Origin of the sequence: Arcticibacter tournemirensis (genome assembly GCF_006716645.1) — a bacterium.
Lineage (GTDB): Bacteria > Bacteroidota > Bacteroidia > Sphingobacteriales > Sphingobacteriaceae > Arcticibacter > Arcticibacter tournemirensis.
Genome location: NZ_VFPL01000001.1, coordinates 1,267,793 through 1,325,463 on the forward strand (window position 1 = coordinate 1,267,793; position 57,671 = coordinate 1,325,463).

At 42.2% G+C, this 57,671-nt stretch carries 54 protein-coding genes and 1 pseudogene (2 of these 55 running past the window's edge); 37 read left to right on the forward strand and 18 right to left on the reverse strand.

Annotated features, from left to right (window positions below):
* A pseudogene (locus BDE36_RS05390) lies at positions 1-426 on the forward strand (Rpn family recombination-promoting nuclease/putative transposase); it begins 582 nt to the left of the window's first position.
* Between the two features lie 12 nt (positions 427-438).
* Here BDE36_RS05390 and BDE36_RS05395 read toward each other — a convergent pair.
* Together BDE36_RS05395 and BDE36_RS05400 are read right to left on the reverse strand one after the other, a co-directional pair.
* Positions 439-1,146 (reverse strand): hypothetical protein, encoded by a 708-nt coding sequence (locus BDE36_RS05395; protein WP_141814030.1) that lies wholly within the window; start codon positions 1,144-1,146, stop codon positions 439-441.
* A gap of 9 nt (positions 1,147-1,155) precedes the next feature.
* On the reverse strand, positions 1,156-1,755 hold the full coding sequence (locus BDE36_RS05400; protein ID WP_141814031.1) for a hypothetical protein: 600 nt from the start codon (positions 1,753-1,755) through the stop codon (positions 1,156-1,158).
* Positions 1,756-2,413: 658 nt separating this feature from the next.
* On the opposite strand from BDE36_RS05400, the gene BDE36_RS05405 reads away from it, so the two are divergent.
* Genes BDE36_RS05405 through BDE36_RS05415 form a run of 3 tightly spaced genes read left to right on the forward strand, consistent with a single transcriptional unit; the run spans position 2,414 to position 8,502 of the window.
* A complete protein-coding gene (locus BDE36_RS05405) occupies positions 2,414-3,868 on the forward strand; it encodes a TlpA family protein disulfide reductase (protein WP_141814032.1) in 1,455 nt (484 codons plus the stop codon).
* Between the two features lie 9 nt (positions 3,869-3,877).
* Positions 3,878-7,120 (forward strand): SusC/RagA family TonB-linked outer membrane protein, encoded by a 3,243-nt coding sequence (locus BDE36_RS05410; protein WP_141814033.1) that lies wholly within the window; start codon positions 3,878-3,880, stop codon positions 7,118-7,120.
* 23 nt (positions 7,121-7,143) lie between these two features.
* Positions 7,144-8,502, forward strand: coding sequence for a RagB/SusD family nutrient uptake outer membrane protein (locus BDE36_RS05415; protein WP_161987547.1), 1,359 nt, complete (start codon positions 7,144-7,146; stop codon positions 8,500-8,502).
* 61 nt (positions 8,503-8,563) lie between these two features.
* Here BDE36_RS05415 and BDE36_RS05420 read toward each other — a convergent pair whose 3' ends face one another.
* Entirely contained in the window at positions 8,564-8,929 is a 366-nt protein-coding gene (locus tag BDE36_RS05420) for a hypothetical protein (protein ID WP_141814035.1), read from the reverse strand.
* Between the two features lie 330 nt (positions 8,930-9,259).
* A complete protein-coding gene (locus BDE36_RS05425) occupies positions 9,260-10,435 on the reverse strand; it encodes a hypothetical protein (RefSeq protein ID WP_141814036.1) in 1,176 nt (391 codons plus the stop codon).
* 210 nt (positions 10,436-10,645) lie between these two features.
* On the opposite strand from BDE36_RS05425, the gene BDE36_RS05430 reads away from it, so the two are divergent.
* From BDE36_RS05430 to BDE36_RS05455, 6 genes are all read left to right on the forward strand, one after another.
* The gene (locus tag BDE36_RS05430; protein ID WP_141814037.1) at positions 10,646-12,088 is read left to right on the forward strand and encodes a GntR family transcriptional regulator; all 1,443 of its coding nucleotides are present in this window, start codon (positions 10,646-10,648) and stop codon (positions 12,086-12,088) included.
* A 26-nt stretch (positions 12,089-12,114) separates the two neighbouring features.
* Entirely contained in the window at positions 12,115-12,426 is a 312-nt protein-coding gene (locus tag BDE36_RS05435; RefSeq protein ID WP_141814038.1) for a helix-turn-helix domain-containing protein, read from the forward strand.
* Between the two features lie 412 nt (positions 12,427-12,838).
* On the forward strand, positions 12,839-13,480 hold the full coding sequence (locus BDE36_RS05440) for a DUF6266 family protein (protein WP_141814039.1): 642 nt from the start codon (positions 12,839-12,841) through the stop codon (positions 13,478-13,480).
* A 59-nt stretch (positions 13,481-13,539) separates the two neighbouring features.
* Positions 13,540-14,166: a DUF6266 family protein gene (locus tag BDE36_RS05445; RefSeq protein WP_141814040.1), complete on the forward strand. Its 627-nt coding sequence runs from the start codon at positions 13,540-13,542 to the stop codon at positions 14,164-14,166.
* 125 nt (positions 14,167-14,291) lie between these two features.
* A complete protein-coding gene (locus BDE36_RS05450) occupies positions 14,292-14,639 on the forward strand; it encodes a hypothetical protein (protein ID WP_128769641.1) in 348 nt (115 codons plus the stop codon).
* 17 nt (positions 14,640-14,656) lie between these two features.
* A complete protein-coding gene (locus BDE36_RS05455) occupies positions 14,657-15,184 on the forward strand; it encodes a CHAP domain-containing protein (RefSeq protein WP_141814041.1) in 528 nt (175 codons plus the stop codon).
* A gap of 27 nt (positions 15,185-15,211) precedes the next feature.
* On the opposite strand, the gene BDE36_RS05460 is transcribed toward BDE36_RS05455, so the two are convergent.
* Together BDE36_RS05460 and BDE36_RS05465 are read right to left on the reverse strand one after the other, a co-directional pair.
* On the reverse strand, positions 15,212-15,472 hold the full coding sequence (locus tag BDE36_RS05460; RefSeq protein WP_141814042.1) for a Txe/YoeB family addiction module toxin: 261 nt from the start codon (positions 15,470-15,472) through the stop codon (positions 15,212-15,214).
* On the reverse strand, positions 15,463-15,666 hold the full coding sequence (locus BDE36_RS05465; protein WP_141814043.1) for a DUF2683 family protein: 204 nt from the start codon (positions 15,664-15,666) through the stop codon (positions 15,463-15,465). Before BDE36_RS05465 ends, BDE36_RS05460 begins: the two co-directional genes overlap by 10 nt.
* Positions 15,667-15,754: 88 nt before the next feature.
* Here BDE36_RS05465 and BDE36_RS05470 point away from each other — a divergent pair, with 88 nt between their 5' ends.
* From BDE36_RS05470 to rfbA, 18 genes are all read left to right on the forward strand, one after another.
* Entirely contained in the window at positions 15,755-16,264 is a 510-nt protein-coding gene (locus BDE36_RS05470; protein ID WP_141814044.1) for a hypothetical protein, read from the forward strand.
* A 193-nt stretch (positions 16,265-16,457) separates the two neighbouring features.
* Positions 16,458-16,715 (forward strand): hypothetical protein, encoded by a 258-nt coding sequence (locus tag BDE36_RS05475; RefSeq protein WP_141814045.1) that lies wholly within the window; start codon positions 16,458-16,460, stop codon positions 16,713-16,715.
* A gap of 298 nt (positions 16,716-17,013) precedes the next feature.
* On the forward strand, positions 17,014-17,817 hold the full coding sequence (locus tag BDE36_RS05480; protein ID WP_141814046.1) for a polysaccharide biosynthesis/export family protein: 804 nt from the start codon (positions 17,014-17,016) through the stop codon (positions 17,815-17,817).
* A gap of 28 nt (positions 17,818-17,845) precedes the next feature.
* Positions 17,846-20,242: a GumC family protein gene (locus BDE36_RS05485; protein ID WP_141814047.1), complete on the forward strand. Its 2,397-nt coding sequence runs from the start codon at positions 17,846-17,848 to the stop codon at positions 20,240-20,242.
* An 85-nt stretch (positions 20,243-20,327) separates the two neighbouring features.
* Positions 20,328-21,875 carry an oligosaccharide flippase family protein gene (locus BDE36_RS05490; protein ID WP_141814048.1) on the forward strand — a complete coding sequence of 516 codons (1,548 nt, stop codon included), beginning with the start codon at positions 20,328-20,330 and terminating at the stop codon, positions 21,873-21,875.
* 32 nt (positions 21,876-21,907) lie between these two features.
* Positions 21,908-22,672: a hypothetical protein gene (locus tag BDE36_RS05495; protein ID WP_141814049.1), complete on the forward strand. Its 765-nt coding sequence runs from the start codon at positions 21,908-21,910 to the stop codon at positions 22,670-22,672.
* Positions 22,673-22,709: 37 nt separating this feature from the next.
* Positions 22,710-23,759: a polysaccharide pyruvyl transferase family protein gene (locus tag BDE36_RS05500; RefSeq protein WP_141814050.1), complete on the forward strand. Its 1,050-nt coding sequence runs from the start codon at positions 22,710-22,712 to the stop codon at positions 23,757-23,759.
* A gap of 74 nt (positions 23,760-23,833) precedes the next feature.
* Entirely contained in the window at positions 23,834-25,081 is a 1,248-nt protein-coding gene (locus BDE36_RS05505) for a glycosyltransferase (protein WP_141814051.1), read from the forward strand.
* Positions 25,065-25,712, forward strand: coding sequence for an acyltransferase (locus tag BDE36_RS24235; protein ID WP_276482166.1), 648 nt, complete (start codon positions 25,065-25,067; stop codon positions 25,710-25,712). The genes BDE36_RS05505 and BDE36_RS24235 overlap by 17 nt, the downstream gene beginning before the upstream one ends.
* A 37-nt stretch (positions 25,713-25,749) precedes the next feature.
* Positions 25,750-27,009 (forward strand): glycosyltransferase family protein, encoded by a 1,260-nt coding sequence (locus BDE36_RS05515; RefSeq protein WP_141814052.1) that lies wholly within the window; start codon positions 25,750-25,752, stop codon positions 27,007-27,009.
* 16 nt (positions 27,010-27,025) lie between these two features.
* The gene (locus BDE36_RS05520; protein WP_141814053.1) at positions 27,026-28,273 is read left to right on the forward strand and encodes a hypothetical protein; all 1,248 of its coding nucleotides are present in this window, start codon (positions 27,026-27,028) and stop codon (positions 28,271-28,273) included.
* Between the two features lie 43 nt (positions 28,274-28,316).
* Positions 28,317-29,669, forward strand: a complete 1,353-nt coding sequence (locus BDE36_RS05525; RefSeq protein WP_141814054.1) for a glycosyltransferase — start codon at positions 28,317-28,319, stop codon at positions 29,667-29,669.
* A gap of 2 nt (positions 29,670-29,671) precedes the next feature.
* Positions 29,672-30,769 carry a DUF1972 domain-containing protein gene (locus tag BDE36_RS05530; protein ID WP_141814055.1) on the forward strand — a complete coding sequence of 366 codons (1,098 nt, stop codon included), beginning with the start codon at positions 29,672-29,674 and terminating at the stop codon, positions 30,767-30,769.
* Positions 30,732-32,306 (forward strand): glycoside hydrolase family 5 protein, encoded by a 1,575-nt coding sequence (locus BDE36_RS05535; protein ID WP_141814056.1) that lies wholly within the window; start codon positions 30,732-30,734, stop codon positions 32,304-32,306. The genes BDE36_RS05530 and BDE36_RS05535 overlap by 38 nt, the downstream gene beginning before the upstream one ends.
* 49 nt (positions 32,307-32,355) lie before the next feature.
* On the forward strand, positions 32,356-33,411 hold the full coding sequence (rfbB, locus tag BDE36_RS05540) for a dTDP-glucose 4,6-dehydratase (protein ID WP_141814057.1): 1,056 nt from the start codon (positions 32,356-32,358) through the stop codon (positions 33,409-33,411).
* 19 nt (positions 33,412-33,430) lie between these two features.
* Positions 33,431-33,970 (forward strand): dTDP-4-dehydrorhamnose 3,5-epimerase, encoded by a 540-nt coding sequence (gene rfbC / locus BDE36_RS05545; RefSeq protein WP_141814058.1) that lies wholly within the window; start codon positions 33,431-33,433, stop codon positions 33,968-33,970.
* A 23-nt stretch (positions 33,971-33,993) separates the two neighbouring features.
* Positions 33,994-34,866, forward strand: coding sequence for a dTDP-4-dehydrorhamnose reductase (rfbD, locus tag BDE36_RS05550; RefSeq protein WP_141814059.1), 873 nt, complete (start codon positions 33,994-33,996; stop codon positions 34,864-34,866).
* Between the two features lie 5 nt (positions 34,867-34,871).
* Positions 34,872-35,729 (forward strand): glucose-1-phosphate thymidylyltransferase RfbA, encoded by an 858-nt coding sequence (gene rfbA / locus BDE36_RS05555; protein WP_141814060.1) that lies wholly within the window; start codon positions 34,872-34,874, stop codon positions 35,727-35,729.
* Positions 35,730-35,803: 74 nt separating this feature from the next.
* On the opposite strand, the gene BDE36_RS05560 is transcribed toward rfbA, so the two are convergent.
* Together BDE36_RS05560 and BDE36_RS05565 are read right to left on the reverse strand one after the other, a co-directional pair.
* On the reverse strand, positions 35,804-37,384 hold the full coding sequence (locus tag BDE36_RS05560) for a gliding motility protein RemB (RefSeq protein WP_235904367.1): 1,581 nt from the start codon (positions 37,382-37,384) through the stop codon (positions 35,804-35,806).
* Positions 37,385-37,397: 13 nt separating this feature from the next.
* On the reverse strand, positions 37,398-38,993 hold the full coding sequence (locus BDE36_RS05565) for a gliding motility protein RemB (protein WP_141814061.1): 1,596 nt from the start codon (positions 38,991-38,993) through the stop codon (positions 37,398-37,400).
* 418 nt (positions 38,994-39,411) lie between these two features.
* Here BDE36_RS05565 and BDE36_RS05570 point away from each other — a divergent pair, with 418 nt between their 5' ends.
* Entirely contained in the window at positions 39,412-41,565 is a 2,154-nt protein-coding gene (locus BDE36_RS05570; RefSeq protein WP_161987549.1) for a gliding motility-associated C-terminal domain-containing protein, read from the forward strand.
* Positions 41,566-41,594: 29 nt separating this feature from the next.
* On the opposite strand, the gene BDE36_RS05575 is transcribed toward BDE36_RS05570, so the two are convergent.
* Positions 41,595-42,848 carry a type II toxin-antitoxin system HipA family toxin gene (locus tag BDE36_RS05575; protein ID WP_141814063.1) on the reverse strand — a complete coding sequence of 418 codons (1,254 nt, stop codon included), beginning with the start codon at positions 42,846-42,848 and terminating at the stop codon, positions 41,595-41,597.
* 4 nt (positions 42,849-42,852) lie between these two features.
* Complete coding sequence (locus BDE36_RS05580) at positions 42,853-43,161, reverse strand: helix-turn-helix domain-containing protein (RefSeq protein ID WP_141814064.1); 309 nt, start codon at positions 43,159-43,161, stop codon at positions 42,853-42,855.
* A gap of 136 nt (positions 43,162-43,297) precedes the next feature.
* On the opposite strand from BDE36_RS05580, the gene rfbC (BDE36_RS05585) reads away from it, so the two are divergent.
* Complete coding sequence (rfbC, locus tag BDE36_RS05585) at positions 43,298-43,837, forward strand: dTDP-4-dehydrorhamnose 3,5-epimerase (protein WP_141814065.1); 540 nt, start codon at positions 43,298-43,300, stop codon at positions 43,835-43,837.
* On the opposite strand, the gene BDE36_RS05590 is transcribed toward rfbC (BDE36_RS05585), so the two are convergent.
* From BDE36_RS05590 to BDE36_RS05600, 3 genes are all read right to left on the reverse strand, one after another.
* Entirely contained in the window at positions 43,823-44,209 is a 387-nt protein-coding gene (locus BDE36_RS05590) for a helix-turn-helix domain-containing protein (protein ID WP_141814066.1), read from the reverse strand. The genes rfbC (BDE36_RS05585) and BDE36_RS05590 overlap by 15 nt on opposite strands.
* Positions 44,210-44,221: 12 nt before the next feature.
* Positions 44,222-44,536, reverse strand: a complete 315-nt coding sequence (locus BDE36_RS05595) for a type II toxin-antitoxin system HigB family toxin (protein ID WP_235904369.1) — start codon at positions 44,534-44,536, stop codon at positions 44,222-44,224.
* A gap of 143 nt (positions 44,537-44,679) precedes the next feature.
* A complete protein-coding gene (locus tag BDE36_RS05600; RefSeq protein ID WP_141814067.1) occupies positions 44,680-45,762 on the reverse strand; it encodes a mannose-1-phosphate guanylyltransferase in 1,083 nt (360 codons plus the stop codon).
* 163 nt (positions 45,763-45,925) lie between these two features.
* Between BDE36_RS05600 and BDE36_RS05605 the strand changes: the two genes are divergently transcribed.
* From BDE36_RS05605 to BDE36_RS05625, 5 genes are all read left to right on the forward strand, one after another.
* A complete protein-coding gene (locus BDE36_RS05605; RefSeq protein WP_141814068.1) occupies positions 45,926-46,135 on the forward strand; it encodes a hypothetical protein in 210 nt (69 codons plus the stop codon).
* Between the two features lie 73 nt (positions 46,136-46,208).
* Entirely contained in the window at positions 46,209-48,188 is a 1,980-nt protein-coding gene (locus BDE36_RS05610) for an LTA synthase family protein (protein ID WP_235904370.1), read from the forward strand.
* A 1,137-nt stretch (positions 48,189-49,325) separates the two neighbouring features.
* Positions 49,326-50,048: a response regulator transcription factor gene (locus tag BDE36_RS05615; protein WP_141814069.1), complete on the forward strand. Its 723-nt coding sequence runs from the start codon at positions 49,326-49,328 to the stop codon at positions 50,046-50,048.
* A 230-nt stretch (positions 50,049-50,278) separates the two neighbouring features.
* On the forward strand, positions 50,279-50,605 hold the full coding sequence (locus BDE36_RS05620; protein WP_141814070.1) for a hypothetical protein: 327 nt from the start codon (positions 50,279-50,281) through the stop codon (positions 50,603-50,605).
* Between the two features lie 62 nt (positions 50,606-50,667).
* On the forward strand, positions 50,668-51,222 hold the full coding sequence (locus BDE36_RS05625; protein ID WP_141814071.1) for a hypothetical protein: 555 nt from the start codon (positions 50,668-50,670) through the stop codon (positions 51,220-51,222).
* A gap of 396 nt (positions 51,223-51,618) precedes the next feature.
* On the opposite strand, the gene BDE36_RS05630 is transcribed toward BDE36_RS05625, so the two are convergent.
* Complete coding sequence (locus BDE36_RS05630; RefSeq protein ID WP_141814072.1) at positions 51,619-52,812, reverse strand: PAS domain S-box protein; 1,194 nt, start codon at positions 52,810-52,812, stop codon at positions 51,619-51,621.
* Positions 52,813-53,036: 224 nt separating this feature from the next.
* Here BDE36_RS05630 and BDE36_RS05635 point away from each other — a divergent pair, with 224 nt between their 5' ends.
* Together BDE36_RS05635 and BDE36_RS05640 are read left to right on the forward strand one after the other, a co-directional pair.
* Positions 53,037-54,425 carry an undecaprenyl-phosphate glucose phosphotransferase gene (locus tag BDE36_RS05635; protein ID WP_141814073.1) on the forward strand — a complete coding sequence of 463 codons (1,389 nt, stop codon included), beginning with the start codon at positions 53,037-53,039 and terminating at the stop codon, positions 54,423-54,425.
* A 111-nt stretch (positions 54,426-54,536) separates the two neighbouring features.
* Positions 54,537-55,421, forward strand: coding sequence for a FimB/Mfa2 family fimbrial subunit (locus tag BDE36_RS05640; RefSeq protein WP_141814074.1), 885 nt, complete (start codon positions 54,537-54,539; stop codon positions 55,419-55,421).
* Between the two features lie 77 nt (positions 55,422-55,498).
* Here BDE36_RS05640 and recA read toward each other — a convergent pair whose 3' ends face one another.
* From recA to BDE36_RS05660, 4 genes are all read right to left on the reverse strand, one after another.
* A complete protein-coding gene (gene recA / locus BDE36_RS05645) occupies positions 55,499-56,500 on the reverse strand; it encodes a recombinase RecA (protein ID WP_141814075.1) in 1,002 nt (333 codons plus the stop codon).
* A gap of 207 nt (positions 56,501-56,707) precedes the next feature.
* Positions 56,708-57,355 carry an endonuclease III gene (gene nth, locus BDE36_RS05650; protein WP_141814076.1) on the reverse strand — a complete coding sequence of 216 codons (648 nt, stop codon included), beginning with the start codon at positions 57,353-57,355 and terminating at the stop codon, positions 56,708-56,710.
* A gap of 15 nt (positions 57,356-57,370) precedes the next feature.
* Positions 57,371-57,571, reverse strand: coding sequence for a hypothetical protein (locus BDE36_RS05655; RefSeq protein WP_141814077.1), 201 nt, complete (start codon positions 57,569-57,571; stop codon positions 57,371-57,373).
* 80 nt (positions 57,572-57,651) lie between these two features.
* Positions 57,652-57,671, reverse strand: partial view of an RNA polymerase sigma factor gene (locus tag BDE36_RS05660; protein ID WP_128769599.1) — the 3' portion only. The gene runs 568 nt beyond the window's last position; the window shows 20 of its 588 coding nt (coding positions 569-588); the start codon falls outside the window, past its right edge; it ends in the stop codon at positions 57,652-57,654.

A 57,671-nucleotide genomic window follows, 5' to 3' on the forward strand; every position in this document is an offset into this window, starting at 1 on the left:
GATGTAGACCGTTGGCTGTTCCTGCTAAAGAACTTAAGTAAACTGAATAAGATACCGGCATTGCTGAATAAAAGGATCTTTCAGAAGTTGTTCAGTATTGCCGAAGTAAGCAGACTAAATAAGGAGGAACGAATGATGTATGAAGCCAGCTTAAAAGCAAAACTTAGCGATAGCGATCTCTTGCGTGCCAATGAAAGCATACCATTCGCAAAATGGGATTATGAGAATACCATAAAATATGCTGAGTTCCAGGCTGAGGCAAGAGGAAAAGCAGAAGGAAAAGCAGAAGGAAAAGCAGAAGGAAAAGCAGAAGGTGCTCATGAAAAAGCAGTAGCTATTGCCAGAGAAATGAAGAAAGAAGGGGTTCCCATTTACCAAATCCTGAAATTCACAGACCTTTCAGAAGAAGAGATAAAAAACCTGTAAGGGCGAGCAGAACTACACAACCTCCTCCCTCACAAACACCGTATGCCCGTTCTTCGGTTTGGTTTTCTTTAGCCGGATACCTTTTCGTTTTGACGTGAAAAAGCCTAACGCTTTTTCCAGTGCCACGGGTTTGCAGAGAATTTTATCTTTAAAATAAATGTCCCGGAATATTTCAACGGCCATTTGTGGTTTTGAGAAGAAGCTGCCAGACAAGCGGGCTGAGATTAATTCCCGTAGCTTATCCTGATCAGAGAGCAAGCGGGGGCCGGTCTTTGTAATGGTACTTTTATCAAAATCGTAAAGGAGTTCGGGCTTGCCTTGTTCGTCTTTTAGGTTAATGGTAATCTTCCGGCTGCCGGTGCTTTTTTGGCATACTACTTCTACATCGATCCGGTCATTGGGAAGAGGGGCAGAGGGAACCAAAACTTCCAGTGGCTCGTCTGTAAATATGCCCCGGATGAAGTCGATCTGGTCTAAATTATAGTATGCTATTTTTTGTTTGGACGGCAGTTGATATTCCCCGGCATTGGTTTTCAGAGAAGAAGGAGGAACGTTAAGTGTAGGGTTTTCAATTTTTTTGAGAAACGATAAAGGTGTATCCATCAGGAAAGCCATATCCCCGATAGAAAAGCCATATTTGTGCCGCACATTCCAGGCGCGGTAGGCGATCTCAAGTAAGATTGCATACGTTGAATAAAATACTTTGGCAACCGTAGCCATGGTACAATACTAAAGTTTTTTATAATGATATGTATTGTCCGATCCCATTTTTTTACGATCCAGAACTCCTTGCGTATAGAGGATATTCAACCTTGTGCGGACTGAATCTATTAATAGTTTCTTCTGAACTACTTCTTCGCATTTTTTATGTATCGCATCGCCTGGCATATATTCACTGTCAAAAAAGCCGTTTTCGATTAAAATTGAAACAGCTTTCTCAATACCCCCTGCTTTCACATCGTCGGCAATGGACTTTGGTACTTTATTTTGCGCCAGCAATGGTTCAAGAGGTAAAAAATCATGAAGAGACACTTCGCCTAGATTTTTGTAATAAGGATCGTGATTGGCTGAATCCTTGTCTTCGCTAGTTTTTTCATTAAAGTGTCTAGCGAGGTCATTAAGTTGGCCGAAGTTGTATTTATCTGTAGTGCTTGGATTTTCAATCTTTCCAATTGCTCCGATGCTTAATTCTGTGGTGACGTTAATGTCTGTCTGACTAACCTCTCTTTCTTCCCTGTACTGTTTAACTTTATTTAGAGCAAATAAATCAGGAGCAGTAATTTTTTTCGATAAAGTTTTTTTTGATGGTTTACGCCCTTTTTTTGCCATATCCGAAGCAAAAAAAATTTGGCTCTATATAATTTACTATGATTATATATTTTATAAATTAAAAATGATATATTTGTATTGATAATAAATGATTTAAGTGAATATTTTACCTGTTTCTTGTAAAATGAAATCAATGCTTGTAAATTATTCAATTTTGGAATAAAATATACCAGTAAGGTATTTGAATTAAGAACCTCTACAGCAAATTCCGACAAATTTGATTCAAGAGAGGCGATAGATTTCAAATGCCCTGGCTAAAATGTGCTATATTAGCATCCTATAGCCTGGGCGACTATCGTATCCGTCTTGAGAGGCGTCGGAACCTTGCTGTTCGGAAGATAGGAGCCCGGCTTTTTGCCGCCTGTACTCTGAGGTTCATTATTTTAAATAATAATGAACGAAAGACCGACAACAGTTTCAGTATCCCCAAGGAGATTTAATGTTAAATCCAGACGGGCCAATTTCTCATCCCTGTTCGGTTTGTCCTGCTGTCGGATTCTCAGATTACCCTACTTCCGTAAATCTTTCCTAAAGAACATTATTACCGCTCCTGAGTGATTTTACTTTTAAACCAAGTAATTACTTCGCAACATCAGGGCGCGCCTGTTGATGAAGATCTTTCTCAATCATTCATTTTAAAATCTTAATCATTACATCAATGAAGCCAAAAACAGGCTCCACAGGAATCCTATTGCCCTTTCTAAAAAGGAAAGTCCGAAGCTCAAAGCAAAAAGCACTTTTAAAGCAAAGAGACGAAAGCGAAAAGGAACAAAACTTTCATAGCACCTCTGCGCCGAATAATGATAAGCTCTTAGGCCGTGCCCTTGTTATCGGATATCTCATCCTTCTTATCATTCTCTCGCTGTCGCAAATCGTTTCATCCTTTGCGCAGGCTCCCCAAAAGGGGCTTCAGGTTGGCGATACCATCCCCGAAAATGCCTGGCAGCTCCCATTGCAGCTGGCCGGTCAGCCAGCAAATAAAACATCACTTAGCCTCAATGACTACCGCGACAAACTCATCATCCTCGATTTCTGGGCAACCTGGTGTGGTGCCTGTATCGAAGCCTTTCCTAAGATGCAGCATTTGCAGGACCGGTTTGGCAGTTCCCTGAAGGTGCTGTTGGTCAACGCGCGATCCACGGGCGACACCGAACTGAAGATCAAAGCCTTTCTGCAGCGCCACGAGCAGCAAACCGGCGAACAGCTTCACTTGCCCCTCGTAATGCAGGATACCTTGTTATCTGCCTTATTCCCGCACCGGTACGTTCCGCACTATGCCTGGATCTATCAGGATAAAGTGGTGGCAATTACTTCGGCAGCCGAAGTAGACGCCGCGAACATCGAACAGGTACTAAGCGGACGGTCAGTGAGGATCCATACCAAACAGGACAATACCGGCTTTAACCCCAAAGATCCCGCCACGTTCCGCCAAAGTATAGCAGAGAGCGACGTTTTGCTCCGCTCATCGATCACCAGGTACATAGAAGGGATCGGTTCATCGAGCGGCAAAAGCAAAGACAGCGTCAGCGGAGCCCTCCGGTATTATTTCTTTAACCAGCCCCTGATCACTCTTTACCACATCGCTTACCCCCAGGAGCTCAACCTGCCGGATAACCGTATCCTTATTGAAGCATTGGAACCGGAGCGGTTCAGGGAAAACAGTTCAAATTATAGTAACCGGTATTGTTACGAGCTGCTTGTCCCCGCGGTGCAGGCCGTAAACTTTCATGCAAGAATGCAGAGCGACCTGAGAGCCGCCTTTAACATAACGGTAGAGCGGGAGGAAAGGCAATTGGAAGTGTGGGTAGTTGCCAACGACAACACGCTGGAAAAGTACCGCAGCAAAGGCGGGCCGCAAAGGGTTGAGGCGGCAAAGAACCTGCTCCATAAATTCATACAGAACAAACCCGCAGGCATCCTTGCCGAACTGCTCAGCAGAACCTCGCCGGTGCCGGTTATAGATGAAACCAGTTTCAAAGGCACGATTGACCTGCCCCTGCCAACAAAATTTTATGATTATGACCTTCCTGCGATCTCCGCATGGCTCAAACCTTACGGAATCCGGGTTTTCAAAACCGTACGAAAAGTACCGGTAGCCATCTTAAAAAATTAAATCCCCATCATGCAATCAAAACTTTACAAACACATCTTTACCGCTGTATTATTTTTCCTGCCCTTTGTGGCCTGGTGCCAGCAAAACGCCTATCCCCGGTTTCTGCGGGGGAGGGTAGTTTCAAAAGACGGGCAGCGGCCTGTAGAAGGCGCGGCGATCATTCTTACAAACGAGGGCAAAGGTACCAGCAGCAGCCCCTCCGGGCAGTTTATTATCCGCATCACTAGTCCCGGGGAAATAATGCAGGTGACTTGTATCGGATATAAGCCTGCAAAGTTCAGGGTAGATACGATCAGCCCCGACAAAGAGTTCCGGGTAGCGCTGCAGCCCGTTTCTGTTGAAATAGCCGAAGTGAAAGTAGTAGCAACCGGCTATCAGACCATCCCACGCGAGCGGGCAACCGGATCGTTTACGCAGGTGGACAGCGGCCTGCTGAACCAGCAAACCGGCACAAATATTCTGAACCGGCTGGCCTCTGTGGCAGCAGGCGTATCTTTTGATACCAAGGCCAGCGGCAACGCCCAGCGTAAGCTCAGTTTCAACATCCGCGGACTAAGCAGCATAAACGGACCTCAGGACCCCTTAATTGTTCTGGATAACTTTCCCTACGAGGGGGATATCAATAACATCAACCCCAACGACGTCGAAAGCATCACCCTGTTGAAAGATGCGGCGGCGGCTTCTATCTGGGGGGCCAGGGCGGGAAACGGCGTGGTTGTGATCCGGACAAAGAAAGCAAAGCTGAACCAGAAAACAGCCTTGTCGTTTCATTCAGCACTGATAAGCTCCGGAAAGCCCGATCTGTTCTCCCTGCCTGTAATGGCACCGGCCGACTACATCGATGTGGAAGAAATGCTTTTTGGTAAAGGGTATTACAATAATATCATCGATTTTCAGCCCTATAGCGCTCTGAGCCCTGCCGTCCAGGTATTCCTCAACAGAAAGAACAACCTGATTTCGGGTGCCGACTCGGCTGCGCAGATCTCGGCATTAAAACAGACCGACAGCCGCGATGATTACCTGCGCTATTTCTATCAGCGGCCGCTCACCATGCAGTATTCATTAGGGATTTCGGGAGGGACAGCCAGGAACGCTTATTCCTTTTCCGGATCCTATGACCGGAATACGGGTGAGACCTACGGTACGTACAACAAGGCCAATTTCAGGTTAAGCAATCTGTACAACCCGGTAAAAGGGCTGAATATAGACCTGGGCATTTACTATACCCGAAGTGAAAGCCACAGCGGCCGGCCCTCCTATAACAGCATTAAAGTGGGAACCCGAAGTGTACCATATCTCGACTTTGCCGACAGTGAGGGGAATGCACTCGCTGTAGAAACCGAATTTAGTAAAGCCTATACCGACAGGGTTAGCCAGGGTAAGCTGGCCGACTGGTCATATTATCCATTGGAGGATTACAAGAATTCCGCATCGGAAAACTCCCTTCACGATCTCACAGCCGGTCTGGGGCTGAGGTATAAACTGTTCCCCTGGCTGGAGGCAGAGATCAGGTACCAGTACGAGCGGCAGACTTCGGCTGACGAAACCATTCAGGACGCGGAAAGCTATGCGGCGAGAAACATCGTCAACACCTTCAGCCAGATCGATCCGGTCACCGGAAATGTGAAATATATCGTTCCCCAGGGCGGGATCCTGAGTACAACCCAAAGTATCCTTCAGTCGCATAATACCAGGGCCCTGATAAATGTCGACAAACGCTGGGGGCCGCATGCTCTTACTGGCATTGCAGGCGGCGAGGTCCGCTCGGCCGAAACCAGCGGGCAATCCGCTTTCAATTATGGCTATCAGTCCAACCCGCTGCTGGTGGCCTATACCGATTTCGTCAACTCGTATCCATCGCTGATCACTGGCAGCAACCAGAAAGTACCCGGTGGTGGCTCAGTGACAGGCACGCTCAACCGCTTCGTTTCCGTTTTCTCCAATATGGCCTATACCTTCCGCTCGCGGTATATTCTGTCGCTGAGCGCCAGGAGGGACGCCTCCAACTTGTTTGGGTTAACAACCAACGATAAATGGAAACCGCTCTGGTCGGCAGGCCTGGGCTGGGATATTTCGCAGGAGTCGTTTTACCACCTGCCTCTTTTGCCCTATCTGAAATTCAGGGCTACCTATGGGTACCAGGGCAATGCCGACCTGGCACGCTCGGCCAGCACCATCATTACCTATGCACCCAATAATACCTATACTAATTTCCCCCAGGCCATGGTCAAGCAACTGAACAATCCGGAGCTGCGCTGGGAGAAAATAGGGCAGTTTAACATCGGGGCCGATTTCTCCTTCTCCGGGAACGTTATTTCCGGCAGCATTGATTACTACCGGAAACAGGGGAAAGACCTGTATGGCCCCGAAGCCTACGATTATACCACCTGGGGGCTCACCAATGTGATCACCCGGAATGTTGCCTCCATGAGCGGGCGCGGTGTGGATATTACCCTGGCAAGCAAAAATATCGACAGGCTTTTCAAATGGAGCACGCAGCTGTTTGCCGGTTACAATAAGAGCAAGACCACCCGCTACTACGGCGGCGAAGGATACTCGGGCGGCATTGTAGGGAATGGCAATGCCATTACCCCGCTGGAAGGTATGCCGCTCTATGCCATCGCCAGTTTCCGCTGGGCAGGCCTGGACGGCTCGGGCAATCCGCAAGGCTACCTGGAGGGGCAGCTCAGCACGGAATACGATAAGATCATTGCCGATCTGAACAGTAAAGGCGCCCGGAGCACCTCCATCGTTTATCATGGTCCGGCCATCCCGGTCACTACCGGTTCTGTTATCAACTCCTTTCAGTATGCCGATTTTACCCTTTCAGTGAACCTGTCGTGGAAATCAGGCTACTATTTCAGAAAACCATCCTTTAGCTACGACCAGTTCTTTAGCCAGGGAATAGGACACCCCGATTTTGCATCCAGGTGGCAGAAGCCCGGCGACGAGGCTTTTACAGATATTCCATCCATGACCTATCCGGCCAATTCAAACCGCGATCAGCTTTACCTCTACTCGGAAGCCACGGTCAGGAAAGGCGATCATGTGCGCCTGCAGTATATCAATTGCAGCTATTCACTCAGGGGCGGCATACTCAGGCGGCTCTCGCTGAAGGCATTTCAGCTTTACGGAAACGCGGCCAACCTGGGTATCCTCTGGCGTGAAAATAAAGATGGGCTCGATCCGGATTACCCGGCAACTCTTGCCCCGCTGAAGACATTCACACTCGGATTAAAGGCCACTTTTTAAACTGACAATATCAAAAAATGATCATGAAAAGAATCGTATTTTTCCTTGTACTCGCCCTGAGTGCGATATCCTGCAAAAAGTACCTGGAGGCCAAGCCCGATAGCTCGGTAACCACACCACAAACGATCGGAGACCTTCAGGCTCTGCTCGACCGCTCGGATTATATGAACCAGAAGAGCCCTGCCTTTGATGAAGCCTCGGCAGATGATTACTTCCTGCCGCAAACCGGTTATAATGCGGTAGGAGAGAACGGCCGGAAAGCCTATGTATGGCAACTCGACGAATACGAATGGGTGAACGACTGGGCCAATGCATACGTAGTGGTGTATAATGCCAATGTATGCCTGGAAGAGATTGAAAAGATAGAGCGGACCAAAAAAAATGCTGCCGAATGGGATAATGTAAAAGGATCGGCGCTGTTCTTCCGCGCATGGACTTTTCTGAAACTCGCATGGATGTACAGCAAAGCCTACGACCCGGAAACAGCAGCGCAGGACGAAGGGATTATCTTACGCCTGGGCACCGATTTCAATGTTCCCTCTGTCAGGGCGAGCACCGGGCAAACGTATGAGCAGATCATCCGCGACCTGGAAGCAGCCGTTCCATTGCTGCCCGGCCTTTCAACGCACGTGCTGCGCCCGTCGCGGGCTGCGGCCTTTGCTCTTCTTGCCCGGACCTACCTCTCCATGCGCCGGTATGAACAGGCTTATGACTATGCCGACCAGTGTCTGAAGATAAAAAACGACCTGATGGATTATAATGGCATTTCAGCCACGGCCTCTTCGCCCTTTCAAAGTTTTAACAAAGAGGTGATATTTCACGCCGACATCACCAGCTATACCTTCACCAACATTTCGCCCAGTAATGCCAGGGCAGATACGCTGCTCTACAGGTCGTATGATAACGATGACCTGAGAAAGCAGGTGTTCTTCACCACTACGGGGGGATACCAGCAGTTTAAGGGCTCATACGTGAGCCGTACCCTTGCCAGCAGGCCCTTATTTACCGGAATAGCCACCGACGAAATGATGCTGGTGCGGGCGGAGTGCCGGGCACGTGCCGGGGATAAGGAAAATGCACTGGCCGATTTGAACACCCTGATGAAAAACAGGTGGAAAAATACCGTTGTCTACCGGGACATCACCGCAGAAAACGCCGAAGGCGCGCTCTCCATAATCCTGAAAGAAAGAAGGAAGGAATTGCTGTTCAGAGGGCTGCGGTGGATGGATATTAAAAGGCTCAATAAAGAGGGGCGGGGGATTGAGTTGAAAAGAAACGTGAACGGGCAGGAATACCGCCTTGCGCCCAACAGCAACCGGTTTGCCCTTCCTTTGCCTGCCGATGTGGTAAGGATTACAGGCGTGGCGCAAAACCCGGCTTAAGGCCCCTGAAAAAAAAAAGCGGGCAGAATTCGCTGCCCGCTTTATTCAGCAACAGAGGGCATCAGGGATTTTTATTAAACGCGTTAACGATCATTGGGCTTGAAGTATCCGGGTTTTTGTGGGCGCCCGAAGTAACTACAGGGACGTTTTGAGTAAGCACCCGCGATGACCCGCTCAAAGCGGTATAAGCTTCATCCACTTCTATCAGGCAGCCGTCATTGACCCCTTCGCATTGAGGCTCTCCCGAAGTGATATTCTGCCACAGCGTTCTGTCGGCTTCATTGCCCGGCGTTCCGGTGTACTGGAAGTAGAAGGAAGCTCTGCGGCTGTTTTTAACGATGCTTTTTTCATTCCGGGTTAAAGCATAAACCATCACGGTAGTAAAAAGGAATACAAAGATCCCTAAAACAGAAAGTAACTTTTTCATTTGTAAAGCGCACTTTTTATACATCAAAAAAGCACGGAAAAAACTTAAGTGAACAAGTAGATTAATTATACACTGCCTAAGCTGGGGCAGGATCCTGAAAAGTACGCCTGCTGCAGGTGCCCTTTCTGTTGCTTGTTTGATTGCTTTTTTCTCTTCACCTCCTTTCTTTGATACAAAGGAAAGTGCTGATAACCCACCACTGGGAGGTCATGAAAACGCTGTTATTGAAAGGCTAGAGGCAGGAGAGGGGGAGACGAGCAAAATCAAAAATGGCCTTCCTGGAACTTTCAGCCCCAAAGAAAGGGGCAGAATATCAATACCCCCTCCTTTTTAGCTAAAGCCGAAATCTTTACCGATCATCTCAATAATCTTTTGCAGCATGCGCCGGTACTCCACTGCCGATCCGATGAGCCTGGTTTTATCAGATTTTTGAATGGAATGGGCGCTGATCTGGCTGGTGTGCGGAGTGGAGTGTACCACCGCATAAACGGCGGCAGCCTCTTCTTTTGTGCGGTAGTCGAACAGGTTTAGCTTATACCTGTAATTGAAATCAACAGAAAGCCAGTCTACCGACTGACGCATCCGGAGATGGACAACATCGTCCTTTTTTGCTGCTTCTATCTCATTGATTGCCGCCTGTTTCCGGAGAACTAAAAACGATAGGAAATGCTCCTTTAGCGAAGGAGAAAACCAGTTATAGGCGAGGTTGGGAAAGGGGCGGGTGTGGTTCAGTAGCTCTGTCTCGCGGTCGAGAAAGTGGATCTGATGTTTGCGGTTTCCCCTGGCTGAGAGGCTTCTCCGGATGTCGTCACTCCAGCGGTTAAACAACCCAATGTGATTAAAATTGAACTTCAGCATAAAGAGCAGCGTCCTTTTCGTCCAGTCCTTATGGCGTGTATCAGCTGCGAAGCGGCTAAGCTCAGGTACAAACGTTTGAAAATACGAATAGTCATGATAGTTCAGCGCCGGGAAAGTTCGCCTGACCACACTGTTCAGACCACTTTCTATCTCCCGGATGATCCAGGCGGCAACATCTTTCTTTTTGAGGCCTTCTTTTATTGCAGGGAGCTGAGCCGTCAACAGTTCATTCATCCTCAGCACAAAGAGGTGAGGCACCGGTTGCTTAAAGTCCAGTATTCCCCTGTAACACATTTCATTACAATTCAGCAGGTCGGCGAGGCAGTAAACACAGTACAACAAGGGATTATTGTCATCTCCCGTGGCTGCGGACTTGCTCATGATTGTCAGTTCTTCCTCCGGAAGCTGGCGTGTAATTTTATTCGCAATCGCCACCAACGCCGCATGATAATTATTGAGGTCCCAGGCGGCTGTTTGCTTGTCGGGGGCTTTTTTATACAATTCGTAAATGGCGGCTTTCAGGCGCTGGCACTCGGTGGTTAAAGGTTCAAGTAATTCGCTGGCGAAGGCTTCATCTGAAAGCCTTTTAGAGTTTCTTTTTGTTATTTCGCCGATAAGATCTTTTAGGAGACGGATTTCTGTTAACATTTCAGGTTTTTGTTGTTTTGTGTAACGTTTATTGCAATATAAAGCATGAGATATCTGTAAATACTGACACACGCTGGCATAAATTGAGTGATACATCTTGTTTTAAGCCCATATTTGCACTAAATACCTTTGAATTTTATCATCTATTTTATTAATTGCCTGCGCTATCTGGATGAACACTCTCGCTATTAAACACTATACTATTATCGCATGCCAGATAAATGGAAAGCACTTTGGGAGACTCCGCTAGACCGAACCCACTCCCTTGTTGAACAAATTGTAACAAGATGCCTGGAGGCAATGAACAACGGGCATTTGCAACTTGGAGAAAAAGTACCGCCCCTCCGGAAATTAAGTAAAAAGCTGGGCGTATCGCTTGGAACGGTAAAGGATGCTTATTTGAAGCTTCAGTTTGACGGGTATTTGGTGACCCGGGCGCATTTAGGCACTTATGTGGCCCGTATCCAGGGCGGCAGCTCGCCCCAGCCTGAGTGGACCGATTTGGTACCGTTTTCATTTCAGGATGATCAGCCTGCCTATAGCACGGGGTGTGAAACCGGGCACATTAGTTTTCTGAAGATAGGGGCTGATTCCCCTGGGCCCGAACAGCTCAACTTTAAGGAATATCTTAACATTATGCAAGCCTTGTTTGATCCTCCAAAGAAACACTCCGTGAGAGCAGCGGAAACTGAAAAAGATGCGGAGGAGGTGCTTGACGAACTCCTCGGAGCGCTTTTGAAAAAGAGGGGCATTGAGACCCGTCCTGGCCAGCGGTTGTTACTTCCCCCGGGAATAGCGCTACCGCTGATGGCAAGTACATTGCTATCGCCGGGGGACTGTGTAGTGGTGGCTTCCTTGCTCGACATTCCGGCACGGGATGCTTTTCTCGGTATTCCCGCCTGTCTGAAACCTGCAGGTTACGACCGGGAAGGAATCCTTACCAGCAAGGTTGAGCAAATCTGCCAGGAGCAGAACGTTAAAGCTGTCTTTGTACGGCCTCCGGCGGCCTTTCCACAAAATGTAACGATGTCGGAGAAAAGGCGGGACGAACTGGTCGACCTGTCACTCCGGTATAAATTTGTACTCATCGCTCAGGACGATGCCTGCGAGTTCTGGTTCAGCCGCCCATACATTCCCGTCGGAGGGAAACGCCATCAGGGAAGAGTGATTCATATCAGCAGATTGAGCTGCCTGGTGTGGGCTATAGATGGCTACGAAGTGATAACGGGAGCGAATCCGTTTATCAAACGGATGAATGAGAAGGCAAAGGCGCTTGGCTTATCTATAAACATGCGGAAGGCGTTGGCACTGATCCGCTTTCTGAACTTGTATGGAAACGAAACCCGTGCCGGGAAATTTATAAGATTTTACTCGGCCCGGTTACGGACCATACAATGCTTGTTTGAAGAACAATTATCGACTAAAGCGTGCATCGTATTACCGCTGGCCGGTCTTTCCTTGTGGATTGGCTTCAAAAGAGCCGTACGGGTTGATTTGTTACTGCCGCTTATCAAAGAAAGCGGTTTCATCGACTATAACAACGGACAGTCAATAATAGTGGACGGTTCGGTAACAGCCTTGCATGCCGGATTTGCCTGTCACGATGAAACCTGCTGGGCGCGCCTCTTCGGAGGGCTTGCTAAACTGCTTTAAAAATTCTAATAAACCAAACCCATATTATGCGTGAAATTGTCCGTTTAACTAAAAACGTTTTCAATTTAGTAGAAATCCTTGGCGACATCCGTGCTATTATGCAGGAGATGAATCAATGTCAAAAGGAAATGCAGTCCGATTTCCAGGCCCTTATCAAATCAGATGAAAAGGAAACCTACCTTACAGCGAAGCAAGTTGCTATTCTACTTTCGGTAGATGTAAAAACAGTGAGAAACTGGAAATTGAGCGGCGAACTGGAACCCGATACCATAAGAGGAAGGAAGCTATATGCCAGGTCGAAAGTGTTGAAGTACGGGCATACTCGTTTCGGGCGCTAACCGGTATGAGGACATCCGCTTCGCACCCGCTTCAGAAATGCTTCAGAGTGGAAAGCCACCACTTAGCTACCATGCTTTGTCTTTCTCCCGTGCTTCTTCGATAAAAACCGAAGAAGCACGGGAGCGAGCGGCAAGATGCTACGTGGATAGCCTCATTCGGTTTTGGACCGGTATGCTTTCCTTCGTTATTAAATGTTTAAACGCTCTTCATGCCGGAGAAGCGGAAAAAACCGGGAAAAAAGCGGAAAAAACCGGGAAATGGAAGGAGCTGAATTTGACCTCGTCTTTTGCCTGGCTACGTTTGATCTGTCAACAGCGACGTACCGGTACAAAAGATCGTTGTCCCCCTGGGTCTTTCCGCAGGGGTGATCAAAAAGGAAAGGCAAATTTCAAAATTTAAATTATTAATAAAATGGCAGAATTAAAGCCCGGTGTCATAGGCACCATATCAGGAAAGATCGACAATGTAGTAGCCAGCAGCTGGCGTGCGATCAAATATCTCAGGGGGCTGGCTAAAACCAGCAAGAAGGATCCTTCGCAGTTGCAGATCATCCAGCGCGCAGCATTTGCACTCACGTACAACTTCCTGGCGCAACTGGAAGACGAGGTGAACCTTGGGTTCGGCAACATGGACACCAGTCGTGCAACAGCATTCAACCTGGCCATGGGCGAGAACGTGAAAGCCGTGGGCGGCACGTATCCGGATCTTGTGCTCAATTTCCCGTCGGTGGTGTTGAGCAAGGGGCGGCTCATCCGTTCTAAAAATGCTAAACTGGTGAGTACGGCTCCCGCAATCATCAACGTTACCTGGGCCGACCTGAAGAAGGTAAAGTCGCAGAGCCTTTCTGATAAAGTTACGTTGGTTGCTTACGACCCCGCAGATGATCTGGCAGTTTCAAGCTCCGGCGAAGCAGTGAGGGGTGATTACAAATTCGAGTTCGAAGTCCCCGAGTCCTTTAGCGGACACGATGTTCACGTGTATCTCTTCTTTACCCGTCAGGACGATAAGAAGAATTCCCTCAGTGATTATTGCGGCACTGTAACGGTGTTTTAAGTAACTCCGACCGGCCTGAAACAAGGCCGGTCATTTTTAACCCTCTAGAATTTTGAACAATGGCTACTATTTATCGTGGTGTTATTTCAGGAAAGGTTGGCGATAAGATTTATTATTCCTACGGCGGGAAGAATTATGTGAGAAAAGCGCCGGAACGGAAAGCCCCTCCCTCGGAGAAACAGCTCAGGACCCAGGCGAAGCTGGTCGCAACCAGTGATTTTCTTACTTCTTTACGGTCTTTAGTGGAAGAGGTTTGGGAGCGCAGGAGGTATATCAAAAACACGGCTTTTGGTTCTGCGTTCAGTCATATGATGAGAAATGCGGTGGACATTTTATCCGAAGGTACTTCCATTCGTTACCAGGATGTGCAGTTAAGCCGCGGATCTATTTATTTACCCCAGAGGATCTCTTTTTTACGCGAAGGCTACGACGTTAAAGTTTCATGGGAAAATCAGTATATGAGAAACACTTTCTATTGCCGGGATGAAGATGAGGTGATCGTGGTTTTGCATTTCCCTTCCGATAATGCAAGCATTATTTGCCGGGGAGAGGCCGTACGCAGGGATGAAGTGATGACGATCTCCATTCCTGAAGTTTTTGCCGAAGATAAACTTCATGCGTATTTTATTTTTGCTTCTGCAGACGGGCAGCGCTCATCGGATAGTGTGTATCTGGGGGATTTTTAAGCTGAAAGCTGAAAGTCTAAAGCTAAAAGCCTTCTTGAGCTTAAAGTTTTTTAATCAAAAGATATTTTTTACTGATTGTTAAACCGGCTAATAGCCAATCGCTAAAAGCCAAAAGCTGTTATTTTATGAAATCTATTATTTGTTCCCTTCGTCACGAAGGTTCTATGATCTTTTTGTCCCTTGTTGGGTTTCTTTTATTTCCCTGGCTGTGCCGCCATATTGATGTCACTTCAGCGCCGGTTGATCCCGGTATCCTAAGCATTGTGCTGATGGCCGTTCTGTCTTTTCTCATTTTTAAAGCGATCACCTGGTGGGTGATCCGGATTATCTGGCCTGTATTTGCGGAATACTCCGAAGTGTACTTTGAAGAGGAATTTACATCGTTGCTGCCCCTTCAGAAGGTGCTGATATACCTGGCGTTTTACCTGCTGCTGCTGTTCGGGATGGTGCTTACACTCGCTGCACTCGTGTAGCTTAAAATAACAATAACATGAAAATAATCCTATTATTCATTTTACTAAGTGTTTTTGCCTTCAGGCCTGCAAGCCACAACTCACAACCCGCAACCCGTCTGCAGCAAATCTATACCGCCGAACTTGGCATTCGCGAAGCAACCGGACGGAACGATGGGAACAGGGTAGAGGCCTATCTGAAGTATGTTGGACTGAAAAAGGGAAATCCCTGGTGCGCAGCGTTTGTGTGCTATTGTCTCGGCAAGGCAGGCATCGCCAACCCCCGCAGCGGGTATTGCCCCAGTATGTTTCCGGCAGGAAAGGTTATATGGACCAGAAAGCTGAAAGTTGAAAGTTCCCACAATCCATCACCCGGCGACATCTTCGGCATATACTTCCCCGAAAAAGGCCGCATTGCACACGTCGGCTTTGTAGACGACTGGGGAGATAAGTACGCTGTTACAGTAGAAGGCAACACCAACGAAGCAGGTAGTCGTGACGGCGACGGCGTTTACAGAAAGCGACGACTAATTTCCTCCATCTATAAAGTAGCACGCTATCCATAGTTGTATGGTTAGAGATAATAGTTTCTGTTATTCGTAATGGCCTCTCAAAGAGTGGATTTTAAGAGAATGATCATCTATTTCATAAACGTATCTGTCTGCGAGGGTAATTCTTCGGGACCATTTGCCAGATAAGTTATGTTTAAGTGGTTCAGGAGAGCCGATACCGCTGAAGGGGGTTTTAATAATGGATTCGGTAAGGGTTCTAATACGTTTTAAAACTTTTTGGTTCCCAGTCTTTTTCCAGTACTCTAAGTCCTTTTTGGCCTGGGCGCCAAGTTTTATTTCCATATATCGTCAAGAGAAATGGTTGTATAATTCCCTTCTTCAAAATCCTTTTCGCTTTGCTTAATCTTTGCGACGAATTCAGGACTGTATGACTTCTCTCCCTTGAGCTTTTCAAATTTCACTTTTAGTGCTTTAAGTACAGCTTTAACAGTCTTTGCCTGTTCAATATTTTCAGTATGTACCACAAAAGATTCCATATAAACAAAAATACAAAAAGAATTACTTTTTATCAATCCGTTGCAATCAACCCATAACTCATAACTCATAATTCATAACCCAATAAGTATGTCCCACAACTCACAACCCACAACCTGCCACACACTCCTCTTTCTCCTCTTTCTTTCCTCCTGTGCAGTGCTAAAGAACAAGCAAACCGAAGAACAGTCCAGTGCAAGCAGCCAGGAAGCCAGTCAGGTTCAAATCAGCGCGCTTAGCGGCATTCAGCAGCAAACGCGCATACTCACGTTTGCCGATTCATCCGATCATCGGTACACTGCCGAGATTTTTCCCTTGGGCGACTTTCATTACAGCGCAGCAGAGGGTTTCAGCGGAACCGCTTCCCGTATCATTATTCACGGGAAGCTGAAAACAGCCGGTTCGGGAAAGGATTCAATCACTGCGAATCAGCAAACCGATCAGCACACCGCATTGCTTAGTCACGCTGAAACGAAAGACAGCGCCTCGGAGGTCACCCGGCAAAAGCAAACGAAGCATAGCAATAACGCCTGGCTGTGGTTAGTCCTGGCATCCTGTATAATTTGCCTGATCCTGGTTGTGTTTAAGCAGAGAAATTGACAACGATGCCCATACGCATGCCTATTTATGTGATGAAGCCTGTGGAATCCCGTTTGTGAAGATAGAATAAGTGAGAAAAATTATATGAAACCTGCGCTATGCGTGGAACGTAAAACAACTGATAATTGCAGGAACGACGTTAAAGTATATTTTTGCATTACCTAATCCCCACTCACTTAGATAAACGCAAAAAATGGAAATTGAATCAACAAAGCAAGTTGGGGATACTAAAGAAAAGGACTTGATCCGCTTACATGACGTCGAAGATTTTTTAAAGCACTGTGATGAATTTATGCCAATTCTTGGTAACGGATTAGAAACAATGACTCAGGTTGTATCCGACAATTTGCTCGACGCTCCGGACCTTGAATCCGACGATAGCTTACGATGTCAACTGAAGTTCTTGAGAGAACTCGGCTTTCTTTTTAACAATCTTATAAGGCCTGTTTAAAAAAACGCTTCGGCTTTAACTTCTTACCTATTCCAACGAATTCTATTTACAAATAGTATGCAAACATCATAATTGCGTTCATAGAAGGCTATTTTTAAGAAAATTGCACAAATTTTCACATCGTTAAAACAATTTTAAGAATTTGTTATTTTTTGAAAAACAGAACAGTAAAACATAATAATGTGACGAAAGTTGTTAAAAAAAGTGACGGAAATCAAAAAAATTGTTAAATTGCGCTGTTTTTAAATCCTTCAAAAAGGAGTTTTAAGAACTGAAAAAAAGAAAATAGTACTCTCATATGCTGAAAAAAACGCTCACAGTCAGGTTTTCCCTGATCCTGGCCTTACTTGCAATCCTAATCTTACCTTCCTGCGTGGTAACGAAAAAATCAGTTTACTTTACCGACCTGCCTGACACAGCCAAGCTAAGAGAGGTTGTTCCGGCCGAATTTAAAGACCCGATAATTCAACCTGATGATATATTAAGCATTACTGTTCAAACGATTGACCCTACAACTACCGCCGCTTTGAATCAAGTGTCATCAATGCCAGTAATAGGTTCGAGTTCCGCTTCTCAAACCGGCTCGCAAATGATTACGGGCTTTTTAGTTGACAAGAATGGGAATGTGACTATTCCAATGTTAGGAAGCATGAAACTTTCTGGATTGACGACGTTCCAAGCAAGGGATTTGATTCAACAAAGGGCTTCGCAGTATTTCAAGGAACCTACAGTACAAGTACGTTTTGCTAATTATAAAATTACCATAATAGGCGAAGTTGCAAGACCCGCAGCATATACCCTTCCCAACGAGAAAGTAACTATTCTCGACGCGATCGGACTGGCAGGTGATCTTACTATTTATGGAAAGAGGGAAAACGTATTGTTAATTAGAGACAATGGAGACAAGAAAGAGTTCGTGAGATTTAATTTAAATTCTACCGATATTTTCAAGTCACCCTATTATTATCTTAAGCAAAACGATGTAATCTATGTAGAACCTGGAAAAGGAAAAGTGGCGGCCAATAATGCGGCTAGAACACAGACACTTGCTATTATAACCTCTGTTTTGTCTGTGTTAATTATTGCCATTTCTCGATTGTAACTATAGAAGATCCTCAATTACTTTAAATATGTATAAATCGTCTATTAATAAAGCTGAATCTCGAAAAGATGAAAATGACGAGTTGAAGCTGTTTCTTTCTAAACTGCTATCTCAATGGCCATTGTTTATACTTAGCATATTGACCTGTTTAGGTATAGGGATCTTATTTTTACGTTATAAAACCCCTGTTTATAAAATTGCTGCAAAACTATTAGTAGAAGACCAGCAGAAGGGGGGGGCGGGAATGGGTACTTCAGAAATGTTTAGCGACTTAGGTACTCTATTTAATACGAAGAGCAATGTAGATAACGAGGCCGAGATTTTAAGAACCCGATCATTAGTTGAGGAAATTGTTAGGAATTTAAAGCTTAATGTAAGATATTATAAAAAGGGAACTTTCAAAAATCTTGAACTTTACGATGCACCGTTTAATGTAGAGTTAATATCTGTTAAAGACACGGTTTTAACAACTACATTTGAAGTGACAGATTCAAGCTCGGGTGAATATGTTCTGTCATATGAGGATCGTCAGACAGGAGATGAAATAAGTAAGAAATATCGATACGACCAAGCGTTTATTATCGATGATATTGGGACTTTAAAGATCACAAAGAACGCGCAATTCAGGGGATCTGAGGCAAATGATTATATTTTTACGATAGCATCCTTCGATCAAACTGTTGCTTCTATAAGAGCTCAATTAGCTGTCGCCGTAACAAATAAACAGGTAAGTACGATTGACTTGACATTGGAATATCCGATTCCTAAAAAGGGTGAAGAAATTTTAACTGAAGTTATTAATAGTTATATTAAATTAAATCTTAGGAATAGAAATGAAATAGCTGATAGTACAATAGCCTTTATTGAGAATAGACTTTTAGTCGTTAGTAGGGAGTTGGGGGACATTGAGGGCAATATTCAAAAATTTAAGCAGACTAAGGGATTAGCGGATATCTCAGAGCAAAGTAAGTTGCTGGTCGGTAGTTCTAGTGAGTACATAAAACGGATTTCTGATATTGAAACTCAGCTTAATATAACAGAAGCTCTTTTAGGCTACCTCAAAGATGAGTCCAGAAATAAGAGAGTTGTTCCTAGTTCAGTACTTCCAGAAGACCCGGTTTTTGCAGGACTTGTAGAACGGTATAATAATCTAGTTTTAGAAAAAGAGAGACATCTTTTATCCTCGACAGAGGATAATCCGGTGATTAGAAATCTAGTGCAAAGGATAATGTCATTGCGGAATGATATGCTCTCGAACTTGAATAGTACAGCCCAATCCTTGAGGATAACTAAACAACAGCTGAACCAAAATGCCGGTCAAATACAAGGTCAAATCAAGGCTGTTCCTAGCCAGGAGCGAACGTACCTTGATTTAGCGCGGCAGCAGGAGATAAAGCAAGAACTGTATGTTTACTTATTACAAAAAAGAGAGGAAACAGCCATTTCAAAGACAGCCAATCTTGCCAATACAAGATTAATAGATGCGGCGAAATCTGAGACGGCACCGTTTTCGCCAAAACGTGGTGTTTTATTGCTTATGTCCTTAGCGTTTGGCCTCGCTCTCCCGGTGGGATGGATTTATCTTAATGAAATATTGAACAATCGGATTCAAAATAAAAAGGAAATTGAATATTTAACCTCTATTCCGATTATAGGTGAAATAAGCCATAATTCCTCTGAGGAAAATGTGGTTGTTATTAAAAATTCACGGTCCCCAATTTCGGAACAGTTCAGAGCACTACGAACTAATCTACCGTTCTTCATGGCATCAGACGCCACTTGCCAGACAATTCTGTTGACCTCAAGCATGTCGGGCGAGGGTAAATCCTTTATTGCAACAAATCTTGGTGCTGCGTTAGCCCTTTCAGGGAAGAAGGTGGCTATGTTGGAACTGGATTTAAGAAAGCCAAAGCTATCTCAAAATTTAGGGGTGGTTGGAAAATATGGGTTTACAAACTATATAATTGATAATAACGTTAAAGAAAGCGATATTATTTCCGCTACTTGGGTTAATGAAAATTTATTTGTGGTAAGTGCTGGGCCAATACCTCCGAATCCGGCAGAAACAATACTCAATAGTAGGATGGACTCCCTTATTAAATATCTAAAAGATCAATTCGATTTTATTATACTAGATGCTCCTCCTATTGGTTTGGTCTCAGATGCTCAGTTGTTGAGTAAGTATGCAGATTTGTCTCTTTATATAGTCAGACAGAGAATAACATACAAAGATCAATTAATGATAGCAAATGAGTTGTATGATAATGGAAAGTTTGGAAAGATGGCAATAGTCGTAAACGATATTAGTAAGAGCAAAGGCTATGGCTATGGCTATGGCTATGGCTACGCGTACGGGTATAGTTATGGTGAATACAATGATATGCCGAGTCCTAATTTTTGGAATCGTATAACTGGAAAAAAGTAGCCTTTTGTGCTGCTAATTGTGTGACGCTAATCGAGCTTGCTCTAGATAGTAGTATCCCAATGTAATTAGATTATATCCTTTTAAGATGGCCTCTGAAAATAATAAGAGAATCGCAAAGAATACGTTGCTTTTATATGTAAGGATGATTATCACCATGGTAGTTTCTCTTTATACTGTAAGGGTTATTTTAGGCGCCCTTGGTACGATTGATTATGGTATATATAATGTCGTGGGAGGAATAGTGGTGATGTTTTCATTTTTGAGTACGACAATGGCAGCTGCTTCTCAGAGATTTTTCGCTTATCATTTAGGAAGGAACGACTTAATCCAAATGGGGAAAACTTTCAACGTTACACTTACGATCTATATTATTGTTGCTTTGGTTGTATTGTTGCTTGCAGAAACGGTTGGTTTGTGGTTTTTAAACAACTATATGTCCATTCCCTACAACCGAGTAATTGCAGCCAATTGGATTTATCAATTTGCAATTCTCTCTTTTATCGCGACAATTCTGGTAGTGCCATATAACGCTTCAATAATAGCCCACGAGAATATGAAAGTGTACGCTTATGTGAGTATAATCGAAGCAGTGCTGAAATTACTAATTGTTTATGTTTTGTTCGTTTTGCCATTTGACAAGTTAAAGACATATGCTGTCCTAATGTTTATCACAACTAGTATAGTTTCTTGTATCTATATTACTTTTTGTATAAGGAAATATTCAGAATGCCGATTTCAACTTGTGCTTGATAGAAAATTGTTTAAAGACCTGCTTAGTTACTCTGGATGGAACCTCTTTGGCGCATTAGCAACCATATCAAATAGCCAGGGAACGAATATTCTTCTTAATGTGTTTTTTGGACCCTCTGTAAATGCCTCGCGGGCGATAGCATTTCAAGTAAGCACTGCTATTAATCAATTTGTAACAAACTTCCTAACCGCAGTTAATCCTCAAATAACAAAATACTATGCAACTGGCGAAAAAGAGAATATGTTAAATCTTGTTTTCAGGAGTTCAAAATTATCCTACTTTCTTCTATTCATTCTATCTATGCCTATGTTGCTTGAAACTCATTTTATCCTAGCATTGTGGCTGAAAGTTATACCGCCGTATGTCGTAATTTTCGCCATACTAGTAATTATTGCGGCCCTGATAGACTCATTGTCGTACCCTTTAATGAGTGCAGCTCAAGCTTCCGGCAAGATAAGGCTATACCAAACTGTAGTGGGATCTACGCTTTTATTGAATTTGCCTGTTTCCTATGTCTTTCTAAAATATAATTTCCCGCCCGATATCACGATGTATATTGCCATAGGCAGTTCCCTATTGTGCCTCTTCTTAAGATTGATCATGCTCAGAGGTATGATTGATCTTAGAATAGATAGATTTCTGAAAACTGTTATCGTTCGCGTGGTATTAGTGACCCTAATAGCTTATCCTGTTCCATTATACTTAAGAATGAGTCTAGTAGAAGGATTCAGTCGATTCCTTGTCGTCTTTTTAGTGGGGACATTAACATCTATTTGTGCGATTTACTTTTTAGGTCTTTCTGTTAATGAAAGACTATATATAAATGATATTATAAAGGGCCTTCGTGCAAAGATAAATGCAAGAAAACATCTTGCTCTGTAATTGTGCAGAAATAAAGAGTTACCAAAGTCGATATGAATATAAAAAGGGCAGTTCAATTCAAGGTAAAGGGTCTTTTGACAATCTTTTTAAATATGGTTTTTAAAAAGGCAATATTTTTAAAGAAAGGAGATCTGATCAAAAAATCTTATCATCTATGTGAGGTCCCTGAATTGCTAAATCGACTTGTATATAAGGATCAACAGTGGAATTATGTTAAAACCATGGGGGTTGGATGTATGAAAGCGTTTTGGGGAATTAAAGGTAGCATTACTGACAATGTTTGTGTCAATAATAAAGCTACGTTTCAGGAAGATAAGATCATCTTCCGAACGGAAGGACTAAATGATGACTGGATATATTGCTATACACCGGACCTTTTAATTGAAAACTTCGTTCTCAGCCTTGATGTAACTATCTATAGCGTTTTTACTGAACTTCAATTTGCATTTAGACATAAAGATTTTTACAACAGATATCGCTTTCGAACTATAGATAATAAGCTTCTTGTTTTTGAGATTGTACATAGAGGACAGTTCTATACAAACCTCAAAACTGTTCCATGTTCATTGGATTTGGGTAGAAAGCATTCCATTAATGTGATAGCAGAAGGTAATCGATTTGAGTTTGTACTTGATGATGTTGTCCTTTTGTCTTTACAGCTAGAGTATAGTCCATTCAAAAAAGGTGGTATAGCATTTATTCTATGGGACGAGACGGGGCCCAGTAGCATTAGTGCTAAGTTTGAAAATATAAAATTATCCGAGATCAAAGGAGTTAATGAAGTTGTCGAAAATTAATATACGTCTTTAGCTAAATTACATAGAAGTTATATATATGAGGAAGAAAATTAGTCAGAAAGTTAGCGGTGCTATTCGTCGAGTATTCTGGACCCGTTTAAGAGCTGAAATCTTATTTAAACTATGGTTCTCCATGAAAGGAAAGAATATATTTCTGTTCGGATATCCAATACATCCGAATATGGGTGACCAAGCGCAATCTTATTGTATTGAGCGATGGTTGAAATCTAATTATCCTGGATACAACATTTTTCCATTTAATTATATAACCTCTTTTCCTCTAGCATTAAAAATATTGAGAAAGAGGATCGGAAAAGATGATCTTATTTTTGGACATAGCGGATACTTTTTTTTTGATCCGCATCCTGAACTTCCAATTTATATAGCTATCGCTAGGCTATTTAAAGACTATAAAATTGTTATTTTGCCACAAACGATTAATATTACGGGAAGAAAGCTCCTCGAGGAAACTAGTATTGCACTCAATTCTCATCCCAATCTCGTTTTGCTTTGCAGAGATCAAATCTCATATTCAAATGCTCAGAAGCATTTCTCAAATTGTAAGTTGTTACTTTATCCAGACATAGTTACTTCCTTAATTGGATCTAAAGAGTATTCTTTTGAAAGACAAGGTGTCTTGTTTTGTATGCGGGATGACTTAGAAACATTCTACCAGTCCGGAGAGATCACTGCATTGCGGACAAAAGTAGGAAAGCTAATTCAGACCGAATTGACAGATACGACAATAAAGGCGTCATATGAGGATATTATGTACAAGAAGGAGGCTATTCTGAATGAAATGCTGGAAAGATTCGCACACTATAAACTTATAATAACCGATCGGTATCATGGTACAATATTTTCGTTAATTGCTTCTACCCCTGTAATCGTTTTATCGTCGGCTGATCACAAATTAAGTAGCGGTGTAAAATGGTTCCCTGAGAGTTTTGGAGCATATGTGAAATTTGCTGAGACATTAAATGATGCATATGAGATGGCTCAAGATATGTTAGGTGAAGAATACACTCATAAGTTACCGAGCTATTTTCAGGACAACTATTACGCTGTATTAAAAGAAAAACTTTAAGGATTAGATACAAGGTACATGAGTCAGTGTTTGATTAGCCAGTTTCTCTTTGCCTTTAGAAATATGATTTTAGCATGAAGGTATTATGGTTTGCCGTTACTCCGTCTCTTTATTCAGAAAATAATACTACCCATAACGGCGGAGGCTGGATAGCATCATTAGAAAAGTTAATTAGGAGATCATCAAATATTCAACTTGGTGTGGCCTTTGAGCATTCGGATGATTATTTTAAAGTAGAAAGAGAAGATGTAGTCTATTATCCCATAAATGTTTGGAAAAGCAAAGCCCTTAAATTGAAGAGAAAGCTGATTTATAGTACAGAAGAAGATCTTGTTGTTCCAGCTTGCCTTAAAGTGATATCGGATTTTCAACCTGATGTCATACACGTATTTGGTTCGGAGTGGTGTTATGGCCTAGTTGCAAAATATACAAACGTGCCTGTTGTAATTCATATGCAGGGTTCCATTCCCCCCTATTACAATGCTCGCTTTCCGGCCGGTTATAACGAGAGTGATTTGATCCGTTTTAACGGTTTTAATATAGCTAAGACGCTAAGTCAGCTTCTTGATAATAGGAATTTTAGGTTAAGAGCTGAACGAGAAGAAAGGATTTTGAGAACTTGTTCTAACTATATGGGACGGACGGCCTGGGATAAAAATTTGATCCATTTATACAATCCTTCTGCTAATTATTATTACTGTGGAGAAGCATTGAGAGATGAGTTTTTCTTTACTGACAGAATATGGAGAAATTCAAATAACAAAAAGCAGTTTGTATTAACAACAACGATATCAACGCCCTTATACAAAGGAGTAGATACAATTTTAAAAACTGCTAAGTTGTTGAAAGATAATATAACTGATGACTTCGAGTGGCGAGTTTTTGGAGTTAAGGATATCGCGTTTCATGAGTGGAAGACTAAGATAAAGGCAGCATCATGCAATGTCAGGCTATTGGGTACTCTTTCAGCAGAGGAACTAAGGGATGAGCTGTTAGATTCTCAAATCTTCATTCACCCATCCTATATTGATAACAGTCCAAACAGCGTTTGCGAAGCCCAATTGCTCGGTATACCGGTAATTAGTACTTTTGTTGGCGGTGTACCATCTTTGATTGAACATATGGTCACAGGAGTCCTTGTACCGGCAAATGACCCATTTAGCTTGGCATATCAAATTAACCATTTAGTTAATAATAGGCAGCTTGCTGTAAAGTTAGGAGAAGAAGGTCGTAAGGTTGCTTTAGGACGTCATGCCCCAGAAACAGTAGTCCGCGATCTGTTAAATATCTATGAAACGTTAACAAATGAAACGGGTTATTAAAGTGTTTTTTTTGCATTTAACTAGCTGTCTAGGGTGGACGATTTCATTCCTTGTGCCTTACCGCGGAGCTTTTTTATTGGGTCTATTCTTTAACCAAATTTATACAGCTTGGTTGAGCCGGAATTTCCGTAAGTTGGGTAGAGGTAGTATGATTAACTCAGGTATCAATTTAGTTAATGGCAAATACATAACTATTGGAGAGAATACAATAATAGGACGACGTGTTGTTTTGAATGCATGGGACAAGTATGAGATGGACTGCTTTTCCCCTGAAATCATTATCGGGAATGGAGTATCAATTGGAGATGATAATCATATAACGGCCATAAAGAGCATTCGGATTGGAGATAACGTACTAATCGGAAAAAAGGTTACTATAACCGATAATTCACATGGAAGAAATGATAATAAGAAGGAGTTCTTTATTCCACCAATTGCTCGAAGTTTGTATTCTAAGGGTGAGGTCTTAATTAATGATAACGTTTGGATTGGAGATAAAGTAACAATTCTACCTGGCGTCACCATCGGTTTTGGAGCAATAATAGGTTCTAATTCGGTTGTAACTTGCGATGTTCCACCCTTTGCAATAGCAGTAGGAATGCCCGCGCGAGTAGTAAGGACGCCGGCTTAACGTAATGAATTGGGGTAGTTGTTTAAAAGAAAATTTAATGAATAATAAAGTCGCTTTTACAATTTGTTCGAAGAACTATATCGGCCTTGCTGCTGCCTTGGAGAAATCATTCAGGTTGCACAATCCTGATTCAGATTTTTTTATCTTTTTGGCTGATGAATTATCGGATTCTCAATTGATGGAAGTTCCTCAGAGTGCTGTAGTCGCAAAGGGTGAACTGGAACTCTCTGCAAATGAATGGACGGATATGTCGTTCAAGTATGATGTAGTTGAGTTTTGCACAGCGATTAAGCCTTTCTGTTTCCAAGTGCTTTTAAATAGAGGGTATGAAAAGGCCATCTATTTTGATCCCGATATCTTGGTCTTCGACGCATTGGACTATGTATATGAAAAGTTAGAAACAACAAGTGTTATTGTGGTTCCCCACGAAGTTGTAATTGGATCAGACAACCCTCAACGGGGCGGAATTTATAACCTTGGATTTCTCGCTTTAAAAAGTTCTAATGCCAGTAACCGTCTTTTAAAATGGTGGGGCGATCGATTGAAAACACACGCTTTTTCCGATCCTATAAGAGGTTTCTTTACTGATCAAAAATGGATGGATCATTTACCGGTTGTTTTGGAAGCTGGAGAGTATTATGTCTCTAAGCACCTTGGACTTAATTATGCACCTTGGAATTTTGACGAAAGAGAAATATTAGTAATTAAAGAGAAATATTATATTCGTTTGAAGACAAGTGAAGAAACAATGAATCCGTTAGTGTTCTTTCACTTTTCCGCTTTCAAATACGAAGAACTGAGCAAAGGGAACTACAGTCATAAGACTGTTGATATGAAGGAAAGGGAGGAACCATTGTATAACTTAATCAGGTTTTATGGAGACAAGATCCAAGAGAGTAATTTTAAAAAGTATCTTCAGTGGCCATACTCATACGGCGTCTTTAGTAATGGCCGATTAATTACGTTGTCTTTTAGACGAATTTATGCTCGATTAGTAACTGAAGACGAGATATTGGTGAATCCGTTTCAATCAGATGGGGAATTTTATAATTTATTAAAAAAGGGTGGTTTTGTTTCTAAGAAGGATATAAATGTTGAAAGGCTGTCAATAAAAAAGGTTTCAGGGCTGGGATTCAAAGTAAGGGTCTTTGATCTTATTTCAAAACTATTGATTGCAGTCATAGGGTATGACCGGTACTCGCTTTTAGGCCGTTTCCTTATCAGATACTTCCATCTGAATAATAGGGCTCGATTGCTTAATAGATCGTATAGGAGATTTAAAATAGAATCTTTCTAGAATTGTGATGGGCAGTATGGATAAGAGAAGGAATAAGTATATATGGCTCATCATCTGCTCTATGGCAAGTTTTTTTACGTTTGCTTCGAGTAGTGAAGGAATGAATTATATATTGATAGCGGTTATGGGAATTGTGCCGATTCTGCTTGTTTTCCAATTTCGGGCAATTGCAAATCGATCAACTTCTTTAGTTTATGCAGTGTTTGGGACTATGCTATTAAGTTCTCTGTTACATAGTGATGCCTTTCGGATTGACACGATCTTATATTCGTTGATGTTCATTTTTACATTTGTTTATTACTGTTATTTGGTCGATAGAACTCCTCTTACTGTTGATGTTTACGGTAAATTAATAGTGTTTCTCCTTTGGGCCTTCTTTGTTACTATGGTTTGTCAGCAAATTTGTGCGTTTCTTAACCTTCCAATTGTGAATTATAGGGTGGGAGACCAATCAACATTTAAAGTTAACTCGCTTGCCTCTGAACCGTCTTATTTTGGTAAGATCGTTACACTGCTTATGATATCGTATATTACAATACGAGAGGTTGTCTCCGGTGAAAAATATAAATTGTCAAATGGATTTAAACAGGATCGAACGATATGGATTATTTTCTTATATCAAATGTTATTCTGCGGAAGTAGTTTTGCTCTTATTCTTTTAGCTGTGGTATTGTTCAAGTATGCTAAAATTACACTAAAATCGGTAATGCTTCTTGCGCCATTTGTGATTCTTGCTACAACTGTTCTAGGCAATCTAGATTTGGTTGTCTTGGAGCGTGTACTAAAAATAGGCGAGGCTATATTAACCCTAGATGAAAATAAGATTTTTGAAGCGGATCAAAGTGGCGCTTTTAGGATAGTACCTACCATCTATTATTTTAAGCAGGTTTCTTTTTTTAGTCCCGATTTCTGGCTCGGCGCCGGGATCGATCATACGAAGAATGTTATGCCTACATTAATGGCCTCATTGGATGAGCATGATTTTGCTGTAGGTTTATTTCCAGCTTTTATTTGGGACTTCGGTCTTATCGCCACAATAGTTCTTTTAATCTTTGTTTTTAGGTATGGAATTGCAAAAGATTCAAAGGTAGACTTTTTAATATGGCTATTAATTGTTCTTGATGCTCCCTTTAATACACAGTTGTTTTGGATTACGATAATGCTAATGTTCTCTAATAAGTTTTTTAGAGAAAACGCTGATGTGGAGGAACATCAACAGAAGAAAGAGAATGAAGTTTTCATAACGAAGTCTTATTCATCGTAGAAGAGATAATAAGATAATTGTTAAATTATAATCACATGTATCGATGAATATTATTCACTATGCTTTGGGATTACCACCATATAGAAGTGGCGGCTTAACAAAATATGCTGTTGATCTTATGAGTAAGCAAGCAGAGAATCCCGAAGACATTATCACGCTCCTTCATCCAGGAGAAATTACGTTAGAGTATCCTCAAAAGGGGATTAGGAGGCGAGGAAGCTATAATAGAATATCTATTTATGAAATATCAAATCCCTCAATTGTTCCCCTGCTCCATGGTGTTAGAAAACCTTCAGATCTACTTAGTGGTAGCCCTTTAACTGAAAGGACTTTGGAGAATTTTTATAACATTTTACAGCCTGATATTCTGCATATACATACTGTTATGGGAATCCCTGTTGAATTGGTCAAGTTTTTGAGGCAAAAGGGGGTCAAGATAATTTATACAAGTCATGATTATTTTGGTTTGTGTTTTAAAGTGAGTTTTATAAACCAAAGAGGTGAGTTGTGCAATACACCGGGAGGTAAGGAGTGCGAACTATGTAACCGAAATTCGCCGAGTAACTTGTTCTTGCGACTTCGGAATTCCAGGTTTCTACTAAAATATAAATCATCATTGTCTGTAGGAAAAAAGATAGGAGGCGGGAGGTCAGCAGTCACTAAAACTATAGAGAAACCTTTTATTTCTAAGAATGCTGGAGAATTTGAAGACGTGATTGGACGCTTTAAAGAGCTTTTTTATCTAGTCGATTGCTTCCATTTTAACAGCTCTATTGCAAAGGAGGTTTATCAACAGTTTCTTCACTTGGAAAGGTTTTCTATAGTTCCGATATCTCATGCATCAATATTCGATAATCGTATATTTAAAAGGATTGATACTAATAATATCCGGCTTGGCTTTATTGGACATGTGTCTGATTATAAAGGTTTTCCTTTATTAAAGGATGTATTGTGCGCACTGAGTATTCAAGGTGTAAGCAACTGGTCTTTAAATGTTTGGGGTGGGGAGACTGGAGTGGATAAAGACTGCGACTTAATTTCATACAGAGGTAAATATGACGAAAAGGAATTAAAATCAGTTTTTGAGGAGATAGACTTACTTATTGTTCCTTCAATATGGAAAGAAACTTTCAGCTTGATAACTCTAGAGGCTCTTTCTTTTGGCACCCCTGTCTTAGTTTCCACTAATGTAGGTGCGAAGGACATTGTAAAGGAATATCAAACAGACTTCGTTTGTGAGCCAACTGTAGAAGCTTTCAGTAAGCTTCTTTTAAAAGTTTTGAGAGAACCCTCGCTTTTGTCCGAATACAATGCAAGAATAATTCAAGGTGAGTTCAATTATTCGTTTGGTAAGCATGTTACAGAAATTTATAATCTATATAATAATAGGAAGTAAGAATGAAAATAGCTATTGTTGGAACTAGAGGAATTCCTAATCACTATGGAGGCTTTGAGCAGTTTGCTGACTTTTTGTCTCAAGGCTTAGTTCAAAAAGGCCACGATATAACTGTATATTCTTCCAAAAATCATCCCTATAAGGAATCGGATTATAATGGAGTAAAGATTCTTCATAAATATGATCCTGAGGACAAGATCGGAACAGCAGGGCAATTTATTTATGATCTTTTATGTATGGCAGATGCAAGGAAGCGTGGATTTGATATTATTTATCTGCTGGGATATACTAGTAGTTCTGTATGGCAACGTATTTTGATAAAAAAATCGATAGTTGTTACTAACATGGATGGACTAGAGTGGATGCGAAGCAAGTATTCCAAACAGGTACAGCGTTTTCTGAAGTACGCCGAGAAGCTGGCTACAAAGTATAGTGATCATTTGGTCGCCGATTCTATTGGTATTCAAAGTTATTTAAAAAAGACTTACAATGCAGAGTCCTTCTATATTCCTTATGGAAGCCATGTTTTTAGTGAGCCTAATAAGGAAGACTTAATTGCCTATGGTGTGACTGCTTATAACTATGATATTTTAATTGCTCGATTTGAGCCCGAAAATAACATAGAGATGATATTGGAAGCTTTTTCCAAGTCCTCAACTTCAAGGAAATTGTTGCTTATAGGTAACTTCAAGCATACAGATTTTGGAATAAGAATGGCAAGGTTGTACGGAGAAGATACTCGAATTTGTTTTCTTGGTCCGATTTACAATCAAGTCGCGTTGAATAATTTAAGGTATTTTTCTAATTTATATTATCACGGCCATTCTGTTGGTGGAACAAATCCCTCCTTACTCGAAGCAATGGGTTCTTCGTCATTGATATGTTACCATAATAATGACTTCAATAGAACAATTGTCGGGAATGATGGCTTCCCATTTGATAACTATAATGGTCTAAAGGAAATTATTGAGGGAAAAAGAAAAGAAGATTTTTTCCACTTTTTGACGGAGAATATCGAGAAGATAAAGAATATATATTCTTGGCAAAGAATTGTAGATAGGTATGAAGATTATTTTTTATCTATTATCCCTAAATCATAGAGGTATCAGAATGTCCAGAACATGCACATTGCAAGTAGGAATAATTCTAGCTCTTATGCTCTCGCAAAGCTCTGTCTCCTTTGCGCAATCAACTATTTACCAGACTGATTTTGATGAATTAAGTGATAGGGTAGAATGGACAAACAATCCAAATGCTTCGTGGGTGCGTGAGGATGTAAAGGGTGGTACCTGTTTAAGGGTGACGAACGCTGGAATGGTTACTAAGGCAATTGACCTTAGAAAATACGCAGGAATGAAAGTCGCTTTTCGTTGTCTAGTTAAATCTGAGAATGTCTCAACCCCCAATCAGACTTATTTAGGAGTAAAATTTATGCTCCATTACAAATCCGGGGACAAAGATTTTTGGAAGAATCAAGATAATATATGGGGAACCTTTGACTGGAAGTACGTTTTCTTCTCTTTAATAATTCCTGAGAATATTTCAGATAGCAAGTTATATCTTGGCCTACAAGGAAGTACAGGAAAGGCTTGGTTTGACAATATTTCTGTTAACATAATCAAGGAGCCGACGGCCCGGCAGATAAGAGATTTAGGCGTTAATAAGAGTCGAACTAAGTATAGGGGAGTAATGTCGCCGGTAAAATTTCATGAGAAAGACCTTCAGATATTGGCAGGCTGGAATGTTAACCTAATACGATGGCAATTGACCGGTAACAAACCTGTTTTAGGAAACAACCCCAAAGATTCAATTATTTATAATAATTGGCTGGATCAAAAGCTAAACGATCTAGATAAAGTTACTAGTGTCTGTAAGAAATATGGAATTAAGGTAATTGTAGATCTGCACTCTGTACCTGGCGGTAGAGGTAGCGACGGTGTAAACAGGATGTTCTATGATCACTCCTTTAATAAACGCTTCATTGAAACCTGGAAATATATCGCGATCAGGTATAAGAAGAATGCAGCTATACTGGGTTATGATTTGGTTAATGAGCCAATGCAGGACACTTTACCTCCTAAAGGCCTAGATTATTATACAACACAAAAAGCTGCAGCACAAGAGATAAGAAAAATAGACAGGTACAAAAAAATTTTTATTGAAACGGAAGACGGTGCTTCGCCGACGGACTTTAATTTTTTGAAACCCATGCCTCTTTCAAACATAGTATATGAGGTACACATGTATCACCCGTTGGCATATACACATCAGGGCGTTTTATATGAAAAGACTGGCATAGAGTATCCTGGACTTGTTTCTGACCACTATTACGATAAGAGTAGTTTGAGGCGAATTTTACAACCTGTGCGCGATTTTCAGCTTGCCTATAAGGTGCAAATTTTTGTAGGGGAGTTTAGTGCTGTTAGATGGGCGCCCGGCAGTGCTAGATACATTAATGATTGTATTGAGATTTTTGAAGAATATGGATGGGACTGGACTTATCATGCGTACAGGGAGTGGCATGGATGGGATGTTGAATATGCAGACTCATCTCGACAAATGATAAAGCCATCATATAATACATCTAGAAAGAAAGTGTTATTGAAGTGGTTTGAAAAAAATGAAAGAGGCATTTAAGTAATAGTCGTTAAAACACTTTAATCGTAGTATAAATAAATTTTTAAATATGGCGCTAAAAATTCTAATTACCGGTGGAGCGGGCTTTATCGGATCTCATGTGGTAAGACGTTTTGTAAAAAACTACCCCGATTACTTAATAGTTAACTTAGATAAGTTAACTTATGCAGGCAACTTAGCAAACTTAATTGATATTGAGAACTCGTCAAATTATCGGTTTATAAAAGGCGATATAGTTGACTCGAGCTTTATTGACAAGCTATTTGAGGATGAACGATTCGACGCTGTAGTTCATTTGGCAGCGGAAAGTCATGTAGATCGTTCCATTGTGAGCCCTCTTGATTTTGTAATGACCAATGTCGTCGGTACGGTCAATCTGTTAAATGCAGCACGTAAGTATTGGAAAAGTAATTATGAAAATAAGCGATTTTATCATGTTTCTACAGACGAAGTTTATGGAACATTAGGTGAAGATGGCATGTTCACAGAAGATACTGCTTATGATCCTCACAGCCCTTATTCCGCCTCGAAAGCGAGCTCTGACCACTTCGTAAGGGCATATGCAGATACTTATGGGATGAATACGGTTATTTCTAATTGCTCTAATAATTATGGTTCGTTTCACTTCCCTGAGAAGTTAATTCCTTTAGCTATAAATAACATCAAGAATAATAAGCCAGTTCCCGTTTATGGGAAAGGCGAGAATATCCGCGACTGGTTGTGGGTGGAGGATCACGCACGTGCTATCGACGTGATATTTCATAATGCAAAATCAGGCGAAACCTATAATGTCGGTGGACATAATGAATGGAAAAACATTGATCTCATTCGTTTGCTTTGCAATATTATGGATCAAAAATTAGGAAGAGAACCCGGATCGTCAGAAAAGCTTATTTCCTTTGTTACAGATAGGGCGGGACATGACCTTCGGTATGCTATTGATTCAACTAAACTTCAGAGGGAATTGGGATGGACGCCAAGTTTACAATTTGAAGAAGGATTGGAGAAAACAGTAGACTGGTATTTGGCTAATGAGGAATGGCTTGAAAATGTCACCTCCGGTAACTATCAAAAGTACTACGAAGATCAGTATGCTACTCGTTAGAAATATTTAGATTATAGGTATGGAAATTATCAAAACCCCTATTGATGGTTGCTTCGTTATTAAGCCTGCAGTGTTCCCCGATCCAAGAGGATACTTCTTTGAAAGTTTTAACGAACAACGGTTTAATGAAAAATCAAAACTGAATATTCATTTTGTTCAGGATAACCAGTCCATGTCGTCTTATGGCGTATTAAGAGGACTGCATTTCCAGAAAGGCGAGCATGCTCAAGCAAAATTGGTAAGAGTACTAAAAGGAGAGGTGCTGGATGTCGCTGTAGATCTTCGACAAGGTTCCGCGACTTATGGACAGTATTACAGTGTACTGTTAAGTGAAGAAAATAAATTACAATTCTTTGTACCCAGGGGATTTGCACATGGATTTGTAGTGCTTTCGAAGCATGCAGAGTTTTTTTATAAATGTGATAACTATTATAATAAAGGATCAGAAGGAGGATTACATTATGCAGATCCTTCATTAAATATAGACTGGAAAATTCCTTTTGAAGAGTTATTGGTATCTGATAAAGATAAAGAGTTACCCGTACTAGAGGGTCTTTGAGAATTAAATTAAATCATTGGAACATGAGTAAAATTGTTGTTTTTGGAGCGTCAGGGCAGCTAGGCTCCTGTCTTAAAAAAGTAGCTGCCGAACGTTATTTTTCTGACATTGCTTTTCCGGAAGAAAGTGCCTCAAATATTTTAGATCTACCATCTCTTGAAAAACTATATGATACTGAAAAACCTCAGTTTGTAATAAACTGTGCTGCATATACTGCTGTAGATAAGGCTGAAGAAGATATAGAAACTGCTAGAAAGATCAATAAAGAGGGTGCAGCAAATCTAGCAAAGCTATGCCAATTGTATAATTCTGCATTGATCCATGTATCGACGGATTTTGTTTTTAAAGGTGATAGGCCCAAGTTATTAAGTGAAGATGATGAAACTGATCCGATTAGCGTTTATGGACAAACAAAGCTCGAAGGTGAATTAGCTATTGCAGAGGTAACAGATAAATACTTTATAATCCGTACTAGTTGGTTATACTCTGAGTATGGCAATAACTTTGTTAAAACCATGCAACGATTAGGGCGGGAACGTGATGAGCTAAAAGTGATAGTGGATCAGGTTGGTACGCCCACCTATGCGATTGATCTGGCTGACGCAATTTTGAATATCGCTTTCTCCGGCAATGATGCATATGGGACTTACCACTATAGCAATGAAGGTGCGATTTCATGGTATGATTTTGCAAAGTCAATTTTTGAGGTCAGTGAAATAGATACAAAAGTGATTCCTATACCAACTTCAGAGTATATCACAAAAGCCCGGAGACCAGCATATTCCGTATTGGATAAAACCAAAATTAAAGAGACTTTTAAAATAGAGGTTCCATATTGGAAAGATAGTTTGATATCATGTATTCATAAACTAAATGCTTTAACTAATAATTCATAGCAACTATGAAAGGTATAATACTTGCGGGCGGATCGGGAACTCGATTGCACCCGCTTACATTAGCAACCAGTAAACAGATGATGCCGGTTTATGATAAACCAATGATCTATTATCCTTTGTCTATTTTGATGCTGGCTGGAATAAAGGAAATATTAATTATATCGACGCCTCACGATCTGCCGAATTTTGAGAAGTTGCTTGGGGACGGATCAAGGTTAGGATGTAAGTTTTCTTACGCCGTTCAAGAACAGCCTAACGGACTTGCACAGGCTTTTGTAATCGGTGAAGAGTTCATTGGCAGTGATAGTGTCGCTCTAATACTAGGGGATAATATTTTTTATGGCGATGGCTTATCTCATCTGCTACAAGAGTTAAAAGAACCAGAGGGCGGAGTTGTATTTGCCTACCAGGTTTCGGACCCCGAGCGCTATGGGGTTGTTGAATTTGACCAGGATAACAAAGTGATTTCAATTGAAGAAAAGCCATCACAACCCAGATCTCATTATGCTGTTCCCGGTCTTTATTTCTACGACAACTCTGTTGTAGAAATTGCAAAAAATATTAAAGCTTCTCCGCGTGGCGAGTATGAGATAACAGATATCAATAAAGTGTATCTGGAAAAAGGCAGACTAAAGGTGGGAGTATTAAGTCGCGGTACTGCCTGGTTGGATACCGGTACTTTTAATTCTTTAATGCAGGCCGGTCAATTTGTTCAGGTCATTGAAGAGAGGCAAGGATTGAAGATCGGATGTATTGAAGAGGTCGCTTATCGAATGGGATTTATCGGACAAGCGCAACTGAGAGAAATCGCAGCACCGTTAGTAAAAAGCGGTTACGGACAATATCTAATGGGACTAGCTTAAACTAATGAAATAAGAGGAGTGCCGGTTAGGGTTCCTCTTATTTTTAAGTGTTTACTAAGCCGATTTGATTGCTTCTAAAAGTCCTTATACAGGTTCCTGAATGAGCTGCGTAGTCCGAAAGTCATCCATGCGGTATTGTTATTTACTAAACTGTTTTTCTCTTTTCTGAAAACTCCTCCAATCTCGAAGCGAAGATTGTATTTGGGATTAAGCAAGTATGACACTTTGCCGTCCAGGTAAAACAGATCGGTACTTAATCCCTGTCCTGTAGATGTTCCTGCACTTCCAATATCGGTTGTATTAAATATGTCTTTTCCATAGTTCACACCATCTCTATCAAGTCCATAGCGGGAGAACAGGACTTCTCCTGTAAAGCCGAAGCGTTTGTAGGTATAACCTAATATACCAAGCATTTCTCGGAAATTCGCTCCGTATAAATGACCCAAAGGCTGGTTATAGTGTGCATAGTTTATTACGCGGTTTGTTTGTGCAAAGGTATAGGGCTTTACTGTATTGTATTCGAGTATATAGGTTAGCGCTTCTGCTCCTGCCAGGTCTGTGCCTTTTATCCCTGCTTGTAACCCCCACAGGTCTTTTGAATCGTTTTTTATACCGTCGAGCACTAACTGGCCATACAGTGTTGTTTTATCTAGCACTTCGTATTTGCCGGTGAAGCCTACCACCGAATTTTCACTGCCTGAAGAAATGGCGGGGTTCAGAAAGATAATGGGATTAATGTATTGAGCTTTTAACCCACTTTTACTGCCCGCTTCATTCTTTACTTCCCAGATTAACGCATCGAAGAAGCCTAAGGATAAACGGGGCGTGATATTCCAGTCGAGGTAATGAAATACAGCTCCCTTTCTTCGGTTACCTGTTTCGTAGGAATATGCAGGCGCTGAAGGATCCTGAAGTGATGCCCATACGCCAGTATACTGGATGTTCTTATAGCTGCCTGTAATCTTTATGAAGGGATAAGGAGAGGTGGCGTCCGAAAGAAGGAGTGAGCGATATCCGTCGCCTATAAATATCTTATCGTAGGCCAGGGAAATATTGATAAAATCGGCCGGTGTATAGGAGATATTTGCAGTTACGTATTGCCAGTCCTTTTGCTCTTGCTGTGTTCCGAAGAACTCGTTCGTTTGGCCTGGAACAATGCGGTATTTCTCAGAAAAATCCTGATAGTATTTAGGGAATTTACCCTGATTCTCGTAACCGCTGGTATAAAACGAAAACTTTTTACCGACTGTTCCGCCAAACTGATATCCTCTTGTATTCTGCCAGGTGGTTTTCTTTCCGGAAAAGTCGCGGCCAATAATAAAATCGGGAAGAAAATCTCCGTAGAAAGTATAATCATCCTTGTTTACCTGAAACAGGTGCTCGTTAAAAAGTTTTCTGCTGATCCAGCCATGCCTGCTGCTGTCAACTCCCCGGTTAAGCAGAGAGTCGGTCGCCTGGGTAATGATGCTGTCTTCTTTGATATAAAAAGGTTTTAAGGAGCTGTGTACCCGTGTATTTGGGTCGTAGATCTCTTTGTTAAGCTGTTGGTAAAAATGGAACGAATAGGACAGATAGCCTGCCTGGGCGGATGCTCGTTGAACGGCTGCTGCTATCAGGATGATTGCAATAGTGCTTATTATATAATATCTTTTCATTTGTTCGGGGGTATTAGAAGTCCTGGTAGAGGTTTCTGAATGATGTACGAAGTCCAAAGGTGAACAGGGTGGTATTATTTTTCTCCATGCGGTTTTTCTCGTTGCGGGTTATTAAGCCTGCTTCAAGACGAAGATTATAAGCCGGATTTAAAAGGAAGGCAACACGCGTATCTGTATAGTACAGATCTGTTCCGAGACCCTGGCCGATATAATTTCCGTTGTCGCGCGCTGGTTGGGTATAGGGCTTAAACAGGTCTCTTCCATAATTCAGGCCGTCAATGTCTTTGCCGTATCGTGAATAAAGTAACTGCGTGCTGATCTCGAAACGTTTAATTGAATAGTTTAACATTCCAATGGTTTCCCTGAAGTTAGCCCCATAAGGGTGCCCGAGAGGTTCGTTATAGTGAGCGTAATTAACCACTGCGATTCGCTCGCTGAAGGTATAGGGCCGGGCGGTATTGAACTCAAGCAGGTAGTTGAGACGCGGCACTTTCAGCAGGTCGGCCCCTCTGACGCCTAATTGTACTCCCCATTTATTCCTCGAGCTACCATCGCCCGAAAAGAATTCTTTCGCCTGGAACTCATCGAGTGCAAATTGACCGTATACAGCCATTTTATCAAACAGCTCGTATTTGGCCGTGAAACCCATAACGGCATTGTCGGGTGATCCGCCGTCGGATTCTACGGGACGTAAAAAGATAATCGGGCTGGCATATCCGGGATCGAATCCTCTTTTGTTGCCTAAGCTATCATGCGTTGCCCATACCACCGCATCAAAGAAGCCGACAGAGAGGCGTTTGGTTACATTCCAGTCGAGATAGTGAAATATCGCTCCTTTTCTTCGGTCTGCCTTTTCAAACTTAGGTGCGGATGGATCCTGCAGCGAGCTCCACATGGCCATGTAGCGCACGGCGCCCAATGTTCCGGTAAGTTTAAGAAAAGGATAAGGCGAGCCAAAGTCGCTCAGCAGCAGCGAGCGGTAACCGTCGCCGATGAAGTTTTTATCGTATCCTGCCTGGATATTAATGTATTTAATGGGGGTATAAGATACCTGCCCGGTAAAGTAATTCCAGTCGGCTTCATCTGTTAGTGTGCTGTCGGGGCGATTGATCTTATGCCGCTGGCCGGGCAATACTTTGTGTTCCTGGATGTACCGGCTGTAATAGCTTGGGAGCTTCGCTTTATTGAAAAATCCGCTGGTATGGAAGGATAATTTATTGCTGATGGTTCCGCCTATCTGGTAGCCAAAGGAGCGAAGCCATGTACTCTTGTCATTTTCGCCATCTCTTCCAAGAGTAATATCGGGTAGGAAGTCGGCATACAAGGTATAATTTTCTTTTTTTACTTCGGCCTGGTGGTTATTGAAGAACCTGCGGCTTAGAATACCGCTGCCTTCTGAATACCCGGCGGTTATCGAGTCGGCCTTAAGAAGCAGACTGTCGCCAATAAAGAATGGTTTCAGTGAGCTATGTGTTTTGGTATTTATATTATACATATCCCTGTTTAGCTTTTGATAAAAGGAATATGAATAGGGCTGTGAAGCCATCTGTGCGGAAGCGCTGAAGAGCGTTCCGCAAATAAGGACGGCGGCGAGGCTGATTTTCTTCATTCTGTAAAAATAAATTTAAAGGAAAAAAGTTTTATCAAGTAACAAGTAGCTGGTATCAAGTATCAAGAGCCGCCAAGAGTGAGTAATTGAAAGCCGGGAGAAAGATAGTAAAGATTCGCTATACAGAAAAAAAATAATGCGAGTTTAAACTTCGTCATAAGGTCAGCGTATTAACGATCAAAGACATTAATGACGGATGGTGATGAAGATAAAGCCTTTTTTCGTTTTTTTGATAATTTCATTGATATTACAAGCTGTTAAAGTTAATTCCCAAACTGTAAGTCCTTTTAAATTACGTTACCAGACGGAGCAAAAGGGCGGCATTGTGTATGTTTCCAATACTATTCTTAGTTGTGAAAATTGTGATGCAGTAAATGAGTTACCTCCTAATGGAAAAAGTGATAATAATAATTTTATTATGCATTATATTGACATTGATGCATCAACTGAAACATTCAGCAGCAGCTCGGCAGATCTGATCCTTCCTGACTGTTCCTCTATAACTTTCGCAGGGCTTTATTGGGGAGGAGCTATTAGCTCTACAAATAGTAGATTTAAAGATAAAAATAAAATTAAGTTAAAGAAGCCAGGAGCTACGGCGTATATTGATTTAACTGCAGATAAAACGTGGGGGGGACAGTCTTTTAAAGATATCACTAGTATCGTAAAGTTGAGTCAACCGTCAAACGGTACTTTTACAGTTGCAAATGTTGTGGCAGATGAAGGGGTTGTTAACGTATATGCCGGATGGACGATAGTAATTGCTTATAAGCACGACCTTATGCCTCTACGAAACTTATCTGTTTTTGAAGGGCTCGTAGGTATCAATTTCCTAAGCAACGTAGAGTTTAGTATTTCAGGTTTTTTTTCTCCTCCCAACGGTCCTGTTAACTTTGATTTTGGGTTTGTTGCTTATGATGGAGATCGGAGTTATAGTGGAGACTACTTAGAAATTAACAATCAAAAAGTTTTTGATTCGGCACATAATTCAGATAACCTATTCAATAGTTCTATTACAAATAACGGGGAAGTCGTTCAAAGTAGAAATCCCGCTTATAATAATACGCTCGGTTATGAATCTAGCATTATTCACTTGAATAATGCGGATTTTAGGTATTTGAAAAATGGTGCCAGATCTGCTCTGATAAATTTGGACACCGATATTGAATCATATTTGATAGGCGTCCTTACGGCCTCAATAGACATCTACAATCCCAACATTCAATTATCTCACCAATACCGCAACATCAGCAAATATGGTATTTCAGTACAAGCCGGAGAAACTGTTGAACTGCAGTATGACTTGAAGAACACAGGTAATGACGGAAGTACGAACACTGTTTTTATCGATACCATTCCTTCTCTCTTTGCATACGTAAAGGGATCTATAGAAGTTCAAGACATTAATGGCAACTGGAAAGCCCTGAGTGACCAGAGCGTTGATGATGCAGGAGAGTATATGGAGGCTGGAAGGCGGGTGCTGGTTAGACTGGGAGAGGGAGCGAATGCTTCAAGAGGTGGGGCTGTACCGGCAGATGGCCAGTTGAAAGTGCGCTATAAAATGCAGCTAATTGATGATGCTGAATTGTTGGGTTGTGCTCCCGCGCCTGTTTCTAAATATGGCTGGCTGCAATACTCGGGAAACGTAAATCCGGACAAGAGCTGGAAAGTAGCTTCGGATAAGGCTTTTTCTCAATATGATTGTTCTGGCGTTCGCAGTCCCCTGGTGCTGGCGCTGGAACCGCCATTGCCTCCCGGGGATTTAAATCTCACCTTTTATTGCCCGGTTTCTGTTGCTGATCTGGCTTTACCTAAAGGATACTCTCTATACAAAGAGGATAACACCACAGCAAGCAGAGGTATGCCTATGCCGGTTGCGAAAATATCTGAGTCGGGTACGTATAAGGCTTACCGCAGGCTGGCTGCGGGCTGTGAGTTCAGCTATACTATCCGGGTAAATATGGCGTCTATTGGTATTGCTGCACAACCTGCTCCACGGAAGATTGTGGAGGGGAAAAGCGCTGAATTTTCTGTGGAAACAAGCGGGCCTGATGTGAAGTACCAGTGGCAGGAGGATTCCGGTTATGATTCGTGGACCGACATACCGGGCGCCACCGACCGGATTTTAACGCTGCGGAGCGTTTCGCTGAGCAAGAACCGGTCGCGTTACCGGGCGCTGATCTCTAATCCTTGCGGGCAGAAGCTGGTATCGTATGCCGTTCTTCTGAATGTGGTGGAGAGCGAGGAGGGTACGCTGTTTGTGCCGAATGCATTTAGGCCTAACAGTGCGGTGGAGGAACTTACCCACTTTATAGTGAAAGGACGGAAACTTTCGCGCTGGCAGATGAGGGTTTATAATAAGTGGGACCAGCTGATCTGGGAAACTACTAAGCTGAACCCTGACGGCAGTCCTGCGGAAGGCTGGGATGGTAAGATTGGTGGTCAGGATGCGGCGCAGGGTATCTATCTCTGGGCAATCTCTGCCGTCTTCTGCGATGGCTCTGAATGGCAGGGCATGAGTTTTAACCAGTCGGCACCGCGGAAAACGGGGATCGTTTATTTGATACGCTAGGTTTTAAGTGATGAATTATGGGTTATGAATTATGAGTTATGAAATGCCATAGCCATGTTTTCCTGTTCCCGGCGTGATAATTTATATTTGGCAGCAATGGCCGGCCATTTGGATACTGCGTTTTTAATGTTGTTAAAAATAGCGCTGGCTTCCTGTGGCTTTAGCCGGAAATGTTTTGCGACCGACAGGGCTAATTCCGGGTCAAGAGAATTGTCGTTTTCTGAAATATTTAAAGTCAAACCGTTGCCTTGTGGGTTGGCATTCATATCGTAGGCTGGTGAAAGTTCCCAGCCGTCTTCCCGCAATAAAAATCCATGGTTGCGCAAGTGATCATCGGTATTTTTTACCATGATATTGAAAACGATCCTTGCCCACAGCTCCTTTAGGTTATTGTTAACCTGACGCCCGTTTTGAATGATAAAAGCTGCGATGTCCAAATAGCTTGCCCCTGTGTGAAAATCAGTGCCGTCTTGCTGGCCAAGCAGGGTCATCGCTGATGCAAAGTGTATTCTGGTGGTTTGCTGGACGCGATCGAATCGCCTTGTCAGAAAGGTATGATGCCTTCCGGAAAATTGCTGAAGCCGTGCAGGTGCGACTGTGATACCCGAGTTCACCGCCAGTTCATAAACAACCATTTCCCATGCTCCAATATTGTGTTCATCATTGATACTTGGGAACTTGGCTATCCACAAATTTCCTTCCGGATCGTTCACACTGGCTTTAGGCCTGGCTCCGCCTAGAGAAGAACCGGGAGCCATCAGCATGTTTAGCCAACGTAGTTCTTCAGTTGAAGTCATCTCTTCGTTTTCAAGGCGTAAACTGGCATATTCGAGGTCACGCAGGTTAACCCAGGGCGGTGCAGCGAGCTCGGTAGCGTGACTCAAATATTCTCCGTCTTCGCTGGTTTTGAATCGAAGCCCGCCCATTCGGGTTCCGTCAAACACGCCCAATAGGAAGTCTGACTCATTCAGGATACGCGGTTTTCGTTCTTCCTGACGCGAAATGATCGCCTCCCGTCTTTTCATTAGGACCCTTCCCCAACGATCAGGCGATGAATCAAGGAACATGCCAAAATTCGGCTTACCATCGGCCAGATATTGCGGGCCTGAATATAATTGTAAGTCGGGATCGAGAATCTGGGCTTGTGGCCACTGAAGCCAATGCTCGCTATATTCAAAGGAAAATATTTCTCTTCCTCTTACAACCTCTGCACTCAATGTGCCAACCTGTATGGTTCGTGGTAATCCAGCCCAATCTGCATAAACGAAAATTTTCGACGCCATAGTTTTATTTTTTAGGAGCTCTTTCCTTTACAAGTAAGCCTGCGTCCTGTAGTTTTCTGCCGAGTTCATCGTCGGCGCCCAGCTTCAGAAAATCACTCTCAAGGCCGAGGACGAATAATACCTGGAAATAGGCTCCCATGGCGACTGTTGGTGTGCCTTTCTCAATTTGCCACAGGGTGGATCTGCTGATGCCTGCCCTTTCAGATACTTGTTCAGTACTCAGTTTTCGGCGCAAACGGGCCAGTTTGATGTTTTCTCCAAAATTGTTAAGTACTTTCTGCGCCTTTGGTAATAATACAAGATGCTGCTTCATAATGTCGTATATGTTGTACAAATATAAGATTATTGTTTATTTTATAAAACGTTATGAGTTGTGAGTATGGATTATAAGTTATGAATTATGGGTTATGTGTTGTGCGTTGGTGTTTTAGACGTATTTTTGCGATAGAATGGAATTAATTACTACACCTCTTGAGGGTTGTTATATTATAAAGCCTGCTGTATTTCCTGATCCGCGCGGGTACTTTTTCGAGAGTTTTAATGAACAGCGGTTTAATGAGAAAACGGGCCTGAATATTCACTTTGTGCAGGATAACCAGTCGATGTCGTCGTATGGTGTTTTGCGGGGTCTTCATTTCCAAAAGGGTGAGCATGCGCAGGCGAAGCTCGTAAGGGTATTGAAGGGTGAGGTATTGGATGTTGCTGTCGATCTTCGCCGTGGCTCGGCTACTTACGGTCAGCACTATAGTGTTGTATTAAGCGAGGAGAATAAACTGCAGTTTTTTATTCCGCGTGGTTTTGCTCACGGCTTTGTGGTGCTCTCTGAGCAGGCGGAGTTTTTTTATAAATGCGACAATTACTATAACAAGGCGTCGGAAGGCGGTTTACACTACGCCGATCCTGCGTTGAATATCGACTGGCAGGTTCCTGCCGAGCAATTGCTGGTGTCGGATAAAGACCTTGTGCTGCCGGGTTTAGATTTGTTGTAATATAAAATTACCATCTATCCCCAGTTTCTCATGAAGGGATTTAAGGAAGGGAACATCGGGTTCGCGTTTGCCGCTTAATATTTGTGATAGTTTTGGTGCACTTATACCCAGCATAGATGCCAGCCCTTTTTGAGTGACTCCAAGTTCTTCTTTTTTCGCCTGTACGACAGAGCTAATGGTTAAGCGCATTGGCATAACCTTCAATACTTCGTCCTCAAACTTCTCTGCCAATAAGCCAAGCCGCTCCAGTTCATCGGCTTCTTTCTTGCTCAATGAATGGAACCCTCCTCCATCGGTAGCCTTTTGAATGAAGTTTTCTATCAAAGACATCACCTGATTATACTGCTTTTCGTTCCTGATCCTGTCTATCATTAGTTTTTCCTTTTATACACGTGAACAATCCGCGATCTTGTCATACTCGGCATGCGTACCGACGAAACGTATGTAGACGGTCCGCTTATCGAAAAAAATCATAGCAACTAACCTAAAATCATTGCCCTTGATATTAAATACATAGCGATCATTACCTACAGCGTCCACACTTCCAAATGTGTTTTTGACATCAGAGAAATTACGCCAGTCCGATTGTTTTACAATATGAAACCAACTATTCAAGGCTGATTTCGATGTAATATGCTTCTCTGCGAAATTATTAATGATCGTTTTGGCGATGATAACCATCAGTACAAAGATAAGCAAAATTTCAAATTTTGAAATTTATTTAGATATATGAAAGCGGGGCAAGGATAAGGTGTTGCCTGAATTAGAAGCATTGGTTTGAAAAAGTCATACTATTTTATAGCCATATGTTAAAAATAGTATGACTTTTTTCGATCAGAGTTCTAAGCGAAATCTTCGCCAAAGGTTGATTTGACGTCGGCTACAACCTGTTTTACTTCCTGCTCGCTGTTGCGGGGGACGATCATCAGTGTGTTGTTAGACTCTGCAATAATATAATCTTTCAGTCCTTTTACTACGATTTTTTTGCCTGCCGGGAGGTTGATCATGCAGCCGCTGCTGTTATAGAGTATAGCGCTGCCGGAGGGAACCACTACGTTTTCATGCTCGTCTTTTTGGGCAAGAGTATAGAGGGATGCCCAGGTGCCGAGATCTGACCAGCCGAACTCTACCGGAAGTACATACACGTTATCGGCCTGCTCCATGATGCCATAATCGATGGAGATGTTCTGGCACTGTCCGTAGTTTTGGGTTAGAAATTCGGCTTCTTCGGGGGTGTTATATATTTCTTTTGCATCCTCAAACAAGGAATTCATTTCGGGAAGATGCTGATCAAATGCTTTTAGCACTTCAGCGGCGCTCCAAATGAAGATCCCCGCATTCCACAGGTACTCTCCGCTTCCCAGAAATGCTTCGGCGCGTTCTTTATCGGGCTTCTCTGTAAACTGCTGCACTTTACGGAATCCGTTTCCCAGCAGATGGTCGCTGAAGCGAATGTATCCATAGCCTGTATCTGGCCGGGATGGCTGAATGCCCAGTGTAATGAGGCAGTTGTTCTCGCTCGCCGTTTGCAGTGCGTTGCTTACGTCTTTTGTAAACTGTGAGGTATTGAGTATGAGATGGTCGGATGGTGCCACTACTATCGCTGCTTCGGGATCGAGAGCGGCAATCTTGTGGCAGGCATAGGCGATGCAGGGCGCGGTGTTGCGCATTACCGGCTCGCACAGTACCTGGTGGTACTGAATTCCTTTTAGTTGTTCTTTTACCAGCTCCCTGTATTTCTCGTTAGTGAGAATGTAGATATTTTCTTCGGGTACGATGTCTTTAAAACGCTGATAAGTAGCCTGGATGAGGCTCGTGCCGGTACCGGCAATGTCGATAAATTGTTTGGGATAAGAAGTGCGGCTTACGGGCCAGAAACGGCTGCCTACTCCTCCGGCCATAATAACTGCGTAGTAATTGTTCATTGGGTTGTGAGTTGTATGTGGTGAGTTGCGAGTGTTAATAAAGCGATAAAGATAGTGATATTGGTAATGAAAATGAGGTACTAGTGTTATTTTTTTATTAAATAATCGTAAGGTATGAACATTTATCATAAAATATTGTTTAATTTTACAAAAATCTAAAACTATGAGTACCATTACAGGATTTAACGCAGGTGGAAATACCTATAACTCCATGGCTGATAACAGCCCCCTGCATATGTGCCCGAAGTGTCAGGGTTATACCGATAAGAGGATTGCAAATTCGAAGTTGGTGAACAAGATGTTTTTCTGGATGTCGCTTCGTAAGTACCAGTGCCAGCATTGCGACCACAGGTTCTACATCCTGGCCCGTTAAGGTTAATAAATCGTTTCTTATTTATTAATTTATCTCATTATTTTTTACCTTTCCACACTTTTTTACGTAGTGCTTGGAAAGACAGATTTTTAAGGGCTTAAGAGGCCTTGGCCAGAATATTTACATTTCGCTGCTGCTTAAGCTGCTTTTGGTTGCGGCGCTTTATACAGTTTGCCGCATAGCTTATTACCTGTTTAATACTTCATTGTTCCCGGCAATTGATGCCGGGGCGTTCCTGCTGATCCTGGCAGGGGGGCTGAAGTTTGACATCAGCGCCATACTTTATACCAATTCGCTGTATATCGCCAGCCAGATCATTCCTTTTAAATTCAGACATCATCCCCTCTATCAGAAGATTACTGCGGGGATCTTTTATGTGGTGAACGGACTGGCCCTGGTGGCTAATATTGCCGACATTGCTTATTATCCCTTCACCCTGAAACGTACTACCTTCACCGTGTTTTCGCAGTTTTCGGGCGAGCAGAACCGGCTGAGGCTCTTATCCCGGTTTTTGTTCGACTACTGGTATCTGCTGCTGCTGCTGGTTGTGTTGGTAATGGCCATGGTATGGCTCTATAAACGAATCGGGAAGCATAAGGTTACTTTCAGGAATCCGGTTGCTTATTACCTGAGCTCTTTGCTGATGATTCCGGTAGTGGCTGGTTTGTTTATCGCTGGTGCAAGGGGTGGCTTCAGGCATAGCACACGCCCTATTACGCTGAGTAACGCCGGCGAATATGTTGAGAACCCGGCCGAGCAGAACATTGTGTTGAATACTCCTTTCGCCCTGCTGCGGACGATAAAGACGAAGTCGTTAAAGAAAGAGCAGTTTTTTTCGCAGCAGCAGCTGGATTCGTTGTATAATCCGCTTAAGGCTCCGGATAGTAGTGCGGCGCCTTTTATTAAAAAGAATGTAGTGGTGATCCTGCTGGAGAGTTTCAGCCGTGAATATCTCGGCGGCTTTAACCGTGACCTTGAAGGGGGGAAATACAAGGGATATACTCCTTTTCTGGATTCGCTGATGGAGCGCAGCCTGGTGTTTACCAACGCCTATGCGAATGGCCGTAAATCGATCGAGGGCCTTCCTTCGGTGCTGGCCAGTATCCCCGGAATACAGGAGCCTTTTGTGCTTTCTGACTATTCGTATAACCGGATTAACAGCTTCGGTAACCTGCTGTCGGCAGAGGGCTATCATACATCGTTTTTTCACGGCGCCCCCAATGGCTCCATGGGCTTCAGCTCTTTTGTGAAGATGGCCGGGATCAAAAATTATTACGGCATGACGGAGTATGATAACGATGACGACTTTGATGGTATGTGGGGGATATGGGATGAGCCTTTTATGCAGTTCTGGGCACAGAACCTGAACCGCTTTAAACAGCCTTTCTTCAGCGCTCTGTTTTCGGTATCATCGCATCATCCTTTTAAGATCCCTGAGAAGTATGAGGGTCGCTTCCCTGAGGGTACCTTGCCCGTGCACCGTGGCGTAGGGTATACGGATTTTTCGCTGAAGCAGTTTTTTAAAACGGCGTCGCGTATGCCCTGGTATCGCAATACCCTCTTCGTTATTACTGCAGACCACTCTTCTGTGGCCTGGCATGAGGAATATAAAACTTCGCTTGGGGCTTATGCTGTTCCGATTATGATTTACGATCCTTCAGGGGATCTGAAAGGACGGAATGATCAACCCGTGCAACAGGCGGATATTCTGCCTACTGTGCTGAATTACCTGCATTACAAAAAGCCCTATTTTGCTTTTGGCAACGATATGATTCGTTATTCGGATGACCACCCGGTTATACACTTTACGGATGGCCTGTACCAGATCATTATGGGAGACTTTGTCCTGATGTTCGATGGAGAGAAATCGGTGGAAATGTACAATTATCGCAGCGACCGGCTGCTGTCCCGTAATATTATTAACACCGGCGACCCGATGCAGAATAAGCTTGAAATGCACGTAAAGGCTTTTATTCAGCAGTATAATGCTCATATGATCGATAATACGTTAACCGTAAATCATAATTCATCACTCAAAATTCATAATCCCTAACACGCCTTCATTTTTATGGCAACTTTTTTTTATATGGCGTAACATTTGTTGTTGGTTTAACGTTAAAATACTGTTACTAACGTAATTATTAACCATTTAAAACAAGCCCCATGACATCTGTTATCATATTAATTACTGTTACATATATCTGGTTGTACGAGGAGCTGATGCATGCATGGCCTGACCCTGAAGAGGAAGAGGAGTTCTGACGGGAGTTGAAGGTTCAGAGTTGAAAGTTGAGGGTTCTCGGATGAAAGTACTTAATAGCGGAAAGCCATTGAGAGTTGAAGGTTCAGGGTTGAAAGTTGAAGGCCCCTTAAAGCTAATTGCCCACAGCTAATCGCCTTTAAAGCGAAAAGCAGAAAGGTTAAAGCAAATTGCCCAACGCTAATAGCCAATAGCCAATAGCAATATTTGATAGCTTTTTTAAAGTTTAAAGCGTTAAGTTTAAGGCTGACTGCTTATATCTGATAGCTGTTTTTATAGTATTCCTACTATTGATAATCCCTAATGCACTCGCTAAGTTTGGTGATGGAAAAGCAAGCAGGATGAAACCTGTTTGTTCTTCCTATATAAATTAACGCTATCAGAGTTTATAGGCGCTTGTTGTTTACACAACGAGCGCTGTTAGGCTCACCTGGCAGGGCAAAGGAGTTTTGCCCTTTCTTACTTATCAAAATGAAATATGACCTGATATCATAAATAGATTATAACTGAAGTAGGTTGGTTTTGACGCAGAAAATTTGCTGGTTCTGTCCCGAATTTTGACAGCGGAGCCCCGAAAACTGACAATTTATCCTGAAAGCTGGTTTGACGTTTCCTAACTTAATGGTTTTATATTATCTTGCATTTACTGTAAAGGCTTACAGGTTAGTAGAATTGAGCTTTGAAATTCTAAATGTAAGATTTCTATGAAAAATACAACGAAGATAATAATCGTCGCCCTCTCAGTTTTATGCATACTCTCTATCAGACTAAATGTAAGTACCTTAGCAACTATTAAAAGGTTGAAGGCCGATCAGCAAAACAAGGCAGATTCTATTCGGATCTTGAAAAGACAGATCGCCAATCTGAAATTTAGCTTAGGAGGACAGGAATAAGAATTTTAATGAAAGTTATTGAACATACCGGTGTGCAATGCGTAATATAAAATCGAAAGTAATACGTTTTGCCATCGCCGATAGCGATCCCGTATTCAGACAAGTATTGGTGTCGTATTTATGTGCTTCTTTAGAGCGAAAAGTGATCTTTTGCGCTTCAAACGGCAGGGAGCTTTTTGAGAAAACCAAAATGCTGGGCACAGATATACTGATCGTCAATTTGTTTATGCCGGTATTAAATGGTATAGAAAGTGTTCAGCTGATCAGAAAGCTTAATAAGAACGTAAAAATTCTCGCTGTGAGTTCTGTTTTTCAGCCAGAGCTTTTGCCCTTGCTGCAGCGCTATGGAGTTAGTGGTTATTGCTCGAAAAGTGTTCGGGACATACTTCATGCATTTACGCAAATAACGAATGGCTCTTTTTTCTTCGAGGAGCATTATTTCGACCAGTGGAAAGCCAGCGAGCTCATTCTCGAAGTGAATAAAGCTGAGATGTTTATCGAAAAACTAAGTCCGGCGGAAGTTAAGATCGTTGTGCTTTGCTGCCAGGGCATGAGTAACCGGGAAATAGCCGGGAAGCTTCATTTTAGCATACGGACGGTTGATACCTACCTCTCGAAAATATTTACTAAACTCGACATTAAAAGCAGGCATGAACTTGTGAAACTTGCCTATGACAACGGAATCTGCCGGTTGATATGCTCGCATAGTGAGAAAGGTTATTGTGAATTGGACAGTCCGTTTTTACTGGAGCACGCCTGAATCTCAATCGGCGGAAAGATTACGATTAAATGTATTGAATGATTAGGTAATATTCCAATAATAATATATTATTGTGAAATTATAATCGTCCTGTGGCTTGAGTTGCAGGGTGGTTTTAGGTATATACTCCTGCTTATATTGCAAATCTGCAGGGTTGTAATTTGCGATTATCGCTGTTTGACAATCTTTCATTTAAATTAAAGCTGTTTAATAGACAGATAGGAGGTCTTATGCCATTAAAAGAGTTATTGCTTAATAGTTCCAGTTTTACGGAACTTCTGAAACAACATTCTATCAATCCTGCTGATTTTACAATAAAGGACGAAGGTTTTATTATTTCAGATAAGTTGCTTTCCAAGGAGGACGTTTTTAAAGAAATGATCCTGATTGAGGGCCACAACGAAAGCGGGCGCATTAATCTGATCGGGACAATATATTGTAACTTTGTGAAGAATATTGCCGTATTCGAGCTTGAATCTGCAGAGCGGGTTAAAGAGGATACCGCGAATGCCCTGAACCGGGAATCGGGTGAAGGCGGAGCCGATCGGGAGGGGTGACTGGTTCTTTTAAAACCAAAGGCGTTATATTATCGTTAATAGTAACATATATAAACTTTAAAATGGCGGAAGAAAGAATTATCTCAGGACTCAACGAAGATGCTATATGGCAGCAGGTTAACGCTGACTTTTCAATAAACCCCGATCCCCTGGGGTATCATGTTGTACTTCAGCAGGAGAGCCGCCGTGTGTTGCTTGATATGGATATAGATTTAGGGGGCGGTTTTGAAAGCGGGTCGGCCTTTACGACGTTCAGCTCGTATCTTTTTGGGCGTGACGCATTTCGTTTTGCTATCCACCGGGAAGGTTTTCTGGATGAGATAGGGAAATTTTTCGGGATGCAGGATGTGGTTTTAGGATTCGGGGATTTTGACAAAAGGTTTGTTGTAAAAACGAATGACGAGGCGAAGACTATCGAGCTATTTAGTGATGCCGAGTTAAGAAATACGCTTACATCGTTACCTGACCTCAGCTTTGGTATTGTGCAATACCTGCTGGAAAGTACAGATGACAAAGCGCCTTTTCTGGAGCTCAGAATTGAAGATGGAATTACAGATCCCGACATTTTAAGAAAAGCATACCATTCCTTCTTTTCTGTTCTTGAAAAGCTGGACTAAAAACTATAAGTAAGTCACGAGCAGCGCGAGAATCAGACAGATTGCTGTTTTTGCTTTTCTGTTTGTGCTTTAATGTGTACAAAGAAAGTATGAAAGCATTTGTCGCAACGATACTTGCGGACATCGCCTCCAAAACTAAATAACTTATCGATAACCGACCTTCTTATTCGGCTCAGATCAGTGGAGCTACACCTTGGGCATTTTTTTGTTCTGTGAGAGAATAGAGAGAGCATAGCGACGTAGTATTATTTAATAAAGATCGTTAAATGTTTGTCTAATTTCAACGAAATGGAAAAAATTGCCTCATTGTCAAAATCTACCGGTATCAACGCAGCGTTTTTGAATAAATAATAATAAAATCGCCTGTTATTTAGCATCTGATAAAGTCGGGAACCGTTAATTACATTCGAATTTGCTGATCTTCTGGTTTACTTCACGTACAATCAGATCTAAATCTTTAGCAGTAGTGAGAAGCATATCGAGGCATTCTTTGCTTTCGGCAGGGTTGTCGGCCGCTTCCAGCAGCGGCACTAAAGCCATGATAGAGGCTACGGGGCGACGGATCTCATGAGAGGTTAAATAGGTGATCTCTTTTAAAAAGAGGTTCTGATTTCTTATCTGCGTTTCCTTTTCTTTGCTTTCTGTGATGTCGTCGGCCAGAATAATGTACCCCTGCAACTCGCCCTCGTCGTTTTTAAGGGGGGAACCTTTTATTTTTACATACATGGTATCCCCGTTCTTTTTATATATATCGTACTCGACGGTGAAGTGTTTTTTTTGTTTTACTGCTTCTTCAATTTTCGTAAGCATGTTCGCTGAGGTTTTTTCGCCATAAAGTATATCGGCAGGCCACAGCCCGATTACCTCATCGGGGGAGTATCCCAGCTTATTTTCAAATGCCCTGTTCACCCAGGAGATTTTTCGTTCGGAGTCTGTTATAACCACCATGGTCCTGATATTCTCCAGTATGATGTCGAGGCGGTTTTTTTCGATATAACTTTTGTTGAGTTTGTTTTCGAGTTCCTTTAATCTGGTGATATCCTGAAGAATTCCTTTTACAACGAAAGAGTTTCCTTTTACTCTTTTTATCCGGAAGCTCGCGTTAACATGTTTGGTTAGTCCCGGAGAGAGATGAAGTTCGTGAATGAAATTGTATATGGTGCCATGCTCCAGTTTGGACGACAGCGTCTTTCTGACTTCTGCCGCTTCTGCGGCGTTCAGTCTGGAAAGTATCTGATCAATAGTTGTTACCCTATGTGCTATGTTGTAGATTGTGGCCGCTTCTTCGGAAAGCAGTACCCGGCCGTTGTTTACTTCAATTTCGAACGTGCCCATCAATCCGAGCTGCATTACTTCACTTAGTTTTCGCTGAACTGTAGTTGCTTTTTTACTAACCGAATAGAAGAACAGGGATGAAACGGAAATAAACAGCAGCCCCTTGAATGAATGGATTGCAAACGGGGTTTCGTTGGAAACTGCTTTTACAGAGCTCGATACTAGAAAGTCTGTGGAAAGGATCCAGAGAATACCACATACAAAATAAAGGATGGTTAAATTCTGATAATTAATAAACCGCAGACGTCTGATCATTGGAAAAGCGTTACTTTTCAGCTTATACGGGAAGCCTGGAATAAGGTTCGCAAGAAGTTATATGAATGGGCCTAATTTGTGCTTTTGCTCACTTAATGATGGATTGTAATTGTTAAGATTATATTAAGTAAATTATTTTATTTAAAAAAAATCAACAAAAGTGCCTTGTGTTGATAAAATTTGTTATTTTTGCTATAATTAATAACTCTCAAAAATTAACGCCGATGCAAACTCGTTACTTGTACCTACTACGTCTTGTTTTGCTTGTAACAGATGTGCTTTTTGTGAATCTTGCGTTCCTTTTTGCTTATTATCTGCTTTTTGGATTTGATACGCAATTATTCAGCTATCCCTATAAGAATTACCTTTTAGTAAGTAATCTGATCTGGTTTTTTTCTTCCAGTCTTTTTGGGATGTACCGCGACGCTACTCTTGAGCATCTTGTGAATATTTACAGGGCTACCTGGAAAGCGGTAGCATTTCATGCGGTATTGTTCGTCTTTTATATTACATTCTCTAATGACGATAGTATTTCCAGGGGCTTTATCCTCGCATTTTATGCGGTTGTTACTCTTGGATTTCTATTGAGCCGGTTTACGGGCACTGTTTTTGAATTTATGCTTTTCAGGCATTTTAATGTGAGCCGCCCTGTTGCTGTTCTTGGTAAGAACAATACAGGGCTTCGTCTTGCGGGATTTCTTGAAAAGAGTCAGAACTTTAAGTTCGAAGGCTTTCTGCATGATGAGGAAACATTATATGTTGATGAAAATGGGGGGCTCATGCCTTCTACCTGCAAACAGATTGCGGATGCAGCCAGCAGGGGTATTAAGGATGTATATGTTTCGTTGACCCCTGAGAGGATGACAGAAGCAAAGTATTTGCTGGAGGAGGCTGAAAAACAGTGTGTGAGACTGAAATTTGTCCCGGATCTGAGTGGTTCCCTGGCCGCACCTTTTACAGTTAGCTACCTGGGTGAGTTTCCGGTAATCAGTTTACGGAATGAACCTCTTGAAAATATCCAGAACCGCTTTAGAAAAAGAGCGTTCGATGTGGTCTTTGCTACGTTTGTTCTGGTATTTCTTTTAAGCTGGCTTGTTCCGCTTATTGCTATCATTATTAAGATGCAAAGCCCTGGTCCAGTGTTTTTTAAACAGTTGCGGAGCGGAAGGAATAACGAGCCTTTCTGGTGCTATAAGTTCAGAAGCATGCGCGTTAACAATGAAAGTGATAAAATGCAGGCCCGTAAGGATGATACCCGGATTACGCCAATCGGACAGTTTCTTCGTAAAACTAGTCTGGATGAGCTGCCTCAGTTCTTTAATGTTCTTTTGGGTAATATGAGTGTTATTGGTCCACGGCCTCATATGCTTAAACATACTGAGCAGTATAGTGCGATTATCGACAGATATATGGTAAGACAATTTCTAAAGCCGGGCATTAGCGGGTGGGCTCAGGTAAATGGTTATCGCGGTGAAACTGAAGATCCAAGTCTTATGGAGAAACGTGTGGAACATGATATTTGGTATATGGAAAACTGGAGCGCTATGCTTGATATTAAGATCATTTTTATGACAGTGATCAATATCTTTAAAGGAGAAGAGAACGCATATTAAATTTTTTCCATAAAGTAAATTTTTTTTTAAGAAGTTGATTAATATCAACTTCTTATTTTTTTTAATACAGGTTGGTGTTGAATGATGCTATTTTCAGGAAAATGACTTGCCGTGAAAGTAGTTTCTTTATTATTCATCATCGTGTTATTATGTTTCTCTTCTTGTAAGAAGACTGAAAACAACCCTTCTTCTGAGTCCGATCTTCATTCGCTTACCCTAACGTTAAACGGGTTCGGCCAGATAATCACAGATACCAAGAATGGCGGTTTTATTTCGTCAGATCCGGTTCCTTTAAAAGATTATGTTCATTTTCTGAATTATTTCATCTATGGGCAGGACGGTAACCTGGTTCATTCTTTGAAACAGGCGGATACCGACGCCAATTTCGGGAAGATTACGGACCAGGTTCCGGCGGGCACTTATTCTGTTGTTTTAGTAGGTAGCCGTTACAACAACACTTTTGGCGGCACAACTGCCCTTTCGACTTCTAAGACGCTATCTGCGGCTGTGGATGACGACCTGTTTTTTAAGAAGGTTTCAATAACGGTTGGGAGTGATGATCTGAGCCAGAGTGTTGTTCTCGACCGGGTAAGCTCTTATATGGAAGTAAGTATAGAGGAAAGCCTGCCTGCCGAAGTGGCGAGCATTGACGTCACCGTGCAAAATGAGGCGGATGTTTTTATGTTTGCCTCCGAGTCTGTTCAGATTGGAACAGTCCCTGCGACGAAGAAGTTTACTAAAGTGATCAGCAGCGACGACGATCGGAATAACCCCAGAATGGGAATGTGTATTTTGAATGTTGTTTCAGATCTATCAGTGCAAATATATTGTTACGACTCTGCTAAGAAGTATATAAAAGGTGTAAAGGTGCAGAATGTAAAGTGCGAAAAGAACAGGAAGACCATCCTCTATGGGAAGGTTTTTGCAATGCCGTCAGGAGAATTTCCGGTGTCTGTTAATCCAGAATGGGGCGATCCTATAGCTAAGCCATTTTGAAGTGAATAAGGGTGAAAAAAAAGAGGCTGTCAGAAATTCTGCAGCCTCTTTTTTCAAATGTTCAGCTAAACTGATCGTTAAACATGTGCTGTAACAGCTTCTTTAATCCGTGTTTCAAGTTCTTCCATGAGGTCGGGGTTATCGAGCAGTAGTTGTTTTACAGCATCGCGACCCTGCCCCAGTTTGGTGTCGCCGTAGCTGAACCATGATCCCGACTTCTTAACGATTTCATATTCTACTCCAAGGTCGATTATTTCGCCCGCTTTTGAAATACCTTCACCAAACATGATGTCGAATTCGGCAAGTCTGAACGGGGGCGCTACCTTGTTTTTAACAACCTTTACTTTTACCCTGTTTCCTGAAACTTCTTCGGAATCTTTAATCTGCGATATGCGACGAACATCAAGGCGTACTGACGCATAAAACTTTAATGCGTTACCGCCGGTTGTCGTTTCGGGATTACCAAACATGACGCCGATTTTGTCGCGAAGCTGGTTGATGAAAATACAGCAACATCCCGTTTTTGAAATGGTACCTGTTAGCTTTCTTAAAGCTTGTGACATCAGGCGTGCCTGTAATCCCATTTTTGAGTCGCCCATTTCGCCTTCGATCTCTCCTTTGGGTACGAGAGCAGCGACTGAGTCTATTACAATAATATCTATTGCTCCCGAGCGAATCAGGTTGTCGGCTATTTCTAGCGCCTGCTCGCCATTGTCGGGTTGCGAAATCAGCAGATTTTCTATATCTACTCCGAGCTTGCTGGCATAAAACTTATCGAATGCATGCTCGGCGTCAATGAATGCTGCGATTCCACCTTTTTTTTGTGATTCTGCAATGGCGTGAATGGCAAGGGTGGTTTTACCAGATGATTCCGGGCCGTAAATTTCGATAACACGTCCCTTAGGAAGTCCGCCGATACCCAGCGCTATATCCAGACCTATTGAGCCCGTTGAAATGGATTCAAGAGGTTCTACTGCAGTATCGCCTAATTTCATTACTGCGCCTTTACCATATGATTTTTCCAGTTTATCCAGCGTTAATTGTAACGCCTTTAATTTATCTGCACTTGCGTTGCTCATTTATTTAGTTTATTGATTTGTAAAGATAGTTATTTATTTTGAATGCTAATAAAATTAGTTATGAGTTATGAGTTGCGGGTTGCGAGTTGTAGGTTGTAGGTTGCGAGTTGAGTGTTGTTTGTTTCATGTTTATGAAATAATACTAATCAAAAATACGTAATAATATTTTGAGTTCTGGATTGCTATTATAAATTTACAACCTACAACCTACAACCTACTACCCGCTATTTCATAGTATTTGCAAAACCAGCTTATGGGGCAGATTTCACATTTTGGCCTGCGGGCAACGCATATGTATCTGCCATGAAGAATAAGCCAATGGTGTGCACGACCAAGTGTCTCTTTAGGCAGATACTTCATTAGTTGCTTTTCTACGGAAAGGGGAGTTCGGGCGTTTTGAGTCAGTCCAAGCCTGTTGGCCACACGGAAGACATGCGTATCTACAGCAATTGCAGGTGCCTGATATACCACAGACGCAATTACATTGGCGGTTTTACGACCTACGCCCGGCATCTTTTGAAGTTCTTCTATTGACGAGGGTACTATCCCCTGGAACTCGCCTGTGAGCATACGGGCCATTCCTATCAGGTGTTTTGCTTTGTTATTTGGGTAACTTACGGTCCGGATATATTGAAATACTTCTTCCACGGAAGATGCAGCCAGGGTATATGGATCCGGAAAGCGTTCGAACAAAGCCGGTGTAATTTGATTTATCCGTTTATCGGTACATTGGGCCGAGAGAATCACTGCCACCAGCAGCTCGTAAGGGTTTGTGTAGTGAAGTTCTGTTTTTGCATCCGGCTGATGAGTTGAAAAGTACTCTACGAACGCTTTAAAACGATCTTTCTTTAGCATGCATAAAGATAATAATTACTCCTTCATCGTAAATCTCGAAGAGTAATCCATGATCCGTTCTATAGTTTCCGGGCTGGGTTCTTTCATCGACTCGTTAAGCCGCGCTTTCAGAGAATTAAAGAACCGTTCGTCTTCGTTAGTAAGGGTTTCTGATAAGGGGTATTCCATTTCCTCTGCCGGAAACAAGCCTGAAGGGAGAGTAGAAAAATGTATCATAAGCAATGCCGTTTAGCAGTTTACAAATAGAACGGCATTGCTTATGCATTTATTTCATTGTATTGAAAATTTTGTTGAATTTAACTCACTCTGACACTCT

Excerpts from the sequence above, each read along its gene's own strand:
- BDE36_RS05655 (WP_141814077.1), bottom strand. The coding sequence starts at position 57,571 with ATGATACATTTTTCTACTCTCCCTTCAGGCTTGTTTCCGGCAGAGGAA.
- BDE36_RS05530 (WP_141814055.1), top strand. The coding sequence starts at position 29,672 with ATGAAAATAGCTATTGTTGGAACTAGAGGAATTCCTAATCACTATGGA.
- BDE36_RS05425 (WP_141814036.1), bottom strand. The coding sequence starts at position 10,435 with ATGTTAACAGAAATCCGTCTCCTAAAAGATCTTATCGGCGAAATAACA.
- BDE36_RS05515 (WP_141814052.1), top strand. The coding sequence starts at position 25,750 with ATGAATAATAAAGTCGCTTTTACAATTTGTTCGAAGAACTATATCGGC.
- BDE36_RS05470 (WP_141814044.1), top strand. The coding sequence starts at position 15,755 with ATGTCCCACAACTCACAACCCACAACCTGCCACACACTCCTCTTTCTC.
- BDE36_RS05635 (WP_141814073.1), top strand. The coding sequence starts at position 53,037 with ATGCAAACTCGTTACTTGTACCTACTACGTCTTGTTTTGCTTGTAACA.
- recA (WP_141814075.1), bottom strand. The coding sequence starts at position 56,500 with ATGAGCAACGCAAGTGCAGATAAATTAAAGGCGTTACAATTAACGCTG.
- rfbA (WP_141814060.1), top strand. The coding sequence starts at position 34,872 with ATGAAAGGTATAATACTTGCGGGCGGATCGGGAACTCGATTGCACCCG.
- rfbC (WP_141814058.1), top strand. The coding sequence starts at position 33,431 with ATGGAAATTATCAAAACCCCTATTGATGGTTGCTTCGTTATTAAGCCT.
- BDE36_RS05560 (WP_235904367.1), bottom strand. The coding sequence starts at position 37,384 with ATGAAAAGATATTATATAATAAGCACTATTGCAATCATCCTGATAGCA.
- BDE36_RS05440 (WP_141814039.1), top strand. The coding sequence starts at position 12,839 with ATGGCAGAATTAAAGCCCGGTGTCATAGGCACCATATCAGGAAAGATC.
- BDE36_RS05500 (WP_141814050.1), top strand. The coding sequence starts at position 22,710 with ATGAGGAAGAAAATTAGTCAGAAAGTTAGCGGTGCTATTCGTCGAGTA.
- BDE36_RS05450 (WP_128769641.1), top strand. The coding sequence starts at position 14,292 with ATGAAATCTATTATTTGTTCCCTTCGTCACGAAGGTTCTATGATCTTT.
- BDE36_RS05535 (WP_141814056.1), top strand. The coding sequence starts at position 30,732 with ATGAAGATTATTTTTTATCTATTATCCCTAAATCATAGAGGTATCAGA.
- BDE36_RS05525 (WP_141814054.1), top strand. The coding sequence starts at position 28,317 with ATGAATATTATTCACTATGCTTTGGGATTACCACCATATAGAAGTGGC.
- BDE36_RS05600 (WP_141814067.1), bottom strand. The coding sequence starts at position 45,762 with ATGAACAATTACTACGCAGTTATTATGGCCGGAGGAGTAGGCAGCCGT.
- rfbB (WP_141814057.1), top strand. The coding sequence starts at position 32,356 with ATGGCGCTAAAAATTCTAATTACCGGTGGAGCGGGCTTTATCGGATCT.
- BDE36_RS24235 (WP_276482166.1), top strand. The coding sequence starts at position 25,065 with ATGAAACGGGTTATTAAAGTGTTTTTTTTGCATTTAACTAGCTGTCTA.
- BDE36_RS05590 (WP_141814066.1), bottom strand. The coding sequence starts at position 44,209 with ATGATAGACAGGATCAGGAACGAAAAGCAGTATAATCAGGTGATGTCT.
- BDE36_RS05480 (WP_141814046.1), top strand. The coding sequence starts at position 17,014 with ATGCTGAAAAAAACGCTCACAGTCAGGTTTTCCCTGATCCTGGCCTTA.
- BDE36_RS05395 (WP_141814030.1), bottom strand. The coding sequence starts at position 1,146 with ATGGCTACGGTTGCCAAAGTATTTTATTCAACGTATGCAATCTTACTT.
- BDE36_RS05570 (WP_161987549.1), top strand. The coding sequence starts at position 39,412 with ATGCATTATATTGACATTGATGCATCAACTGAAACATTCAGCAGCAGC.
- BDE36_RS05575 (WP_141814063.1), bottom strand. The coding sequence starts at position 42,848 with ATGGCGTCGAAAATTTTCGTTTATGCAGATTGGGCTGGATTACCACGA.
- BDE36_RS05475 (WP_141814045.1), top strand. The coding sequence starts at position 16,458 with ATGGAAATTGAATCAACAAAGCAAGTTGGGGATACTAAAGAAAAGGAC.
- BDE36_RS05400 (WP_141814031.1), bottom strand. The coding sequence starts at position 1,755 with ATGGCAAAAAAAGGGCGTAAACCATCAAAAAAAACTTTATCGAAAAAA.
- BDE36_RS05420 (WP_141814035.1), bottom strand. The coding sequence starts at position 8,929 with ATGAAAAAGTTACTTTCTGTTTTAGGGATCTTTGTATTCCTTTTTACT.
- BDE36_RS05410 (WP_141814033.1), top strand. The coding sequence starts at position 3,878 with ATGCAATCAAAACTTTACAAACACATCTTTACCGCTGTATTATTTTTC.
- BDE36_RS05405 (WP_141814032.1), top strand. The coding sequence starts at position 2,414 with ATGAAGCCAAAAACAGGCTCCACAGGAATCCTATTGCCCTTTCTAAAA.
- BDE36_RS05625 (WP_141814071.1), top strand. The coding sequence starts at position 50,668 with ATGGCGGAAGAAAGAATTATCTCAGGACTCAACGAAGATGCTATATGG.
- BDE36_RS05445 (WP_141814040.1), top strand. The coding sequence starts at position 13,540 with ATGGCTACTATTTATCGTGGTGTTATTTCAGGAAAGGTTGGCGATAAG.
- rfbD (WP_141814059.1), top strand. The coding sequence starts at position 33,994 with ATGAGTAAAATTGTTGTTTTTGGAGCGTCAGGGCAGCTAGGCTCCTGT.
- BDE36_RS05615 (WP_141814069.1), top strand. The coding sequence starts at position 49,326 with ATGCGTAATATAAAATCGAAAGTAATACGTTTTGCCATCGCCGATAGC.
- BDE36_RS05630 (WP_141814072.1), bottom strand. The coding sequence starts at position 52,812 with ATGATCAGACGTCTGCGGTTTATTAATTATCAGAATTTAACCATCCTT.
- BDE36_RS05565 (WP_141814061.1), bottom strand. The coding sequence starts at position 38,993 with ATGAAGAAAATCAGCCTCGCCGCCGTCCTTATTTGCGGAACGCTCTTC.
- BDE36_RS05460 (WP_141814042.1), bottom strand. The coding sequence starts at position 15,472 with ATGGAAATAAAACTTGGCGCCCAGGCCAAAAAGGACTTAGAGTACTGG.
- BDE36_RS05465 (WP_141814043.1), bottom strand. The coding sequence starts at position 15,666 with ATGGAATCTTTTGTGGTACATACTGAAAATATTGAACAGGCAAAGACT.
- BDE36_RS05605 (WP_141814068.1), top strand. The coding sequence starts at position 45,926 with ATGAGTACCATTACAGGATTTAACGCAGGTGGAAATACCTATAACTCC.
- BDE36_RS05490 (WP_141814048.1), top strand. The coding sequence starts at position 20,328 with ATGGCCTCTGAAAATAATAAGAGAATCGCAAAGAATACGTTGCTTTTA.
- BDE36_RS05435 (WP_141814038.1), top strand. The coding sequence starts at position 12,115 with ATGCGTGAAATTGTCCGTTTAACTAAAAACGTTTTCAATTTAGTAGAA.
- BDE36_RS05430 (WP_141814037.1), top strand. The coding sequence starts at position 10,646 with ATGCCAGATAAATGGAAAGCACTTTGGGAGACTCCGCTAGACCGAACC.
- BDE36_RS05505 (WP_141814051.1), top strand. The coding sequence starts at position 23,834 with ATGAAGGTATTATGGTTTGCCGTTACTCCGTCTCTTTATTCAGAAAAT.
- BDE36_RS05620 (WP_141814070.1), top strand. The coding sequence starts at position 50,279 with ATGCCATTAAAAGAGTTATTGCTTAATAGTTCCAGTTTTACGGAACTT.
- rfbC (WP_141814065.1), top strand. The coding sequence starts at position 43,298 with ATGGAATTAATTACTACACCTCTTGAGGGTTGTTATATTATAAAGCCT.
- BDE36_RS05415 (WP_161987547.1), top strand. The coding sequence starts at position 7,144 with ATGAAAAGAATCGTATTTTTCCTTGTACTCGCCCTGAGTGCGATATCC.
- BDE36_RS05580 (WP_141814064.1), bottom strand. The coding sequence starts at position 43,161 with ATGAAGCAGCATCTTGTATTATTACCAAAGGCGCAGAAAGTACTTAAC.
- nth (WP_141814076.1), bottom strand. The coding sequence starts at position 57,355 with ATGCTAAAGAAAGATCGTTTTAAAGCGTTCGTAGAGTACTTTTCAACT.
- BDE36_RS05485 (WP_141814047.1), top strand. The coding sequence starts at position 17,846 with ATGTATAAATCGTCTATTAATAAAGCTGAATCTCGAAAAGATGAAAAT.
- BDE36_RS05495 (WP_141814049.1), top strand. The coding sequence starts at position 21,908 with ATGAATATAAAAAGGGCAGTTCAATTCAAGGTAAAGGGTCTTTTGACA.
- BDE36_RS05455 (WP_141814041.1), top strand. The coding sequence starts at position 14,657 with ATGAAAATAATCCTATTATTCATTTTACTAAGTGTTTTTGCCTTCAGG.
- BDE36_RS05520 (WP_141814053.1), top strand. The coding sequence starts at position 27,026 with ATGGATAAGAGAAGGAATAAGTATATATGGCTCATCATCTGCTCTATG.